Below are 57671 nucleotides of genomic sequence, written 5' to 3'. Positions count from 1 at the left end.
GGCGCCGGCCATTTCCAGCGAGGTGCAGTAGTTGCCGACCCAGGTCGCGTGGATCGAAACGCCGATGTCGTCGAGCCGCTGCTTGACCCGGCGGTTCATGATGTAGAGTTCCATCAGCGGCGTCGAGCCGAGCGAGTTGACCAGCACCGCGACCTTGTCGCCGCGCTTCGGCGCCATCTCGGCGAAAATCCTGTCCAGCATCTCGTCGGTGATTTCGTCGGCGCTCCCAAGCTTGCCGCGAGCGATGCCGGGTTCGCCATGGATGCCCATGCCGATCTCCATTTCGTCGGCGCCGATCTCGAAATTCGGCCGCCTTGTCTGCGGCAGCGAGCAGGGTGACAGTGCCACGCCCATGGTGAAGGTGTGGTCGTTGGCCTTGCGCGCGATGCGCTCGACCTCGTCCAGGGAGAGCATGAGGTCGCAGGCGGCGCCGGCCGCCTTGAAGATAAAGAAATTGCCGGCGACGCCGCGGCGCTTCTGCCGCTGGTCGCGCGGCGCCGAGGCGACGTCATCGGTGGTCAGCACCGTGCGCACCTCGATGTCGTCCATCGCGGCCATCTCGGCCGCCATGTCGAAATTCATCACATCGCCGGCATAGTTGCCGTACATGAATAGCACGCCGGCGCCACCGCTCACCGCCTTGGCGCATTCCAGGATCGGATCGGGTGGCGGCGAGGCAAAGACGTTTCCGATGGCCGCCGCGTCCGCCAGTCCCTTGCCGACAAAGCCTAGAAAGGTCGGTTCGTGGCCGGAGCCGCCGCCGATGACCAGCCCGACCTTGCCGGGCCGCGGCCCGTCGCGGGCGATGATCGAGCGCGGGCTGCCGTCCGCGCTCATGAGGTGGCGAGGATGCGCGGCGAGGATCCCTTCGAGCATCTCGTCGACGGCGCGGTTGCCGTCATTGATGATCTTCTTGGTCTGCACCGGCATCCTCCCCGAACTCGGTATTTTCGCAAATACTACCGGGTGTTATCGCGATTTCCACCCGGCCGGGAAGATTTCATGCCGCGATCTTTTCCCGGGCGGCGAGAATCTGCACGCAGGCGTTGGCCGCTTCCTTGCCCTTGATCGTGAAGTGCTCGAAGAAGAAGCGGTGATGCTCGGCGCTGTCGTGAAAATTGTGCGGCGTCAGCACCGCAGAAAGCACCGGCACACCGGTCGACAGTTGCACGTTCATCATGCCGTCGATGACGGCGCCGGCGACGAACTCATGCCGGTAGATGCCACCATTGACGACGAAGGCCGTGCCGAGGATCGCGGCATAGCGGCCGGTCTCAGCCAAGGTCTTGGCGTGCAGCGGGATTTCGTAGGCGCCGGGCACATCGAAGACATCGACGGCGAAGCGGTCGCCTCCTAGTTCGGCGAGTTCCGTTTCGAAAGCCCTTACGCACTGGTCGACGATATCGGCATGCCAGCGCGCTCGAATGACGGCGATGCGGGTTGTTTCATAGTCTTTGTGGGAATGCTGATTCATGGGTCCATCCTTCCGTTTCGAACCAGAATCAGGACGCACGACACGGAATCCGGCCCGCCGATGCGGTCCGTCTTCCGTTTCGTCCTCTTTCATCCGGACTCTAACCGTCGGCTCCGGATTCACACCGGATCTGCTGACCTTTCCAAACTGGAAAGCGCTCGCGGGCTTGGGTTTGAGACCCTTACCGCCGGTGGGGACTTTCACCCCGCCCTGAGAACATTAACGGGCTTTTGTATGGAGGGGCGGGGGTGTCACTGTCAACCGGGCGAAAGGCCGGTGGCCAATCACGTTCCGTCGACTGGAGCAATCACGTAAAAGAAGCGATCTGTCGCGTGCGCCACGCTGCCGCCGCTGCGGCAACCAGCATCAGCAGTGCCGCAACCATCGCGCAGACCGCAAAGCCGAAGCTGGAATAGAGCGGCCCGAAACCGGTGGTGCCGACAAAGACCGCCAGATAGGTTACCGAGCTGTTCAGGCCCATGATCGTGCCACGCCGTGAGGGATCGAGCGCCGAAAGGCTCATCACCAGGACATTCAGTCCGAAATGATTGGCAAGCCCCCAAACCGCCACCATGGCGAGCGTCAGGCCGAAACTGTGGCTGCTCGCGGCGATCGCGACATAGACGATGGCGACTAGAAGATAGGCGAATGGCATGACGCGGCGTGCGCCCAGGCGATCGATCACCCCGTCGAGGAGAGCAGCCGTGCCGAAGCCGATGCCATAGGCAAGGGCTGCCCATCCATTGGCGCTCACCGGTTTGCCAAGTCCGCTGTGCAGGTGGTCGCCGAGATAGCCATAGACACCGTAGAAGGCGGTCATGAAGGCGGCGCAGGCGATGAGAAGCGGCACGATGCCGGGAATGCCGAGCGCCGCCAGCGGCGTCGGGGCCGGGCCGCTCTTCCTGATGTCGCTCAGCGAGGTCATGGTGAGACTGGTCAGCGCCAGCATTGCCAGTACCGCGACGGCCGCGAAGACGGCGCGCCAGTGCACGAGATCGGCAAGCACGGCCGAGAGCGAAACACCGGCCACCATGCTGAGCGTCCATCCGGTCAGCACGACGCCGATGGTCCCGCTTTCGCGGCCGGGCGGCGCGATCGCCGCCGAACTCGCATAGATCGCCGGCATGGCGACGCCGGCGGCAATACCTGCGACCAGCTGGGCCGCGACCAGCACGGCCAGTATCGGTGCGGCCGCGCTGGCAACCAGGGCCATGGCCAGCAACAGCAATGCCCCCTGCAGCATCCGGCGGGCGCCGAGCCGGTCGATATAGCGGGCCAGGAACAGGGCACTTGCCGAGGTCCCGAGCCCAAAGGCGGCCGCCGCGATCATCACGGTCGGGACGCTGCTCGCGAAGGACGACGCCACGGCCGGGGCTATCGGGCCCAGGACCAGCGAATTCGAGCCGATCACGGCGATGCATCCGGTCAACAGATAGGCGAGGGCCGGGATCGGCGGCCTGGCATCCGTTGGCAGGGCTGTTACTTGATTGCTGTTCGACATATGGCCATAATGGCCGTATTAAATTCTGTGGCAATCAGGATTGTCGATATGGATGAAGAAACAGATACCATTCCGCGGAACACGCCGGCGCCCCGCGATGTCGACGCAATTGACAGAAAGATATTAGGCGTTCTCGTCGACGATGCCACCGTCAGCTATGCGGAACTCGGCGATCGGGTCGGGCTTTCGCCGCCAGCCGCGCATGAGCGGGTGAAGCGTCTTCGGCGCAGCGGCGCCATTCGCGGCACAGCCGCGATCATCGACCCCAAGGCGGTGAAGAAGCCGCTGCTGGCCTTCGTGCATATCGACACCAGGGGCTGGGGCAAGACCCCGGAGTTGATGGCGGTTTCGCAATATCCGGAAGTCGAGGAGATCCACACCGTCGCCGGCGACACCTGCATGTTGCTGAAGGTCCGCACCGAAGACACGCGGGCGCTGGAAGGCCTGCTCGCTCGCCTCTACGAAACGCCCGGCGTCACCTCGACCCGCAGCTATGTGGTGCTGTCGACCTATCTCGAGCGCCCGGTGCAGCCCGGCGTCACCACGCAATGGCCAACGCCCAACCACATGAGCAAGCCGCTGTACTAGCCGGCATGGGCTATGCCCGTTCGGGGAACATCGCCTTCAGGCCCTCGCGCGATGCCTTGGCTATGCCGCGTTCGGTGATCAAGCCAGTCACCAGCCGCGCCGGGGTCACGTCGAAGGCCGGATTGGCCGCGGGCGTCGCTTCGGGCGAGATGCGCACCTGGGCGATCTCGCCGCTGGCGGTCTTGCCCCATACCAGCGAGACCTCGTCGGCCGAGCGCTGCTCGATCGGGATTTCCTTGAGCCCATCATGCACCGTCCAGTCGATGGTGGGCGAGGGCAGCGCGACATAGAACGGCACGTCATTGTCGGCGGCGGCGAGCGCCTTCAGATAGGTGCCGATCTTGTTGCAGACATCGCCGTCGGCGGTGGTCCGGTCGGTGCCGACGATGACCATGTCGATCGCCCCGCGCTGCATCAGATGGCCGCCGGCATTGTCGACGATCAGAGTGTGCGGCACGCCGTGGCCTGCCATCTCCCACGCGGTCAGCTGGGCGCCCTGGTTGCGCGGTCGGGTCTCGTCAACATAGACGTGGACCGGAATGCCGGCTTCGGTTGCCAGATAGATCGGCGCGGTGGCGGTGCCGTAATCGACGGTGGCCAGCCAGCCGGCATTGCAATGTGTCAGGATGTTGACCGTCTCACCCGGCTGCTTGCGCGCCGCGATCGCCTTGATGACGGCAAGACCGTTCTCGCCGATGGCGCGGTTCAGACCGACATCCTCGTCGGCGATCTCACCAACGCGCCGATAGGCGGCTTCGGCGCGTTGTTCTTTTGGCAGCGGCTTGAGGAAGCGCCGCATCTCATCGAGCGCCCAACGCAAATTGATCGCCGTCGGGCGCGTCTCGTGCAGCGTTTCCCAAACGGCATCGAGCGCTTCGTCGGATGGGTCGTCGGCCATCTGCAGGGCGACACCGTAGGCGGCGGTGACGCCGATCAGCGGCGCGCCGCGCACCCACATGTCGCGGATGGCGGTGGCGATGCCGGAAACCGTGCCGATCGTCTCGACGCGGAAATCATGCGGCAGCCAACGCTGGTCGATAATGTCAACCGAACGTCCGTCGTCGCTCAGCCAGATGGTGCGATAGTGGCGCTCGCCGACGTTCAAATGCTGCTCTCCTGTTCGATCAGCGCGGCCAGATTGTTGACCTCGTCGATGCTGTGTATCCGCCGCCGGTTGACGGCGATGTGACGGCCGAATTTGAGCGCCTTCGCCTCGCAGGAGGCGCGCAGATCCTCGTCGGCAATGGTCTCGAAATCGGCATTGTGGGCAAGGCCGAGGATGCGCCTGTGCACCTCGATGCCGGCAAAGCCGAGAAGATCGGTCCAGATCTGGTGCAGAACGTGATCGAGCGCCTGCTCCGCGGCGAGTATGTCGCCCTGATCCTCGAACAGGCTTCCCTGATAGAGCATTCCGGTGCGCTCGGTGCGCCACAGATGCGAGAACTCGGCGCGGAACACCGCCCATGTCTGTGCGGTGACCCCGAGCAGATAGGTGCGCATGGCGTCGCGCTTGCCTTTCTGCTCATGTCCGCGCTGCGAGAAGAAGGACATCCAGAAATTGGCGAGCAGCATGCCGACATCGAAGGCCATCGGCCCGTAGAAGGCGAACTCCGGATCGATCATCCGGGTCTCTGTGTCGGTGACCATGATCGAGCCGGAATGCAGGTCGCCATGCAGCAGCGTCTCGGCATTGGCGGCGAAGATGTGCTTCAGCCGTTGCGCCTCCACCTTGAGGTCGCGGTCGGCACGCAGGTCCGCGACCAGACCGTCGAGTTGCGGCGAGGTATGCCGGTTCAACTTCGCGTCGAAATAGGGATCGGAGAACACCAGGTTCTCGGTGATGTCGCAGAGGTCGACATTGTCGGCGAACAGCGCCAGATCGGCCTTGCGATCCCTGGTCACCATCGACAGGTCGGACCCGCGGAACAGCGTACGGGCCATGAACAGGCCGATATCCCTGGCAATGTTGGGCAACTGGCGCCCGTCGATCAGCGCGCGCCTGAGAATGGTATGTGGTGGCGCCAGATACTCCATGATGATCAGCGCCTGGCCTTCATCGAAATGATAGATCGCCGGCACCGAGCCCGGCGCGCGCGCCTCCTGACGGGTCAGCGCGTGATACTCGAAGAAGGATCGCTTCAGCGGTAGCGGCCAGCTGTCGCCGACCAGCCGGACATAGGGCAGGGCCTGCTTGACGATGGCGCCGCCGCCGGCACCCTCGACGATGAACACCAGGTTCAGATTGCCGTCGCCGACTTCGCGGACCTTCCATCGTGTCGTGTCCTTGCCGATCTTCGCGCACAGCGCCTCGTTCGTGCCGAGGCGCGTTGCAAGCGTCTCCACCGACAATGCTTCGAACGGCAATTTCCCAGTCATTCGTCTCCCTCCCGCCTGTGCGCTCCGATCATAAGGGAGCCTTAGCGGCGGGGCCAAGCTAGGAACCTGTCTGGCAATTGTCAATCGTGTTGACAATTGCCGATATTGACCATAGCGTCGAGGTCAGGGAGGAACGCATGGTCGGCAATGCCGTGTTCCGCGTAGAGGGACTGAGGAAATCCTTTGGCCGCAACGAGGTGCTTGGCGGCATCTCGCTCGAGCTGCATGCCGGCGAAGTGACCGTGCTGATGGGCGCCAACGGCGCTGGTAAATCCACCCTCGTCAAGATCATCAGCGGCGTCTACGAGCGTGGCGGCGGCACCATGACGCTTGCCGGGCAGGAGTTCGCGCCGAACACGCCGGCCGAAGCGATCCGCTCCGGCGTCGTCACCGTGCATCAGAACATCAATGACGGTGTCGTGGCCGACCTCGATGTCGCCACCAACCTGACGCTCGACAGGCTGAGCGGCAAGGGCGCGCCGACCCTGTTCAATCCGGCCCGGGTGCGCCGCGAGGCCAAGGCCGTCGCCGACCGCATGGGGTTGGCCATCGATCTCAAGGCCCGCGTCAACGACCTTTCGCTGGCCGATCGCCAGATGGTGGCGATCGCACGCGCCTTGGCGCACCAGCCGAAGGTGCTGATCCTCGACGAGCCGACTTCCTCGCTCTCCAGCGCCGAAGCCGACCGGTTGTTCGCCCTGGTCGACAGGCTGCGCGAGCAGGGCGTGGCGATCCTCTATATCTCGCACCGCATGTCCGACATCAGGCGGCTTGCCGATCGCATCGTCTCCATGCGTGACGGCATCGTTTCAGGTGCCTTTGACACCAAGCCGCTCGATTATGAAGGCGCGGTCAATGCCATGCTCGGCCGCAAGATCCATCTCGACCAGATCGTTGCCAGAAGTTCCGCCAAGCCGGTCCTGACCGTTGAAGGCCTGCGCATCGCGCAGGGCGCCAGGCCGATCTCGCTGACGCTTGGCGATGGCGAGGTCGTCGCCATCACCGGCCTCGTCGGTGTCGGCAAGACCGCTTTTGCCGAAACGCTGTTCGGTGTGCGCAAGCCGCTGTCGGGTACGATGGCGATGAATGGCAGGCCCTACGCGCCGCGATCCGCCGGCGATGCGATCGCGGCCGGCGTGTTCCTCGTCGCAAAGGACCGCGCCACCAGCGGCATTGTCGGCGGCTTCAACATCGAGCGTAATGTCAGCCTGCCGTTCCTGAAGCGGATGTCGAACATGGGCGTGCTCAAGCGTCGGCTCGAACGCGCGACCGCGCGCCGGCAGATCGAGGAACTCAGCATCGTCTGCCGCTCCGAGAAGGACGAAATGTCGGCATTGTCGGGCGGCAACCAGCAGAAGGTGATGGTCGCCCGCTGGATGGCGCAGGACGCCGCGCTGTTCATGCTCGACGAGCCTTTTCAGGGCGTCGATATCTCGGCCAGGCGCGACATCGCCGCCAAGCTCAGGGCAAGCGCCCATGGCCGCGCGACGCTTTTGTTCGTCACCGAACTCGACGAGGCGCTGGAGACGGCCGACCGCATCCTGGTGATGTCGGAACACACGATCGTCGGCGAACACCGCAACGCCGAAGTCGATCTCGATCGCCTGCTGGCCGAGGTCGCCGGCGGGCCGTTGCACAGCGCTGCCTGAGCGTGGCGGTCGATGGAATTGGAATGGAGAGACCATGGGTTCGAGTTGGCTAAAGTGGGCAGCGGCGCCGGGGTGCGCTGAATGATGCTGCGCGACCACGCAATCCGCTACGGGTTCATCGTCCTGCTGGTCGGACTCGTCGCTTATTTCGCGATCGCGGCCGACGGTTTCGTCTCGCCGCAAAGTGCCGTCTTCATCTTCCAGTCCGTCGCCATCACCGGCGTGCTGGCGCTCGGCGTCACCGCCACGCTGGTTGTCGGCGGCTTCGACCTGTCGATCGGCTCGGTCGCCACATCGGCCATGATGGCGGCTGCCTATGTCATGGTGGTGCTGGAGCAGAATGCCGTCGTCGCCGTGGTCGTCTGCCTGCTCATCGGTGCCATTGTCGGCCTGATCAATGGCTGGCTGATCGTCTATATGCGCGTGCCGGACCTGCTCGCCACGCTCGGCATGATGTTCCTGCTTGTCGGCTTGCAGCGCATCCCGACCGAGGGCCGCTCCATCGCCACCGGCATGACCATGCCCGACGGTTCGGTCGCCAACGGCAAATTCTCCGACGCCTTCCTTGCGCTCGGCCGCCACCGCTTCGATTTCTTCATCCCGAACCTCATTCCGGTGTCGGTGGTCGTATTGCTGGTGCTTGCCGTGCTGATCTGGTTCTTCCTTGAATACACGCGCTTCGGGCGGATGATGTATGCGGTCGGCAGCAATGAGCGCGCCGCTGAACTCGCCGGCGCGCCTGTCAAGGCATACAAGATCTGGGCCTACGTTATTTCAGGAGTTTTTGCCTCGATCGGCGGCATTTTGCTCGCTGCCCGGCTTGGACGCGGCGATATCGCCTCGGGTAATAATTTGCTGCTCGATGCTGTCGCCGCGGCGCTGATCGGCTACGCGGTGCTTGGCGCCGCCAAGCCGAACGCCTTCGGCACCGCCGTCGGCGCGCTGTTCGTCGGCATCCTGCTGCAAGGCCTGACGATGATGAACGCGCCTTACTACACGCAGGATTTCGTCAAGGGCGTGGTTCTGGTCGTCGCCCTTGTCTTCACCTTTGCCTTGTCGGGCAGGGGCCGGAGATAATTTCGGCCGGATAGGTTTTTGGGCTCAACAAGAGTGGAGGAAAACAAGGTGAACATCACAAGAAGACTTCTGGGGAAGGTGGCGCTCGGGCTGGCCGGGGCAACCATGCTGATGCAGTTTCCCGCGCTGGCCGCGGACAAGCCGGCGCCGTTCGACAAGCCCGGCGTCAAGATCGCGCTGGTGCGCTATCTCTCGACTGGTGACTTCTTCCAGGCCTATCTCTCGGGCGTCGAGGCGCAGTCGAAGGCGCTCGGCATCGATCTGCGCGTGCTCGACAGCCGCCAGGACGCCGCCCTCCAGTCCGACATGGTCGACCAGGCGATCGCGCTCGGCGTACAGGGCATCATCATCCAGCACGGCCTGACGGAATCGATGAAGGACGCCGCCCAGCGCGCTGTCGACGCCGGCATCAAGGTGGTGGCTTTCGACGTCAATGTCGAAAACCCCAAGATCCCGCAGATCGAACAGTCGGACAAAGACCTTGCCCGCCTCGCGCTCGAGCAGGCGGTCAAGGACAATGGCGAAAGCTGGAATGCCGGCTATGTCTATGTCGCCGGCATCGCGCCGCTCGACCGCCGCAACGAGACCTGGGTCGACGTGAAGAAGAAGTATGCGGGCATCAAGGAAGTGGCCATGTTCGGCACGCTCGACAACCCGATCGCCAACTCCGTCGCCAACCAGGCGCGTTCGGTGCTGTCGGCTCATCCCGACATCAAGGTGATGTTCGCCCCCTATGACGAATTCGCCAAGGGCGTGAAGATCGCCGTCGACGAAGCCGGCTTGAACAAGGGCATCAAGATCTATTCGGCCGATATCTCGACTTCGGATATCGCGGCGATGCGCGAGCCCGACAGCGCCTGGGCAGCGACCGCGGCGACCAACCCGGCCGTTGTCGGCCAGGTCTCGGTGCGCGCTCTGGCACAGCTGCTCGCTGGTGAGGACCCCGGCCACAACGTCATTGTGCCGCCGACGCTGATCACCCAGAAGGAACTGATCGACAAGGACATCAAGAACATGGAAGACCTGTCGGCCAAGCTGCCGCAGTTCGCCCATGCCGATGTCGCCATGCCGGCCTGGATGCCGAATCCGAACGCGAAGTAAGGATCGTCACGACAGATATGAAAAGGGCGGCCGTGAGCCGCCCTTTTTTGTTGTCAGCCGAAAATGCCTACCGCAGCGCCGCCGCGATGTTGCCGCCGTCGACAGTCGTCACGTCAGCGGTGGTGCGTTCGGCCAGCGCGTGATGCAGGAAGGCCTGAGCCACGTCCTGTGCGGTCACTTCCTGGCCGAGCAGATTGCCGGACATGTACTCCTTCTCCGAGACGCCGCGCGCGCCGGAGCGGCTGGCGATCATGGCGTCGGTCAGAAGGCCGGACCGGATGCGATCGGCGTTGACGGCGTTGGAGCGGATGCCATGGGCGCCGTAGTCGAGCGCATATTGCCTGGACAGGAACAAAGTCGCCGCCTTCGGTACGCCATAGGCGCCGAATTTCGGACCGGGGTTCACCGCCTGCTTGGAGGTGTTGAACAAAAGCACCCCGCCTGTGCCCTGTTCGAGCATGATACGCACGGCGTTCTGCGCCGCCGACTGGTGGGCGAAGAAATTGAGCTCGAAGCTCTTGCGCAGAAGCGCATCATCGAGTTCGCCGATCCGGCCTTCCCAGGCAGCCCCCGCATTGGAGACCAGGATGTCGACGCCGCCGAAGACGGCAACCGCTTTGTCGAAGGCGGCACGCACCTGGGCCGGATCGGTGATGTCGGCGGCGACGCCGATCGAATTGTTACCGGCCTTCTTTGCGGCATCAACAGCCTTGTCGGCATCGAGATCGACAACGACGGCATGGGCGCCATTGTCGGCGAACAGTTTTGCCGTTGCCGCCCCGATCGCGCCGGCGCCGCCGGTGATCAGGACCACTTGGCCAGTCAGCGGCTTCGGCTTGTTGGAGGCAAGCTTGGCCTGTTCGAGCGACCAGTATTCCAGCGGGAAGAGGTCAGCCTTGGACAGCGGATGGAACCGTCCGACCGCTTCCGCGCCGCGCACCGCCTCGATCCACATTTCGCCGACGTCGGAGGCGATTTTGGCATCCTTCAGCGTACGGCCATGGCCGAACATGCCGAGGCCCGGCACCAGCGTCAGCCGCGGCATCGGGTCGAGCATGATGCGCTTGACGTCGTCGAGCGCGTCATTGGTCTCGAAATAGGCGCGATAATCGTTGGCGAAGGCGTCGACATGGCTCTTGATGATGGCCTTATAGTCGCCCGCCTTGTCGGCATCGGGCGCCGGCACCGCCATCGGGCCTGTCTTGATACGGATCGACAGATCCGGTGTCGACACGCCGCGTCCGGCATAGTCGGCGATCGCGGCCGAGTTGATGAAATCGACGATCGCGTCGGAGGTGCGAAAGTCGGAGATCATGCGGTCGAAGCGGCCTTCGCCGCGCGACACCGCGACGGCGCCGCGCAGCATCGGAGCGATGGAGGCCGGCGTCGCGAGCCTTGCCGGCAGCGCGGCCTTTGCCGCCTTCGGCTTGGCGTGCCTGGCCACATAGTCCTCGGCGACGTTCACATAGTGGATCATCCGGTCATAGGCCTGTTTGGCATCGTCGCCGAAGGTGAAGATGCCGTGCTTGTCGAGGATCAGCCCTTCAACGGTCGGGTCGGCATCGAAAACGTCGGCCGCCGCCTTGGCAAGGTCGAAGCCTGGCATGATGTAGGGCACGTAGCCCATCTTGCTGCCAAAGACCGTCTTCACCAGCGGCTTCGAATCTTCCTGGTCGACGATGGCCAGGATCGCGGTCGAATGGGTGTGGTCGACGAATTTGTGCGGCAGGAAGGCATGCAGCAACGTTTCGACCGAGGGATTGGGCGAAGAGGGATCGATCAGGTTCGCCCGCTGCAGCGCCACCATGTCCTCGTCGGAGAGCTTGTCCAGCGCGCGCGCCTTGAGCAGGGCGCCCATCTTGACCGCCGGCAGGCCTTGCGGCTCGATGACGGCCATGTCCCAGCCGCTGCCCTTGACGCAGAGCACGTCCCATTCATCGCCGACGAGGTCGGTTGCCTTGATCTTGCAGGAGGTGTTGCCGCCGCCATGCAGGACGAGCTGCGGCACGCCGCCCAGCAGCCGCGTGGTGTAGACGCGCAAGGCCAGGTCGCGGCCGACGCCCTTCTTGGCATAGTCGGCGACAAGTTTCTCCGCCGCTTCGTCGTTCCATAGGTTCTTCATGTTCGCTTCGTCCAGTTGCTGTCTTGGGTGGTGAAACAGGATGCCGCGACGCCTTGATGACAATGCGCCGGCGAAAGGTTGCTGGTTCAGGATGCCTTTTGGGTTGCCGCTCCGGCATGATCGAGCAGCCGCTGCGCCATATGCGCGCCGACCACCAGATGCGTGCAGAGCCCGCCGGCGATCGCCGCGAGCAGCGGTTCGAACTTGCTGTCCTCCTGCACCACCATCAGGCGTTTTTCGATGGCGCGCAGCGAGGCAAGCTCGGCGGAGATCACCCGGCGGTTGTAGCTGCAGTCGAGCACCTTGCCCTCGGCGTCGATGATCTGCCCGGCAATGACGCCCGCGGCACCTCGGCTGCGCAGCTCCGCCATCTCGCCCGATGTCAGCGCGCCGCACTTGACCAGATGGCTCTCTGCGTCGACCGCGCCGACCGAGTAGAGTGCGAGATCGCAGTCCTTGATTCCCGACAACTGCTCGCGGATCACCGGTTCGTCCCGCAGCGCGCGCGCCAGCTCTTCCGTCGACAGCACCAGCGGCGCATAGAAGTTCAACCCCTTGGCGTTGAGCCGGCGTGCGATTTCCATGGTGCACTGGTCGGGCCGATAGGAGTAGGGTGCGCCGAGGTTGCCGCAAAGCTGCACCACCGTGACCTCCTGCAGGTCGGCATAGGACATGATGTCGGCGATCATGTAGACGGTGCGGCCCCAGGCGACGCCGATGCGGTCACCCTTCTTGACCAGTTCCAGAAAGACGCTCGCCGCCAGCACGGCGATATCAGTCGAAGGGTCGGGGATGTGGCCGTTCTCCGGCGCGATCCAGACCGCGTCGAGGCCCAGCGCGTCCTCGAGCTTGCGCGCCATCACATCGTCGGTGAACAGCTGCGTCGAGGTCGAGATGTTGACGATGCCGGTCTCGCGCGCCTTGCGCAGATACATGGCCACCGAAGCACGGGAAATGTTAAGCTGGCTCGCAACCTGGTCCTGCCGCAGGCCATGCGCATAGTAGAGCCAGGCGGCCTTGTGAATGAGCTGTTCTGCCGGTCGGATCGCCATGCCGTCTCCTCGGCTGACATTAGTCACGGCTCTCGACAAAAGTCAAATTCGGATGCGGGGACACGATCGTCTCTCGGCAAGGTGCATCCGGGATCGCCGTTCTACAAAGCCTGCATAGCATAGCATTTTCGGCCCTCCGGGGGGATGGCCTGACAAGAGTCCTGGGGTTAGAAAGCTCGAAAAGAACTTTGGGGAGACCGGGATGGGCAATCGCTACGAACAGGATCTTGACAGGAACGCGGCCAACCACCAGCCGCTGACGCCGCTTACCTATCTGGAGCGGGCCGCAAAGACCTATCCTGATCATGCCGCCATCATCCATGGCTGCCAGCGCACCTCCTATCGTGATTTCTGGCGTCGCTCGCTGAAGCTTGCCTCGGCGCTTCAGAAGCGCGGCATCGGCAAGGGCGACACGGTCACCGTCATGCTGTCCAACACGCCGCCAATGCTGGAGGCGCATTTCGGCGTGCCGATGACCAGGGCGGTGCTGCATTCGCTCAACACTCGCCTCGACGCCGCGGTCATCGCCTTCCAGCTCGACCATGCCGAGACCAAGGTGCTGATCGTTGACCGTGAATTCTCAGGTGTCGTCCGGCAGGCGCTTGACCTGGCCAAGGTCAAGCCGCTGGTCATCGACTATGATGATCCCGAATACGCCGCCGACGCGCCCTATCCGAAAGGCGAGCGGATCGGCGCATCAGACTATGAGGATTTTGTCGCTGGCGGCGACGAGGGCTTCGCCTGGTCGATGCCGGACGATGAATGGGACGCCATCTCGCTCAACTACACCTCCGGCACGACGGGCAATCCGAAGGGTGTCGTCTACCACCATCGTGGTGCGGCGCTGATGGCCTACACCAACACGATCCATGCCGGCATGGCCAAGCACGCCGTCTATCTGTGGACGCTGCCGATGTTCCATTGCAACGGCTGGTGCTTTCCTTGGACGCTCGCCGTCCAGGCCGGCACCCATGTCTGCCTGCGCTGGGTGCGGCCGAAGCCGATCTACGATGCCATTGCCGATCATGGCGTCACCCATCTGTGTGGCGCGCCGGTCGTGATGTCGGTGCTGATCAATGCCCGGGATGACGACAAGCGCGAATTCCCGCAGACCGTCACCTTCAACACCGCGGCCGCGCCGCCGCCGGAAGCCGTGCTGTCGGGCATGGCCGATGCCGGCTTTGCCGTCACCCACCTCTACGGCCTGACCGAGACCTATGGTCCGGCAGTGGTCAACGAATGGCACGGTGAATGGGACAGTCTGGCAAAAGGCGAGCGCAGCGCCAAGAAGGCAAGGCAGGGCGTCCGCTACGCAGCCCTCGAAGGCCTGACCGTCATGGATCCCGAGACGATGCAGACGACGCCGGCCGACGGCGAGACGATCGGCGAGGTCATGTTCCGCGGCAACATCGTCATGAAGGGTTATCTGAAGAACCGCAAGGCAAGCGACGAAGCCTTCGCCGGCGGCTGGTTCCACTCGGGTGACCTCGGCGTCATGCATCCCGACGGCTACATCCAGCTCAAGGACCGTTCGAAGGACATCATCATCTCGGGTGGCGAAAACATCTCCTCGATCGAGGTCGAGGACGCACTCTACAAACACCCGGCTGTGGCGTCGTGCGGTGTGGTTGCCCGCGCGGACGACAAATGGGGCGAGGTGCCCGTGGCCTATGTCGAACTGAAGCCCGGCAAGACCGCGACCGAAGCCGAGATCATCGAGCATTGCCGAGCACTGCTTGCCCGCTTCAAGGTGCCGAAAGCGGTGATTTTTGCGGAGATACCGAAGACGTCGACCGGCAAGATCCAGAAGTTCCGGCTGCGGGAGATGGCCAAGGTGGCGTGAGCGCACCGTCATTTTTGCTAGACCTCGACAATTTGCCGCGGACCGGCGACTTCGTCATTCTAGGGTGGAGCAGGAGCGAAGCTCCGTCGCGGAAACCCTAGGATCCATGCCGTGACCTCGCGGCCGTGCTCCAGCGGTTGGGAATGGCTCGCTGCGGGCCTTTTGATGTAACATATTGATCCGCAGCATTTTTTGACCGACGTCATGGAATGGATCCTAGGGTCTGCGCCGCGTCGCTGCGCTCCTTGCTCCGCCTAGGATGACGAACTCATCAGCGACTGCCTCCTATCGCGAGCGCCGGTTGTCGCGTCAGCCTTCTGTCACCATCTGTCACCAATTATACGCGTACGTCGATTTCGCGTTGACATCGCCCTCTCTTCAATTTACGAGTGACGAAAATTAAAATTCGTCACTCGTAAAACGACAGGGACCCATGTCCGAAGCAGCCAACATCATGGCCGATGCCGCCAGGCAGGAGAATGTGACACGCATTCTCGACTGCGCCGAGCGCCTATTCCGGCACTATGGCTACGGCAAGACGAATGTCGCGGACATAGCCCGCGAACTTGGGATGTCGCCGGCCAACATATACCGTTTCTTCGCCTCCAAGGTTGAAATCCACCAAGCCGTTTGCGGCCGGATGCTCGGCGCCAGCTACAAGATGGCCTACGAGATCATGCACCTGCCGATCAGTGCGGAGGAGCGGCTGCGTCGCTACATTCATGCCCAGTACAAGATGACGCTCGAGACCATGCTCGACGAGCAGAAGGTCCATGAAATGGTCATAGTCGCGCTCGAGCGCGACTGGAGCGTCATCGACAAGCACGTCAACAGCATTCACGACCTGTTCGCCGAGGTGATCCGCGAGGGCGTCGAGACCGGCGAGTTCAGGGAGCAGGATCCCGAAGCCGCCTCGCGCTGCTTTGGCGCCGCCACCGTCATTCTCTGCCACCCGCAGATGGTGGCGCAGTGCCTTGCCAAGACCAACCGGGCAATGCCCGACGAACTTATCGATTACGCCATCAGAGCCTTGAAATAGCCGCCGGTCGCCGGTGTCGACAGTTCGCCTCAGTCGGGAGTACCAGATGTCTTTGTCCAATTCCATCATCCGCCGGCTGCCGGTCGCGGGCTTGGTCGTTGCAGGGCTCACGCTTGCCGGCTGCAGCCAGGAAAAGGCCGAGGTCAAGGAGATCATCCGCCCGGTCAAGGTCGTCGAGATTGCCCAGGCGCATGACACTCGCACGCTTTCCTATTCCGGTTCGGTGCGGGCCCGCACCGAAAGCGCGCTGGCTTTCCGCGTCAACGGCAAGATTACCGAGCGCCTTGTCGACATCGGCCAGCACGTGGCGCCGGGCGATGTGCTCGCCCGCATCGATCCCACCGACTACGACCTTTCGGTCAAGAGCGCGCAGGCAGCTCTTGATGCCGCCGAACGGCAGGTCGAGACGACAGAGCTTGCGCGCAAGCGCGCCGAGCAGCTTTTCGCCAAGAATTTCTCGCCGAAATCGCAGCTCGAACAGGCGACGCTGACCTATGACCAGGCGGTCGCCACGCGCGACTCCGCCCGTTCGTCACTTGCACAGGCCAAGAACCAGGTCGGCTATACCGACCTCAAGGCCGACAAGGACGGCATCGTCACGGCGGTGAATGCCGATGTCGGCCAGGTGGTCGGCTCCGGCGCGCCGGTGGTCACCGTCGCGGTCGACGGCGAGAAGGAAGTGCTGATCGCGGTCCCCGAAATGGAGATCGCCGAGTTCAAGCCGGGCAAGCCGGTCAAGGCCGGCTTCTGGTCCGACAACACACTGACGCTCGACGGCAAGGTCCGCGAGGTTGCCGGCAGCGCCGATCCGCAGTCGCGCACCTTCGCCGTCCGCGTCAGCCTGCCCAACGACCAGCGTGTGCTTCTCGGCATGACCGCCAATATCGAGGCTTCGGCGGCCAACGAAAAGCAACTCGTATCGATCCCGCTGAGCGCGTTGGCTGAGAAAGATAACCAGTCGATCGTCTGGACCGTCGATCGTGGCGCCGACACCGTCCACGCCCGTCCGGTGAAGGTTGCCAAGTTCGCCGCCGATGGCGTGCGCGTCGCCGAAGGATTGAATCCCGGCGATATCGTGGTCGCCGCCGGCACACAGTTCATGACCGAGAATCTGAAGGTGAAGCTCGCCGGCGGCATCGAGCAGCAATCCGCCTCGGCCGATGGTGACGACGCCAGCCGACTGCGCTGAGGACAGACAGGTCGGCCGCGCGTTCCCGCGGCCGCAGGTTTCCGGGCGGCGTGCGCCCGAAGGTCGAGACGTCAAGGCCGATGTACCCCCGCATCGACCCTAGCGTCCCACCGCGATGAGTGTCTCTCCGCTCGGAAAGCCTCGCCGCCCGGAAGCCAGTATCGAACGCAACTGATTTCGTTTTCGCGCGCCGCGCTTCTTCGAGGCACCAGGCGCCGGCAAACAGCAAAGTGGACAGCACCGATGACGACCTCCACTGAAGAAAAGCGGCCCTTCAACCTTTCGCGCTGGGCCATCGGCCACCCCTCAATAGCGCGGTTCCTGTTCGGGCTGATCATCATCGCCGGTGCGCTCGGCCTGATGCGCATGGGCCAGAAGGAAGACCCTGACTTCACCTTCCGCGTCATGGTCGTGCAGGCGATCTGGCCGGGCTCGTCGATCCAGGAGATGGAGGACCAGGTCGTCAACAAGATCGAGCGCAAGCTGCAGGAAACGCCGCATCTCGACTTCGTGCGCTCCTTCACCCGCGCCGGCAGCGCCATCATCACGGTGCAGATCAAGGGCGATACCAACGCCGCCGAGGTGACGGATGCCTTCTATCAGGTGCGCAAGAAGGTCGGCGACATATCCGGCGACCTGCCGCAGGGCCTGCTCGGCCCCTATTTCAACGACGAGTTCGGCGACACCTTCATCACGCTGCATTCGATCAGCGGCGATGGCTTCTCCTATCCCGAGCTGAAGAAATTCGCCATCCAGGCGCGCGACATGCTGTTGACCACGCCGGGCGTCGAAAAGGCCGTCATCATCGGCGACCAGCCGGAAAAGCTCTATATCGACGTGTCGTCCAAGGCGCTGGCCGAACGCGGCCTGACGCTGACCGACCTGCAGAATGCGATCAAGGGCCAGAACAATGTCGATCCGGCCGGTGCCGTCGACACCGGCGTCAATTCGGTGCGCATTTCGGTCGAAGGCGACGTCACCAAGGCCGCCGATATCAGGGAACTGCGCCTGCGTGCCGGCGGCCAGGTCACCAGGCTCGGCGACATCGCCACCGTGACCTCGGGGCTCGAAGATCCCTTCCAGCGCAAGTACCGCTTCAACGGCCACGAAAGCGTGCAGCTTGGCGTCGTCATGGCCAAGGGCTTCAAGGTCACCGATGTCGGCAAGGATGTCGAGGCAACCTACAAGCGCTTCGAGGAGGCGCTGCCTTATGGTGTGTCGGTCGACCAGATTTCCGACCAGCCGGGCGTCGTCACGGACGCGGTGGCCGAATTCATGCACGCGCTCGGCGAAGCGTTGCTGATCGTGCTTGTCGTCTCCTTCCTGTCGATCGGCTGGCGTTCGGGCCTTGTCATCGCCATCGCCATTCCGCTGGTGCTCGCAGCCACTTTCGCCATCATGTACGAGCTCGGCATCGACCTGCAGCGCATTTCGCTGGGCGCCCTGATCATCGCGCTCGGCCTGCTTGTCGACGACGCCATGATCGTCGTCGAGATGATGGAGCGAAAGCTGGAGGAGGGCCTGGTCAAGATCGAGGCGGCGAGCTTCGCCTATACATCGACCGCCTTCCCGATGCTGACCGGCACGCTGATCACCACCGCCGGCTTCATTCCGGTCGGCTTCGCCGCCTCCACGGCCGGCGAATATGTGCGCACGTTGTTTTATGTCGTCGGCATCGCGCTGATCGTGTCGTGGTTCGTCGCGGTCTATTTCACGCCGTGGCTCGGCAACATGATCCTCAAGCAGCGCAAGCACGCCGGTACCCATCACGATGCATTCGACACCCGCTTCTACCGCCGGCTTCGCTCTACCGTCGGCTGGGCGGTGCGCCATCGCATCATCGTGCTTGTCATGACGCTGGTAACCTTCGCCACCAGCCTGTGGGCGTTCCAGTTCATTCCACAGAACTTTTTCCCGCAATCGTCGCGGCCGGAAATCCTCGTCGACCTCTGGCTGCCGGAAGGCACCAGCATCAAGGAGGTCGAAGCGCAGGCCAAGGCGCTTGAGGCCAAGATGATGGACGACAAGGACAAGCGCTTCATCGCCACCTATATCGGCGAAGGCGCGCCGCGCTTCTTCCTGCCGCTCGACCAACAGCTCAGCAATCCGAATTTCGCCCAGATGCTGGTGATGGCCAATGACGAGCCGGCCCGCGAGCGGCTGATCGTCAAGCTGCGCACGGTTCTGGCCGAGGACTTCCCCTCGATCCGTGCCAAGGTCGACCGTCTGTTCCTCGGGCCGCCAACCGGCTGGCCGGTGCAGATGCGTGTCATGGGCCCGGATCGCCAGGAGGTGCGCCGCATCGCCGACCAGGTGAAGGCGAAGTTCCGCGAGAATCCGTTGCTCGGCGCTGTCCACGACGACTGGCTCGAACCGGTGCCGGCGATGAAGCTGGTGATCGACCAGGACCGTGCCCGTGCGCTCGGCGTCACCTCGCAGCGCATCCGCCAGATGCTGCAGGCAACCATGTCCGGCGCGCCGCTCGACAATTTCCGCGACGGCGAGGAGACGGTGTCCATCGTCGCCCGCGAGCCGGACGCCAGCCGCAGCCTGCTGTCGTCGGTCGACTCGGTCTATATCCCGACCGATTTCGGCGGTTTCGTACCGCTGTCGCAGGTGGCCAAGGTGGTTCCGGTGCTAGAGCAAGGCATCGAGTGGCGCCGCGACCGCCTGCCGACGATCAGCGTACGTGCCACGCTGCCCGACGGCGTGCAGTCCAACGACGTCGTCACCAAGATGTACAAGGACATCCAGGGCCTGCGCGACGGCCTGGCGCCCGGCTACAAGATCGAAATCCAGGGCGGTGCCGAGGATTCAGCCGAAAGCCAGGCTTCGATCGCCGCCAAGGCGCCGATCATGCTGGCCATCATCGTCGTGCTCTTGATGATCCAGCTGCAGAACTTCGGCAAGGCGATGCTGGTGCTGGCCACCGGTCCGCTCGGCATCATCGGTGCGGCCGCGGCCCTTTTGATCAGCGGCGCGCCGTTCGGCTTCGTCGCCATTCTCGGCGTCATCGCGCTGGTCGGTATCATCATGCGCAACTCGATTATCCTGGTCGACCAGATCGACCAGGACATCGCCAGAGGCATGGAGCGCTCGGAGGCCATCATCGGCTCGGCTGTGCGCCGTTTCCGGCCGATTGTGCTGACGGCGATGACGGCGGTGCTGGCGCTGATCCCGATCTCGCGCGCCGTGTTCTGGGGGCCACTCGCCTATGCGATGATGGGCGGCATCGTGGTCGCCACCGTGCTGACCATCCTGGTGCTGCCCGCCGGCTACGCCCTGTTCTTTGGCCGCGAGCCGAAGAAGCGTGGTGTCGACGCCGTCGCAGAAGCATCCGCGACGGAACTGCCGGAAAGGCCGCAACTGGCGCTGGCGGCCGAATAGCGCGGCGCGGATCATCCGTCGTCGCTGATGTCGATGGCGGATGATCCGGCGCGACGGCCGATCCCATCACGCCGATTAAAATGCTCCCTGGCGCCGATTCTGCAAAACAGAATTCCTTCCCAGTGCGGCCAAGCGGTTCCATGCTGAGCGGCACCGGAGCGGTACCGCTCGTCCTTATCAGGGTGTCTTCCCATGGCAGAAAAAAAGCAATTGCGGCTCGGCGCCTTCATGCGTCCCGTCAGTTTGCACACCGGCGCCTGGCGCTATCCGGGCGCCTATCCCGACGCCAACTTTAACTTCGCGCATTTGAAGCGTTTCGCACAGACGCTGGAGGCGGCGAAATTCGACGCTTTCTTCATGGCCGATCATCTGGCCGTGCTGAACATGCCGATCGAGGCGCTTCGGCGCAGCCACACGGTGACCTCGTTCGAGCCGTTCACCTTGCTGTCGGCGCTTGCCGCCGTCACCGATCACATCGGGCTGGTTGCCACCGCATCGACAACCTTTGACGCGCCCTATCACATCGCCCGTCGATTCGCGTCGCTCGACCATATCAGCGGCGGGCGCGCCGGCTGGAACATCGTGACGACGTCCAATCCCGATGCGGCGTTGAATTTCGGGCTGGACGAACATGTCGAGCATGACGAGCGCTATCACCGGGCGCGGGAATTCTACGATGTCGTCACCGGCCTCTGGGACAGCTTTGCCGACGACGCCTTCCTCCGCGATGCCGAAAGCGGCCTCTATTTCGACCCCGCCAAATTGCATGTGCTTGACCATAAGGGCGAACATCTCTCCGTGCGCGGACCGCTCAACATCGCGCGACCGGTACAGGGTTGGCCGGTCATCGTGCAAGCCGGCGCGTCGGAGGCCGGGCGGCAGCTGGCCGCGGAAACGGCGGAAGTCATTTTCGCCGCCCATGGCGATCTCGCGTCGGGCCAACGCTTCTTCGCCGATGTCAAAGCCAGGGCGCAGAAACTTGGCCGTTCCCGCGACGACATCAAGATCCTGCCTGGCGCCTTCGTCATTGTCGGCGACAGTGTCGAGGAAGCGCGGGCCAGGCGGGCGAAGCTCGACAGCCTGGTCCATTACGAGAGCGGCATTGCCTCGTTGTCGATCGCTCTTGGGCATGACGCGTCGGCCTTCGATCCCGACGCCGCTCTGCCGGAAATACCGGAGACCAATGCCTCGAAGAGCAGCCGCGAGCGCGTCATCGAACTGGCTAGGGATGAAAACCTGACGGTGCGCCAGCTGGCCCAGAGACTGGGTGGCTATTCCGGCCTTGCTTTCGTCGGCACGCCGAAAACGATTGCCGACGAGATGGAGGAATGGCTGGTCGCCGAGGGATCGGACGGCTTCAACATCATGTTTCCCTATCTGCCCGCCGGGCTCGACGACTTCGTCGAGAAGGTGGTGCCCGAACTGCAGCGGCGCGGCATCTTCAGGCTGAAGTATGAGGGCTCGACGCTGCGCGAGAATCTCGGCCTGAAGCGGCCGCCCAACCGGTTCTTCGAAGATACGGAAGCGTCGATCCGCAAGGCTGGGTGAGGTGAAGGCTGGTGGCCGAAAAGCATCGGGCGCGCCGAAGCGCGCCCGATATTTGTCAAGTTGCCCTGTCAGATGACGAATACCCAGTTGGCGATCAGCATCACCACCACGCCGGCGACCAGCGTCAGGTAGGGCAGCATGCCTGCTTTCTTCACCGAGAGGTCGGTTCCCGTCATGCCGAGATCGGCCAGCATGTGGTCGGGGAACTTGCCCTTGTCCTGGATGTAGTGGCGGAAGCAGAACACCGGAATGATCAGCGCCGCGGTGATGAGCCCGGCCCACAACGCCATCGGGTTCCACACTTTGGCACCGGCGCCCATGAAGATCGCGTTGACATAGGCGAAGATCGCTCCGATTGCGAGCAGCCAGGTCGGCGCCTTCCATGGCCGTGCGATATGGCCGTTGTCGATGCGGTGGATCCAGCCGGCATTGAGGTTGAGGAAGTTGAAGATGATGTAGCCGCAGTTCGACACGGCGAGGATGAAGAAGAAGCTCGTCGCATCGGCCGAGGCGATGGCCAGCACGATCAGGTTGAAGCAGAGGTCGGTCCACATGGCACGGGTCGGCGCGCCATGTTCGTTGACGTGGCTGAGATAGCGCGGCAGCCAGCCGTCCACCGAGCCCTGGTAGAGCGTGCGCGAGGAGCCGGCCATCGCCGTCATGATGCACAGCACCAGCGCCAGGATCATCAGCATCACCAGGAGGCTGTGGATGAGCTTGCCGCCGCCGACCATGCCGGCAAGCGCGTCAGCGACGCCGGAGCCGTCGACGATCGGCGTTGCAAGCATGCCGTTGAGGCCCAGCACGCCCTGGAAGGTGAAGGGCACCAGGATGAACAACAGCATGCAGAGCAGGCCGGAATAGAAGATGGCTTTGAACGTGTCGGTGCCGGGATTCTTGAACTCGGAGGTGTAGCAGACGGCGGTCTCGAAGCCGTAGGTTGACCAGGCTGCAATGAACATGCCGCCGAGCACCAGCGTCCAGCCGGCGATATTCCAGGCGCCGGGATCCGGCGCATAGGCGGCCGCCAGCGGCACCAGTGGCGAGAAGTTGGCCCAGTTGATCTGCCCGGTGAAGATCGGCACGACGCCGACGATCAGCATCGGGATGATGACCAGCAGGCCGATATATTTCTGCACATTGGCGGTGCCGAGGATGCCGCGATGCTGGATCGAAAAGATGATCAGCATCAGTACCGCGCCGATGAAGAAGGTCGCATTGAAGGTGAAGGAGACCGGACCCAGCGTGTGGCTGTACAGCGTCCAGTTGCGGATTGCCGGCGTCGCGGCGGTCGTCACCGCTGCAATCGCGTCGGCGGGCGCCGTTCCGGCATGCGCCGCGATATAGGCGACGACTTCCGCCGAGGTCTCGGTGAACAACGGCACCGGCGCCAGCGCATTGAGGACGTAGGCGGCCGCGATCGAGCAGCCGAGCGACAACACCGGCGACCAGGCGAACCAGTTGCACCACACAGACAGCGGCGCGATGAACTTGGAATAGCGCAGCCAAGCCGTTGCGCCGTAGATCGAGGCGCCGCCGGACTTGTTCGGGAACAGGCCGGCGATCTCGGCATAGGTGAAGGATTGCAGGAAACCCATGATCATGGACACCGTCCAGATCAGGAAGGCCAACGTTCCGGTCGTGCCGGCAATGCCGCCGATCGAAAACAGAACCAGTGCCGGAACGCCGCTTGCCACCCAGAAGGCGCCGCGCCAGTCGATATGCCTGAGCAGCTTGCTATCGGCAGGCTGCTCCAGGGCCGTACTTATGGTGCTCATGTCAGTGACTTCCCCTTTTTCGATGTTCCCCGCCGGCGATGCCTCGACTTTGCGAAGCTTGCTCCCCGGCCCATGACAACACGACTCTAATGTTTCCACTCAGTCGTATTTTTTTCTTAAGAGTGAAGATTGATCCGGCGCGCTTTCAGGTCAAGCGTTTTGTGAAACCGTACACATCACGCTTGCGCGCGCACGCGACAATAAGGCTCGCGGCACTGCTGGTGCGCGGTTTTGCCTGTCCTGGAGGCAATGCTCAGGAACGCGGTCTGGTCTTGTGCGGGTCGTAGTGGGCGAAGGCGACGACACGCGCCGGCAGCCTTTTGGCATGGCCGTCGAGCTTGCCGATCTCGACCTCGGTGCCGATGGCCGCATGGGTGACGTCGAGCCGCGCCAGCGCGATGTTCTTGTTCAGGACCGGCGAACGCATGCCCGAGGTGACGACACCGATCTGGGCACGGCCGACATGGACGCAATCGCCATGGCCGACAGCGACATTGGCGTCGATGTCTAGACCGACCAGTCTGTTCCGCGGGTTTTCCTTGCGCCGGATCAGCGCCTCGCGGCCAATGAAATCATCGGTCTTGCTCTTTAGCGGCACGGTAAAGCCGATGCCGGCCTCGAACGGGTCGGTCTGGTCCGAGAATTCGTAACCGGCGAAGATCAGTCCAGCCTCGATGCGCACCATGTCGAGCGCTTGCAGGCCCATTGGTTTCAGCCCATGCGGCTGGCCGGCTTTCCATATGGCGTCGAACACCTTTTCGGCGTCGCGCGGATGGCACCATATTTCGTAGCCGAGCTCGCCGGTATAGCCGGTGCGCGAGACGACGACCGGTACGCCGTTGCCGCCGCCGATGCGGGCGACGGCGAAGCGGAACCATTCGAGCTCATCGATTGATGGCTGTAACGGTGATGTCCAGATCACGTCCCTGAGGATGTCACGGCTTTTCGGGCCCTGCACGGCGACATTGTGCATCTGGTCGGTCGATGAGCGCACCAGCACGTTGAGATCGAGCTTTTTTGCCGTCTCGCGCAGCCATTCGCCGGAAAGATCGTCGCCCCCGACCCAACGGAAATTGTCCTTGCCGAGCCTTAGCAACGTGCCGTCGTCGATCATGCCGCCATGCTCGTAGCACATGGCGGAGTAGACGACCTGGCCGACGCCGAGTTTCTTCACATCGCGGGTCAGCGTGTATTGCAGCAGCGCTTCGGAATCCGGGCCGGTGACTTCGAACTTGCGCAGCGGCGACAGGTCCATGATCACCGCGTCCTGCCGGCAGGCCCAGTACTCAGCTATCGGCCCATCCTTGGCGAAGGCGTTGGCCAGCCAATAGCCCCTGTACTCGGCGAAGTTGCGGGTGTGCTTGGCAAAGCTCGAATGAAAGGCTGTCTCGCGGGTCATTTTCGGTTCCGAATCGGGCGTCATGCGTCTGGCGATCGCTCGCGAGAATTTGTGCTGGCCGGAATAGGTCCGCACGTGGATGTCGGTCAGGTCCCAGCCATTGGCCGGCGTCGTGTCGTCGGGGCAGGCGGAGGAGACGCAGACGATGTCGGTCAGCGCGCGCAGCAGCACATAGTCCCCGGGGCGCGACCAGGGCTCGTCCGAGACCATGATGCCATGCGCGTCGATCGCGGTGTTGAAGAAGAAGTTGATCGCCATCCAGCCGGCGCGAGGACTGACACCCTTGCCGGCCAGGGCGCCGTTGAAATTCTCCGAACAGTTGGTGTGGCCGGGATAGCCGATGTCGTCATAGTACTTCGCCGCGCAGGCGAGTGCGAAGGCATCATGCCGGCCGCACGTGTCCTGCACCACCTCGACCAGCGGCTCCATGTCCTGGTCGTAGTATTTCGAGTGCAGGCCCGGCATCGGATAGCTCGATCCCATCAACGTGCGCGTCGTCGTCACGTCGAGTGGATGGTCGAGGCCCTTGTCGAGCTTGCGCGCCGAAAAGCACTGGAAATCGGTGCACTGGCGCCCGTCGACATCGATGATCTGCAGATAGTCGCCCGCCTTGACGAAATAGGATTCGGCGGTTGCCGAATGGACGCGTAGGTCGAGCACCGGATCGGCGAGGGGATCGGCAAGCTGCGATTTTGTTTTCAGGCGGATCGTGACGCGCCGCACGACAACCGTAAGCGGCGTTGCCGTGTCGTGGCCGTCGACCAGCATCGGGCCGCCGGGGGCGGCGATGATCATCGAGCCGTCGCGAGCGACGGTAAAACCCTGTTCGGTGCCTGCAGGCGTGGCACTGCCGAAGACGCGGACTGCCTTGGTCTGGTCAAGCTGAACTTGCCGGCGCGCGATGCCCCGCCGCAAGGCACCGAGACTGTCATCGCCAGCGGTCAGCAAATCCTTGATGCCGGCGGCATTGCTGTTGGATCTTTCGCCGAGGATGGCGGCATCGGTGACGCCCGTGGCGTCCCAGGCCAGCAGTTCGCAGGCCTGGCCGCCCTCGACATTGCGGACCGTGATCGTATCACCCGCCTCGACCTCGATCAGCACCGCGCCATTGCCCTGGATCGTGTAGCGTTCCATGCCCGGCGGCAGCGCGATCTGGCCAGGCCTCAGGATGAGGCTCGGGCGCGGCGGTCCTGTTGTGATCGTGGGGTAGGGCGACTGGCTCATCTCAGCCTTGCGGTTCGAGAAACAAGTTTGCCTGTGTGTAAAATTATTTTAGCAGCAAGAATAGCAGTGCGGTTGCGTTTGGCAAGGTGAAGCGCCCATCTTCCCTTCTCCCCTTGTGGGAGAAGGTGGATCGGCGCGGAGCGCCGAGACGGTTGAGGGGTGCGTGACGGATCACCGTCATTGCCAAGCTGTAGCACCCCCCATCCGACCTCGCTTCGCGAGGCCACCTTCTCCCACAGGGGGAGAAGGGAAGGCCACGGTAAGGTGCTAGACTAGGTCAATTCCTCGGAATGCCCGATGTTGACGCCATACTCCGCAGCCGAGTCGAGCATCGTATGCCACAGGCTTTCGGCAAAAGTCGCAAACACAAGAACGTTGAACACCGCCTGGCCATCCGCCCGGTCATTGCCGCGCCAGATCGTGACGCTGGTGTGATCCATCGAGGTTGCGGCCGCCGTCCCAACCGCGAACGTATCGGGGTGCAGATCGATCGAAGACAGCTTGGCCAGCATTGCGCGTGCCTTGGCGCCGGAGGCGCTGATCAGCACGCGCGCGTGCGATTGGTCGGACAGCGACGTCGATGCGGCAAAGGCAGGCGCAAGCGCCCCCGTCCCATGCTTGCCGCCTTGCGACAGGACGAAAAACTGATCCGGCCCCGACCAGATCAGTGTTGCGTCCGCCGTGGTGACCGCCTTCGGCGTTTCCGGAGCGGCGACGCCGAACCTGCCCTTCGCGGCCTTGGCCATGTCGGCTGCCTTGCCGCGTCGCGCCATCACCTGGACGAGGTCGAAATTGCGGATCTCGGTCAGCAAGACGCCGGCATCGCCACGTGCGCCATACGCACCCGACACGAGCGCGCGGTCAAGCGGACTGCGGATGTCCCAGGAAAACTCAGCCACGCTGGCGCCCTCCATCTGGATCGTAGAAGACGGGATGACACAGTTCGACATCATAGTCTTCGCCGCGAATCGGGTCGTGCGCATGGACGATCTCGCCGATGCGTTCGCGGCCGCGCTCGACGAGCGCGAGCCCGATCCACTGGTCTGATGTCGGCGAGAAGCAGACCGAGGTGACATAGCCTTGGTCGTTGCCTGGCCCGGGCGTCTGCCCCTTCGGGATAATATGCGCACCGGAGCGCAGCCGGCGCGCTCTGTCGGTGGGCCTGACTCCGACGACGACCTGACGGTCTGGCGCGACCAGCGCCTCGCGCCCGGCCATGACACGGCCGATGAAATCTTTCTTGGTGGACATCATCTTGCCGAGGCCTAGGTCGGCGGCCGTCGTCGTGCCGCTCAGTTCCGGTCCGGCGATATGGCCCTTTTCGATACGCATCACGCCAAGCGCCTCGGTGCCGTAAGGCGTGACGCCGAAAGGCAGGCCGGCCAGCATCAGATTGCGCGCCATCGCTTCACCGTAGCGTGCGGGAACGGAAATCTCGAACGCCATCTCGCCGGAGAAAGAGATGCGGAACAGCCGTGCCTTGATACCGCCGCGCAAGGCGACTTCCCGCGCGCCCATGAACGGGAAACCTTGGTTGGAAAGATCCTCCGCCGGGTCGACGACCTCCTTCAGCAGATCGCGGGTCTTCGGTCCGGCGATGGAGAACTGTGCCCATTGGTCGGAGACCGAAGTCAACTGGACGTCGAGTTCCGGGAACAGCACTTGCCGACAGTATTCGAGATGCTGCATCACCAGCCCGGCCTTGGCGGTGGTGGTGGTGAGGAAGTAGTGGTCTTCGGCCAGCCGCGACGTCGTGCCGTCGTCGTAGACGATACCGTCCTCGCGCAGCATCAGCCCGTAGCGTGCCTTGCCGACGGCGAGGTTGGAGAAAGTGTTGATGTAGACGCGGTCGAGGAAGGCGCCGGCATCCGGGCCGTGCACGTCGATCTTGCCGAGCGTCGAGACATCGCAGAAGCCGACGCCGCTTCGTACTGCCTTGACCTCGCGGGTCACAGAGTCCAGCCAGTCCTTCTCGCCCGCGCGCGGATACCACTGCGCGCGCTTCCACAGGCCGGTGTCGACGAAAACGGCACCCTGTTCGGCTGCCCAGTGATGCGACGGCGTCAGCCTTGTGGCGTGGAAAGTCTCGTCGCGATGATGGCCGGCGAAGGCACCGATGGCGACGGGCACATAAGGCGGCCGGTAGATCGTCGTGCCGGTCTCGGGAATGGAGCGGCCGCTCACCGCAGCCATGATGGCGAGGCCGGCGACGTTCGAGGTCTTGCCCTGATCGGTCGCCATGCCGAGCGTCGTGTAACGCTTCAGATGTTCGACCGATTCAAAACCCTCGCGCTGCGCCAGCTCGATGTCGGAGGCGGTGACATCGTGCTGGTAGTCGACAAAGGCCTTGCCCTTGCCGGCAACGTGCCAGAGCGGCGTCAGCGAGAACGCCTCGTCGCCGGCGAGTGGGGCTGAGCCGGTCTTGCCGGCACGCCCGGCATCGCGCGCTGCTGCAGCACCTGCGGCGAACCCTTCAGCCAGGCAGGCGCCGAGGCCGAAGGCACCATTGGCGGCACCCGCCGCGACCATGCCGGGCGGCGCGCCGTCGGGAACGAAGGCGGCGATGTCGTCGCGCCATTTTGGCCGGCCGCGATGATAGGAGGTCAGCCCGACCGCCGGATTCCAGCCACCGGAAACCGCAAGCCCGTCAGCCTCGACCTCGGCGCGCGCGCCCCCGGTCAGCGACACGGCGATTTTCCTGACGCCATCCTTGCCGCCGTCAACGCCGCTGACAGCGCCGTGCAGCACCGGGAAGCCGCCCTTGGAGGCAAGCGAGCGATGGGCAGGGGAGACGTCAGCCCGCGCGTCGATAACCGCGGCGATCCGCAGTCCAGCTGCGAGTGCGGTCTCGACCGTGCGCCAGCCATCCTGGTTGTTGGTGAACAGCGCGACGCGTTTTGCGGGAGTGGCGGCGTAGCGCTTGACATAGGTGCGCATCGCCGAGGCCATCATCACACCGGGAGTGTCGTTGCCGGCAAAGACGATCGGCCGTTCGATGGCGCCGGCCGCGACAACACAGCGCTTCGCAACGACCCGCCACATCCGCTGACGCACCTGGTGTTCGGGCGGCGAGGGCAGGTGGTCGTTGACCCGCTCCAGCGCGCCATAGGTGCCGCCATCATAGACGCCGAACAGTGTCGTGCGGGTCATGATGCGGACATCGGGCATTGCCGTGAGCTCAGCCAGGGCCCGCGACAACCATTCGGCGGCCGGCAGGCCATCGATCGTGCCGCCATCCGACAGCAGCCGCCCGCCGGGCGCAAAATCCTCTTCGCACAGGATGACGCGGGCGCCGCCGCGGCCGGCGGCAAGTGCCGCTGCCAGGCCAGCCGGACCGGAGCCGGCGATCAGCACATCGCAATGCGCCCAGGCCTTGTCGTAGTGGTCGGGATCGGCAACACCGGCGGCGCGGCCAAGGCCAGCGGCGCGGCGGATCGCCGGCTCGTAGATCGCTTCCCAGAATTTCGCCGGCCACATGAAGGTCTTGTAGTAGAAGCCGGCGACGAAGATCGGCGCGAACAGCTGGTTGACCGACATGACGTCGAAGCGCAGCGACGGCCAGCGGTTCTGGCTGGCGGCCTCGAGCCCTTCGTAGAGCTCGGCCGTCGTTGCCTTGGTGTTGGGCTCGCGCCTGGCGCCTGTGCGCAGTTCGACCAGCGCGTTGGGCTCTTCCGAGCCTGATGTCAGGATGCCGCGCGGGCGATGGTATTTGAACGAGCGGCCGACCAGCTTGACGCCATTGGCAACGAGTGCCGACGCCAGAGTGTCGCCCTGGAAGCCGGAAAAGCTCTTGCCGTCGAAACGGAAGTTCAGCGGCGCCGTGCGGTCGATGAGACCGCCATTGTCCAGCCGGTTTTTCTGCGCGCCGGCCATCACGCGTCAACCTTCGCCGCGCCGGCACCCGGCGCCGGTTCGACCGCGGAAATCTCATGCGTCAGCGTGTTGCGCGTGACCTTCAGCCAGGCCCGGCATCCGCCGCCATGGTACCAGCTCTCGTTCATCACGCCGGCGATGTTGTCGCGCAGATAGACATAGTCGAAGACGGCATCCTCGCCGGCATCCGCCGCCGGCCGCACCGGTTTGGCGTCGCCGAGATAGGTGAACTCGCCGAGTTCGCGTTCGCCGCAGAAGGGACAGACAATACGCATGATTTTCTGGCCGTCCTCAGTGCAGGTTCGGTTGGGCGCCCTGGCCCTTTTCGTCGATCATGGCGCCAGTCCGGAACCGGTCGAGGCGGAACCGTGCGGCCTCCTCATGCGGCGTGTCGCGGGCCAGCAGATGGGCAAAGACAAAGCCCGATCCTGGCGTTGCCTTGAAGCCGCCATAGCACCAGCCGGCGTTCAAGTAGAGGCCGTCGACCGGCGTCTTGTCGATGATGGGCGAGCCGTCCATGGACATGTCCATGATGCCGCCCCACTGGCGCAGCAGGCGCACGCGGCCGATCATCGGCATCAGCGCCATGCCGCCCTCGCAGACGTCTTCCATCACGGGCATGTTGCCGCGCTGGGCATAGGAGTTGTAGCCGTCAATGTCGCCGCCGAAGACCAGCCCACCCTTGTCCGACTGGCTGACATAGAAATGGCCGGCGCCGAATGTCATGACGTTTGGGATCAGCGGCTTGATCGCCTCGGAAACGAAGGCTTGCAGCACATGGCTTTCGATCGGCAGGCGCAGGCCCGCCATATCAGCGACGCGCGACGAGGAGCCGGCGACCGCCATGCCGACCTTGCCGGCGCCGATCCTGCCGCGCGAGGTCTCGACGCCGGTCACCTTGCCGTTGGCGTCCCTGACAAAGCCCGTCACCTCGCAATTCTGGATAATGTCGACGCCGAGACCGCTCGCCGCATGGGCGTAGCCCCAGACCACGGCGTCGTGCCGCGCCGTGCCGCCGCGCCGCTGCAACAGCCCGCCTTGCACGGGAAAGCGCGCATTGTCGAAGTTCAGGAACGGCATCATCTTCTTGACCGCCGCGAGGTCGAGCAGTTCGGCGTCGATGCCGTTGATGCGCATGGTGTTGCCGCGTCGCGCATAGGCGTCGCGCTGCGCGTCCGAATGGTAGAGGTTGATGACGCCGCGCTGGCTGACCATTGAATTGTAGTTGAGGTCCTGCTCCATCCGCTCCCACAGCTTCATCGACAATTCGTAGAAGCCGGTGTTGCCCGGCAGGCCGTAATTGGAGCGGATGATCGTGGTGTTGCGGCCGGCATTGCCGGAGCCGATCCAGCCCTTTTCCAGCACGGCGACATTCCTGATGCCGTATTCGCTGGCGAGAAACCAGGCCGTGGCAAGGCCATGGCCGCCGCCGCCGATGATCACCACGTCATAGCGATCTTTCGGCGTGGCGTCGCGCCAGGTGCGTTGCCAGTTCTTGTGGCCGGAAAGGGCGGCCCGTGCGAGCGAGAAGATCGAGTATTTCATCAGTTCATTCCGAGGTCGCTCGCACCGCTGGTACGGCTAGATGTCCAGCGTGTGGTCGCGCTCCCATTGCGTGAAGTGCGAAGCATAGGAATTCCATTCCTGGTGCTTCAGCTTTAGGTAAGCCGACGAGAATTCCTCACCCAGCGCCGTCTTCAACGATTTGTCCTTGTCGAACTCGCGCAGCGCGTCGAGCAGGTTGAGCGGCAGTTTCGGCGCGCCCTTCACCGTGTGCCCGTGCTGGTACATGTCGATGTCGTAGCGCTTGCCCGGATCGGCCTTCGAGCGGATGCCGTCGAGGCCGGCGGCGATGATGACGGCCTGCAACAGATAAGGGTTGGCCGCGCCGTCCGGCAGGCGCAGTTCGAAGCGGCCGGGGCCTGGCACGCGCACCATGTGGGTGCGGTTGTTGCCGGTCCAGGTGACCGTGTTCGGCGCCCAGGTCGCGCCGGAGATTGTGCGCGGCGCGTTGATGCGCTTGTAGGAATTGACCGTCGGGTTGGTGATCGCGGCAAGCGCCGAGGCATGCTTCATGATGCCGCCGAGGAAATTCTTGCCCTTGGCCGACAGGCCGAGTTCCATCGAATTGTCGGCAAAGACATTGGTCTTGCCCGTCTTGTCCCACACCGAGATATGAGCATGGCAGCCATTGCCGGTCAGGCCCTGGAAGGGTTTTGGCATGAAGGTGGCGCGCAGGCCGTGCTTCTCGGCCACTGACTTGACCATGAATTTGAAGAACGAGTGCTTGTCGGCGGTCGCGAGCGCATCGTCGAAGGCCCAGTTCATCTCGAACTGGCCGTTGGCGTCCTCGTGATCGTTCTGGTAGGGGCCCCAGCCCAGCGCCAGCATGTGATCGCATATCTCGGCGATGACGTCGTAGCGGCGCATCACGGCCTGCTGGTCGTAGCACGGTTTCGAGGCCGTGTCGTATTTGTCGGAGATGACGCTGCCGTCCGGCGAGATCAAAAAGAATTCGGCCTCGACGCCGGTCTTCACATGCATGCCGTCGCCGGCAGCCTCCGTGATCAGCCGCTTCAGCGTGTTGCGCGGCGCCTGGTCGACCTCCTTGTCGTCCATGATGCAGTTCGCGGCGACCCAGGCGACGTCGGGCTTCCATGGCAACTGGATGACCGAATCCGGATCCGGCACCGCCAGCATGTCCGGATGCGCCGGCGTCAGATCGAGCCAGGTGGCAAACCCTGCGAAGCCGGCGCCGTCCTTCTGCATGTCGGCGATGGCTTGCGCCGGCACCAGCTTGGCGCGCTGGCCACCGAACAGATCGGTGTAGGAGATCATGAAATATTTGACGCCGTTCTCCTTGGCGAATGCGGCGAGATCGTTCCCCATTATAGTTCCTCGCTTATGGTATTTTCGGTGTGCTGTTTCTTCGTTCGAGCGTGATCTCTTCCGGAAACCGGAATTCACTTTTCAGGATCATGCTCTAGAAGCCGTTCTTCCCCGGTATCCAGTTGGTGCCGGCCAGCGGTACGCCAGCCATGGCGGCGGCTTCGATGGTGAGCGCGACGAGATCCTCGGGCTCGAGATTGTGCAGGCTGTTCTTGCCGCAGGCACGCGCGATTGTCTGCGCCTCGAGCGTCATCACCTTGAGGTAGTTGGCCAGCCGGCGGCCGGCGGCCACTGGGTCGACCCGCTTCATCAGTTCGGGATCCTGCGTGGTGATGCCAGCGGGGTCGCGGCCTTCATGCCAGTCGTCATAGGCGCCGGCCGTGGTGCCGAGTTTGTTGTATTCCGCCTCCCAGCGGGGGTCGTTGTCGCCGAGCGCGACCAGGGCTGCCGTTCCGATCGAGACGGCATCGACGCCGAGCGCCAGCGCCTTGGCGACATCGGCGCCGTTGCGGATGCCGCCGGAGACGATCAACTGCACCTTGCGGTGCATGCCCAAGTCCTGCAGTGCCTGCACTGCCGGCCTGATGCAGGCGAGTGTCGGCTGGCCGACATTCTCGATGAACACTTCCTGCGTTGCCGCCGTGCCGCCCTGCATGCCGTCCACCACGACGACATCGGCGCCGGCCTTCACGGCGAGCGCGGTGTCGTAATAGGGGCGGGCACCGCCGACCTTGACGTAGATCGGCTTTTCCCAGTCGGTGATCTCGCGCAGTTCGAGGATCTTGATCTCGAGATCGTCCGGCCCGGTCCAGTCGGGGTGGCGCGAGGCCGAGCGCTGGTCGATGCCTTTCGGCAGCGTGCGCATCTCGGCGACGCGGTCGGAGATTTTCTGGCCGAGCAGCATGCCGCCGCCACCCGGCTTGGCGCCCTGGCCGACAACGACCTCGATGGCATCGGCGCGGCGCAGGTCGCGCAGGTTCATGCCGTAGCGCGACGGCAAATATTGGTAGACCAGTTGCTTGGAATGGCCTCGCTCCTCCTCGGTCATGCCGCCATCGCCCGTCGTGGTCGAGGTGCCTGACAGCGTCGCGCCGCGCCCAAGCGCTTCCTTGGCCGGGCCCGACAGCGAACCGAAGCTCATGCCGGCGATGGTGATCGGGATCTTCAGCTCGATCGGCTTCTTGGCGTGACGCGAGCCGAGCACGACCGATGTGTCGCAGCGCTCGCGATAGCCTTCGAGCGGATAGCGCGAGATCGAGGCGCCGAGGAACAGCAGGTCGTCGAAATGCGGCAGCTTGCGCTTGGCGCCGGCGCCCCGGATGTCATAGATGCCGGTCGCCGCGGCGCGGCGGATCTCGGAAAGCGTGTAGTCGTCGAAGGTCGCGGATTTGCGCGGCGTTGTCGGCGGGTTGCGATAGGTCATGCTGCCTCAATACGCGTCGGCGTTGTCGATATTGAAATTGTAGAGCGTGCGCGCCGAGCCGTAGCGCTTGAACTCCGACGGCTTGACGCCGGTGATGCCGGCGCGGTCGAGCAGGCCTTGCAGCAACTCGAGATGCTCGGGCCGCATCTCCTTGGCGATACAGTCGGCACCCAGGCTGTCGACCTTGCCGCGCACGAACAGCCGCGCCTCGTAGATGGAATCGCCCAGCGCATCGCCGGCATCACCCAGCACCACCAGATTGCCGGACTGCGCCATGAAGGCCGACATGTGGCCGATATTGCCGTGCACGACGATGTCGATGCCCTTCATCGAAATGCCGCAGCGCGACGACGCGTTGCCCTCGATGACCAGCAGGCCACCCTTGCCGGTTGCGCCGGCATACTGGCTGGCATCGCCTTTCACGATGATCGACCCCGACATCATGTTCTCGCCGACGCCGGGTCCCGCCGAACCATGGACGGTGATGGTGCTGCCCGAATTCATGCCTCCGCAGTAGTAGCCGACGCTGCCGCGCACATCGATGCTGACAGGCTGGTCGACCCCGACGGCGACCGAATGGCTGCCCTTCGGGTGCAGCACTTCCCATGCCGTTTCATTCGAGCCCGGAGCCAGGTTGTGCAGCGCCTGGTTGAGCTCGCGCAGCGACGACACATCGAGATCGAAGATCCGGGAGGCGTGGTCTTGCGTCGCTGCCTTCGAAAGTTTGGTTGCCGGCATGAACTCAATGCTCCCAGAAATAGACAGTTGCGGGTTCCGGTTCCCAGACCCTCGCATTGTCTATGCCGGGCAGCTTGGTCAGCGCGCGATATTCCGAGCCGAAGGCGACATATTGGTCGGTCTCGGCCATGACGGCGGGCTTGCAGGCAATCGGGTCGCGCACGACGCCGAAACCGTTCTTGGTGCCGACGACGAAGGTGAAGAAGCCGTCGAGGTCGGAAAGCGTGCCTTCCAGCGCTTCGCCGAGGTTCTTGCCATGCGCCATCTGCGAGGAGAGGTAGGCGGCGGCGACCTCTGTATCGTTCTCGGTCTCGAATTTCATGCCTTCGCGAACCAGTTCGCGGCGGACATTGTTGTGGTTGGAGAGCGAGCCATTGTGCACCAGGCACTGGTCGGCGCCGGTCGAGAACGGATGCGCGCCCATGGTCGTCACCGCCGATTCCGTTGCCATGCGGGTGTGGCCGATGCCATGCGTGCCTGCCATCTTGCGGACATCGAAGCGATCGACGACCGCTTCCGGCAGACCGACTTCCTTGTAGATCTCGACCACGTCGCCGGCGCCCATGATGCGGATATCGGGGCGCAGCGCCTGGATCGCCTCGCGCGCTTCGTCGATCTTGGCAGGCGCTGTCCTGACGACGGCATGAGTCGATTTCACCGCTATGCTCACCGGCACACCGATCGCCTTGGCAAGCTCGCTATCGAGGTCGCGAAAATCGCGCGCCGGCTTCGCCGACTGGATGGTTATCTTGGCTTCATTCCTGGAGGGCGCGCCATAGATGGCGATGCCGGCACTGTCCGGGCCGCGATCGCTGAGCGAGACCAGCATCTCCGACAGCATCGCGCCGAGCTTCGGCTCCAGCGACTTGTCCTTCAAAAACAGTCCGACAATTCCACACATGTCAGCCTCCCGGCGTTTGCAGCTAAGAGATGATGTATCGAATGCGTTGTGCGAATTCAATCATATGAAAAAAATTTTCCTCTAGTTACGTATGTGGCGCAATGCCGCCATGCGAATTCTCGCTGTCCTGCACGGCATTGTGAACCCATCGGGCGTGGCGGATGCGGGCGAGCTTGTAGGCGTCGAGGATCGACAGGGCATAGATCAGGAAGCCACCGGCATGACGGCCGATGAAGCCGGCGTCCGGCGGCGCGATCCTGACGGTCACCCAGGCCAGGATCATCATGAAGAACAGAAACTGCAGCCCGCGCACCGGCACGCCCAGAATGACATGGCCGCTTGCCGGCAGCACGATTGCCGAACCCAGGACGAGATAAGGGCTCACCGGGGCCGGCTTAGGGATTGGACTGGTCATGCGGCTTGCCGTTCGCTGCGATTGATGGCGTCTCGCAGCTCCGAGAGGGAGACAAGCAGCCGCTGAACAAGCGTCGGATCGATCCGAGCGTCAACGAAGGCGGCCTGCCGGAAAACGCCGTAGCGTGCCCGCTCGGCCTCGGCCAGCAGCCAGACGATGCGCGCACCTCCGGGGGTGATCAACAGTTCCTTGGCGCGTCCTTCCGAAAAGGGTTCCAGGTGGTCGGCGATGATGCCTTGCGGGAAACGCGTGCCTCGACGGTCGGTGCGCAGCACCGCCTCGGCTGGAAATCCCGGAGCCTTGGGCAGCGTATGCTGGAGATGGTCGAAATTGGAGAAGGTCGTCGGCGAGCCCGGCCGCATCATCATGTCGAACGTGGCCTGCACCGCGACCTTTTCGATGATCGAAACGCTGAGCCAGCGGGCCGGGAGTTTTCTTGTCGCCAGCGTATCGACAATGGTGCGCAGTTGAACGCGTTGGCCGCTCCACGATCCTTCCCAGGTGATGACACCGGCGGTGCCGTCAGAAACATCGGCGGCATCGGCGATGACGGTTCGGACGGCGGCCTCGTCGGCGGCAAGCGCCGCCAGAACCCTGTTGCGGCCGCGACGCGCCAGCCACGCAAGATGGAGGGCGAGAGCCAGGACAATGGCCCCGGCGAATAGTGCTGATGTCACTTCGGACATTTTGTCATGCCAGGCTCACCCCGAATCCGGGCAAGCCTACTCCCATCAATAGCCCTGAGGTTTCGGCCAGGGCATGGTGAACTGGTCGCCACGCCGCACGAATTTGTAGCGGTAGAAGTGGAACCACAACGAGATCAGGAAGTAGAACGCGACCATGGCGCTCAGCTGCGAACCGAAGCCGAGGAAGATGGCGAAGAAAGTCACCACGCACAGGCAGAACAGCACGATCGCCGGCAGCGGATGGAAGGGATGCGTATAGCCGCGGCGGATCGTGCCGAGCGGCCACTTCTTGCGGAACATCATGATATTGATGCTCATGAAAGTGTATTGCAGCACGCCTGACAGGATCGAGAAGGTGATCGCCTGGTTGAGGTCGGCGATGAAGGCGAAGGCGAGCGCGATTGGCAGCAGGAACAGGATCGACCGGTAAGGCGTGCGGTATTTGGGATGCACGGCCGAGAACCAGCTCGGCAGATAGCGATCGCGACCGAGCGAGAACCAGGCGCGTGCCGCGTCGTTGATGCAGCCATTGGCCGATGCCAGGGCCGCGAGCAGCGTGGCGACAAACAGCAGGTTCTCCAGCAGCGGGCTGCCGGTCAGCCTGCCGGCGTCCCACAGCGGGTAATAGGTGATCCCGAGATATTCCCAGGGCATCAGCGAGGCGCAGACATACCAGGTCATGGCGGCGGCGATCAGAAGCGTGATCATGCCGGCCATGGTGCCGTAGGGCAGGGAGCGCGCCGGCGAGCGAACTTCCTCGGCGGCCTGCGTGGTGCCTTCGATGCCCAGATAGAACCAGATGCCGAACTGGAAGGCGGCGATGACGCCGATCCAGCCATAGGGCAGGGCATTGGCGGGTGTGACCAGCTCGTTCAGCTTCAGCACGGCACCTTGCGTCCACGGGCTGACCGAGAAGAACAGGATGACGATCGAGACATAGGCGATGGCGGTGATGACGAAGTTGACGTTGAGCGTCATCAGCACGCCGCGGTAATTGAGCCAGGCCAGGACGACGATGGTCGCGGCGATGAAGGCATTGTGGTTCAGCCCCTCGACCCCCGCCTTGGCGACGATCGTGTCGCCGAGCAGGATAGCATCCGAGACCTCCAGCATGGTGTAGGCGAAGACCAGGAACAGCGCGACGTTGAATGCCATCAGCGGTCCGACGATGTGCTTTGCCTGCGCGTACTGGCCTCCGGCGGCGGCAACAGTCGACGTCACCTCGGAATCAATCATGGCGACCGAGGTGTAGAGCAGTCCGACGATCCAGCAGACGATCAGCGCCGCCAGCGTGCCGCCCTTGTCCGCGGCAAAATTCCAGCCGGTGAATTCGCCCACCAGAACGATACCCACGCCGAGGGCCCAGACATGGGAAGGGCCAAGTACCCTGAGCAGCGAAACCCGGCCGCCATGCACTACCGTTTCTGCCGTTTCAAGCGCGACCGTCATCGTTCAATCCCCACTCAGATCCGGTGTTTTTCGGAAACGGCTTCAAGCTCGCCTTCGCGCGACGAGGTCAGAACGTCCTCGGAATAGGTCGTATCGACCTTGAACCAGTCGTAGAGCATCCAGATCGCGAGCAAGATCGAGATGCCCCAGCATGCGTAAGAAAGTGCCATCCACATGATCGTGTCCCCGATGACTCGTCGCCAGAACTTTTACTTGTCGTCGAACTTCTCGTTGATGACGTCGCGATATTCGCGATCGGATGCACGGAACAGGAAGACGAAATAACCGATCAGCACCGCCGCCATGATGATCAGCGTCGGCCAGTCGATGACGTAGTGAAAACGGTTCTGGATGATGTCGTGCGCGGTCTCGGGCGTGTAGCCGAGCTTTTCCCAAATCGAGGCCATCGTCGGGTTCTGGCCAAGCGCTTCCCAGGTCTTGGCGTCAAGCGCGTCGATGGATTTGGCGGCTCCGGCAAGGCCCAGTTTCAGCGGCAGCCACAGCGCCACGAAAATGGCGACCACCACGACCACGATGTCGAAAACCTGGCCGGTCTTGCTCTGCTCCGGCGGCGTGTAGCGGGACATGCGTTGTACCCCTCAGGACTTGCGGTTGCGGGAGGCGTCGGCGTTCTTGATATCGAGACCGTAGATGAAGTCCTTGTCTTCCTTGTAGTGCTTGACCATCGCCAGGATCGCGGCCGTGTTGAAGATCAGCACGGCCGCGGCGGCAATCGCGACGACGGCCTTGATGCCGTCGTGCGGAATGTACGGCCATGTCATGAAGAGCACGAAGAGGATCGTCGCCCACAGGCAGATGATCAGCAACGCGGCTCCGCGCAAGTCGGAACGGTACAGCGCTTCGATGCGCTGCTGCAGGTCTGACATCGGTTTTCCCCTTTTCCGGGCGCCCGGTTCCGAATCCTCCGCGCGCCGCTCTCTTTCAAGAGAGTGAAATTTTTTTCATAAATTCAGGCCGTTTCCCGCAATTGTCAAGATGAATTTACGTGGGTTAACCATTTGCTTGGGGCGGTCAATTTTGCCTGACAATGAAATTATTTGCTTTCAGGGGATTGCGGCTCTCCTGCGTTTGCGGTCAATATTCAAGCCAAAGCTCCGGCCTCCGCGCCAAGGAGCAGGGAACAGTGGATTTTTGAACGGAGGACGAGCGGATGACGGCATCCTGGAGATTTTCGACCCTGGCGGACCGCCACCGCGCGCTGGGTTCGAAGCTCGAAGACTGGAGCGGCATGGGGACCGCCTGGACCTACGACAAGGACGCCGACGAAGAATACATCGCCATCCGCACCAAGGCCGGTCTGATGGATGTGTCGGGGCTCAAGAAGGTTCACATCACTGGGCCTCATGCCTCGCACCTCATCGACCTCGCCACCACGCGCGACGTGGAAAAGATCTATCCGGGCAAGTCGGCCTATGCCTGCATGCTGAACGAGGCGGGAAAATTCACTGACGACTGCATCCTCTACCGTACCGGCCCGAACAGCTGGATGGTGGTGCATGGTTCGGGCACCGGCCATGAGGAGTTGCAGCGCGCCGCGATGGGCCGCGATGTCTCGCTGCGCTTCGATGACAATCTGCACGATCTGTCGCTGCAGGGACCGACCGCGGTCGATTATCTGGCCAAGCATGTGCCCGGTATCCGCGATCTCAACTATTTCCATCATATGCAGACGCAGCTGTTCGGTTTCCCGGTAATGATCTCGCGCACCGGTTACACCGGCGAGCGCGGCTACGAGATCTTCTGCCGCGGCCAGGACGCCGGCACGATCTGGGACAGGATTCTCGACGAGGGCAAGAGCGCCGGCATCATTCCGTGCCGTTTCACCACGCTCGACATGCTGCGTGTCGAAAGTTATTTGCTTTTCTACCCCTACGACAATTCCCAAAAATATCCGTTCGAGAACGAAGGCCCCGGTGACACGCTGTGGGAACTCGGCCTCGACTTCACCGTCAGCCCCGGGAAGACCGGCTTCCGTGGGGCCGAGGAGCACTACCGGCTGAAGGGCAAGGAGCGCTTCAAGATCTATGGTGTGCTGCTCGACGGCAAGGAGCCCGCCGACGAAGGCGCACCGGTCTACCGCGACGGCAAAAAGGTCGGCGTGGTGACATGTGCCATGTATTCGCCGCTGGTCAAGAAATCGATGGGCATCGCCCGCCTCGACGTCGACTGCGCGGTCAAGGACACCAAGCTCGAGATCCGCAACAAGAACGGGTCGATCAAGGCGACGGCGCAGCCCTTGCCTTTCGACGATCCCAAAAAGACCAAGCGCACGGCCAAGGGTTGAGGCATCATCAACGGCGAGGGGTTCGAGGCACGAAGACTTAAATGGCAGCCAAAAGCATCATCAGCCGGCCGGTCTACGGAACGCTCTCTCCGCAGCCCGGCAAACACCATCTTTTCATCGCCGATGCCGAAGGTGCGCTCGCTATTTCAGACATGGCCGCAGGAGCGCCGGCCGGGTTTTTCGACGGCGCCGAAATCGTCTTCATCCCGGGCCCCGACGGCAAGCATGTCGACGCCCTCGAAGCGCTGAAACCGGGGCAGTTTCATCAGGCGCCGTCCTTCGCAAGCGTGCTGCCGCGACTGAAGCAGACACTGAGCAATGCCCATATGGGGTTGCGCCTCTACCTCGCCGGCACCGAAGGCCTGATCGGCCAGGCCATGCAAGTAGCGCTCGAAGCCGGCATCGACCATACCTCCATGCAGACCGAGCATCGCGGTTCCCTGGCACGGCGCATGCAATGCGTGCACTGCAAAGGCATCACCGAAAACGTGACGACGCAGCCCGCCACCTGTTCGCACTGCGGGCTGCTGCTTCTGGTGCGCGATCATTACTCCAGGCGCCTCGCTGCTTTCCAGGGCGTGTGCATCAACGCCGAGGATCGCTCCGAGATTCCTCCGATGGAGGAGGCCTTCCCATGAGCACCGGCACCACCAAGCTCGATGTCGTGGTAAGCGACGTCGTTCCTGTCAACGAACTGGTCACCCGCTTCCATTTCCGCCGGCGCGACGGGCAGATGTTGCCGACCTTTTCCGGCGGCGCCCATGTCGTGGTCGAGATGCGCGACGGCGATCGCACCCGGCTCAATCCCTATTCGCTGATGGGCTCGCCGCTCGACACGCGCGAATACACGATCTCCGTGCGCCGCGACGATGTCGGCCGCGGCGGCTCGCTGTTCATGCATCGCAGCGTCAAGCCGGGGCTGGAGATGGTGATCAGCTACCCGGTCAATCTGTTCTCGCTCGACCTGCGTGCAAGAAAGCACCTGATGCTTGCCGGCGGCATCGGCGTCACGCCCTTCATGGCGCAGACCGCGCAACTGGCCGGCGAAGGCGGAAACTTCGAATTGCACTACACCTGCCGCACCGCCTCGCTCGGCACCTATGCCGATGTGCTGCGGGAGCGTTACGACCGCCGGATCAGGCTCTACCATGACGACCGCGACGAGCGCATCGACCTCGACCGGCTGCTGTCGACGCAGCCGCTCGGCACGCATCTCTATGTCTGTGGCCCGGCCGGCATGATCAACTGGGTGCGCGACCGCGCGGCTAGTCTGGGTTGGCCGTCGGAAGCCGTGCATTTCGAGCATTTCGCGGCACCCCAGCCCGGACTGCCCTTCGACGTGACGCTGGCCGTCAGCGGCAAGACGATCCAGGTCGGCGAACAGCAGAGCCTGCTCGAGGCCATCGAGGCGGCCGGTGTCGACCCGCCCTATCTCTGCCGCGGCGGCGTCTGCGGCCAGTGCGAGACCAACGTCATCTCCTACGATGGCAAGTTCATCCACAATGACCACTGGCTGAGCGAGGAGGACCATCGTTCCGGCTGCAAGATCATGCCGTGCGTGTCGCGCTTCGAGGGCCGGTCGCTGGTCTTGGAGCGGTAAAACATTTTGCAGCCAAGTGGATACACTTGGCGTCGCAGAAATGCGGCTAAACAAAGAGATAGAGTGGGCATCCCGCTCTAGGAGGAAATCATGGGCATCACCTTTCGCAAGGAAACGTTCCGCGACGATTTCACCTTCAGGAACAGCCCTGAGCATATCAGGCGGTTCCCGTTCCCGTTCCACGAAGACGCCTACATGTATGCGGTCAACATCGAACCGCATGTCGTCGGCCCCAAGGGCAGCGTGCTCGAGAACCTGATCGACGTCGACGAGCACTATGTCGCCGAGATGCAGGACCGCGCTTTGGTGCTGGCCGAGGATCCGCTGCGCTGCCAATCGTTGCCGCACATGACGCTGGCCGGCTGGGACCTGCTTGAGCTTTTGATGGAGCAGCAGGCGCTTGGCTATCCCGAGCATTTCACGCTGACGCGCGACGGTGACCGCTGGCGCTGGATCAACCGGCCGCTCGGCATCGACGATACCTTCACCTTCGGCGACACCTCGACGCTGCCTTACGGCCCGATGGAATATATCACGAGGCAGAGCCAGGGCGATTTCTGCATCCTCGACCAGCGCGACGGCAATCTGTGGATGGATGCCGGCATGGTCACAACCCAGGCCGACTGGTCGCTCGATTTCGACATAGGCATGAATTTTTTCGAGTGGCACGCGCCAGTGCCGCTGGCGCATGAGAAGGGGATTTTCGTCAGGGCGTTGAAGTTCCTCACAAACATCCAGCAAGGCAAGCCGGCGCGTCGTCTCAACTGGACGATGACCATCAATCCGCGCCTCGACACCAGCCCGGAGAATTATCACAAATGGGGTCCGGACCGGACAACCGTGTCACCGGAGAATGTCGGCGACAAGGTCCATCTGCGCGTCGAATTGCAGAGCTTCTGGCGGCTGCCGCGCTCCAACGGCATCGTCTTTCCGATCCGCTGCTACCTGATCAAGATGGACGAGTTGGTGACGCAGCCGAAATGGGCGCGGCGCCTGCACCGCGTCATCCGCGACCTGCCCGAAGAACTCGCGACCTACAAGGGCCTGACGCGCTACCGCCCGACATTGGTGGAGTGGCTGTCGAGGCTGGATGATGGCAGCCCGACGAGCCCAGGGTTTGGGCCGGATTAGAGCTGCCGTCGAAGCTGCCAAGATGGGCACGAAGGAACGCGAACCATCGAATTCGTCATCTTGGGCGAAGCAAGGAGCGAAGCGACGCGGCGCAGACCCTAGAGCATTTCACCGTTTCACGGAAACGGCAAACTGCTCTAACTCATTGTTTTAACGCAACTCCGGACGGAAAACCGTTTCACACTTTTCCTGGAATTGCTCTAGGATCCATTCCGTGACGTTAAAGCGTTGTAACGGTCGAGAATTCTGCTCCGTTGCACCGTCGGCGAAGGTCGCGGCATGGATCCTCGGGTCAAGCCCGAGGATGACGAAGCGCGCGGTTTGAGCCGGTGCAAGCAAAGACATGCCGAGGGCGCGCCCCTCTGTGCTACCGTACATCACTCCCACGAGAGGGCGATTAGCCAATCACCCGGAACTGCCCTGCGGATAGCAGATAATCGACAGATACCGCATCGGCAGCTTCGTCAGCTGCTCCGGGCCATGCGGCGCGTCGGCGTCGAAGAACAGGCTGTCGCCGGGCTTCATCGGGTAGAGGTTGCTGCCGTGCCGGTAAACGACCTCGCCTTCCAGCATATAGAGGAACTCCATGCCTTCATGCTGGAAGGTCGGGAACACGTCGGAGTCCTCGGTCAGGGTGATCAGATAGGGCTCGACGACGACGCCGCTGGTGTTGGAGCCGATATGGCCGAGCAGATTGTACTGGTGACCGGCACGCGTGCCGCGGCGCTCGACATCAAGGCCTTCGCCGGCTTTGACGAAGACAGCACTTCGCTCTTCCTCGAAGCGGCGGAAGAAGGCGGTGACGGGAACGCCGAGCGCCCGTGACAGCGCCTGCAAGGTGGTCAGCGACGGCGAGGTGATGCCGTTCTCGATCTTCGACAGCATGCCCAGCGAAATGTCGGTGGCGACCGCCAGGTCGGCGACTGTGATCCCGAGCTTCTTGCGGAACGCCCGCACCTCGCGGCCGATCGCGACCTCCAGCACTTTCTCGCGTGTGTCGCGGATGGCGTGCGGGTTCTGCGTCAGCGGCGCGCGGATGGTCTTTCCGTCCGCGGAGACCTTTGCCAACGGCTTGGCTTTTGCAGGACCATGACCGGCCTTCGAATCCGAAATTGTCTTTGCCATCTCGCCCCCGCAACTTCAGGATTTATTTCACTCACGGTGAACATCTTAGGTGCCGATACAGGAGCGCAACCGCGACGGCAAGCCATCTTGTGTCGCATGTGCCGGCTCGGCGACTGCAATCGCCGCAGGTTTTTCGCCAGGAATCCGCTGCGCGCAAATGCCGTTCCAGCAGATGTCTGTTGACAGCACGGAAGGGCCAATTACTGTCACTCTCAGTGAAATTTGTTTCGCTGGGGAAATCAAAAAAGAGGAGGCCCTGAAATGAAAACTCGCGTTGCCGTCATCGGAGCCGGACCGTCCGGCCTGGCACAGCTCAGGGCCTTCAAGTCGGCTGCCGACAAGGGCGCCGAGATTCCCGAAATCGTCTGCTTCGAAAAGCAGTCCGACTGGGGCGGCCTGTGGAACTACACCTGGCGCACCGGCCTCGACGAACATGGCGACCCCGTGCACGGTTCGATGTACCGTTACCTCTGGTCGAACGGACCCAAGGAATGCCTGGAATTCGCCGACTATACCTTCGAGGAGCATTTCGGCCGGCCGATCGGCTCCTACCCGCCGCGCGCCGTGCTGTGGGACTACATCAAGGGCCGCGTCGAGAAGTCGGGACTGCGCAAATGGGTACGCTTCAACAGCCCGGTGCGCATGGTCACCTTCTCCGACGAGATAAAGAAATTCACCGTCACCGCGCATGACCGCACCAACGACGTCACCTATTCCGAAGAATTCGACAATGTCGTCGTCGCCTCCGGGCATTTCTCGGTGCCCAATGTGCCGTACTTCGAGGGTTTCTCGACCTTCAACGGCCGCATCCTGCACAGCCATGATTTCCGCGACGCGATGGAATTCAAGGGCAAGGATATCCTGATCATCGGCCGCTCCTATTCGGCCGAGGATATCGGCTCGCAATGCTACAAATACGGCGCCAAGTCGATCACCTCCAGCTACCGCTCCAAGCCGATGGGCTTCAAATGGCCTGAGAATTGGAAAGAGGTACCGCTCTTGCAGAAGGTCGTCGGCAAGACCGCGCACTTCAAGGACGGCACCACCAAGGATGTCGACGCCATCATCCTGTGCACCGGTTATCTGCATTCCTTCCCCTTCCTCACCGACGACCTGAAGCTCAAGACCGCCAACCGCATGTGGCCGCTCGACCTCTATGAAGGCGTGGTGTGGGAGAAGAATCCGAAGCTGTCCTATATCGGCATGCAGGACCAGTTCTACACCTTCAACATGTTCGACGCGCAGGCCTGGTTCGCGCGCGATGTCATCATGGGCCGCATCAAGCTTCCCTCGGCCAAGGCGATGGCCGAACACAGTGCCAAGTGGCGGGCGCGGGAGGAGACGCTGGAGGACGCCGAGCAGATGATCTGGTTCCAGGGCGACTACACCAAGGAACTGATGGACCAGACCGACTATCCCGGCTTCGATGTCGAGGCGGTCAACCAGACCTTCATGGAATGGGAACACCACAAGGCGGAAGACATCATGAGCTTCCGCGATCACGCCTATCGCTCGCTGATGACCGGCACCATGGCGCCGCTGCATCATACGCCGTGGCTGCAGGCGCTGGACGATTCGATGGAGAGCTATCTCGAGGTGAAGGGCGTCGCGGCGGAATAGGCCGCGGCGCGTCGTCCTGCCCTATCCCAGCCTTGCCCGCGCTTTCGCCGTCCAGGCGTTGAACAGCCGGTCGGCGACGATACCGATGAAGGCTATTGCCAGGCCGGCGACGATGCCACGGCCGGAATCGGCCTTGGACAGCGCGATGAACACCTCTTGGCCGAGGTCGCGTGTGCCGACCATGGCGCAGATGATGATCATCGCCAGCGCCATCAGGATGGTCTGGTTGACGCCGAGCATGATCTCGGGAAGCGCCAGCGGCAATTGCACGCGAAAGAAGGTCTGGCGCGGCGTGCAGCCTGACACCTTGGCCGCCTCGATCAATGCCGGTGGCACCTGCCTGATGCCGTGATTGGTGTAGCGGATGGCCGGCACCACGGCGAAGGCTATTGTTGCGATCATGGCGGTGACGTCGCCGACCCTGAACAGCATCACCACCGGAATGATGAAGCAGAAAGACGGCAGCACCTGCAGCGTGTCGATGACAGGGGTTACGATCTTCTCGAAACGGTCGCTGCGCGCCGCCATCAGCCCGATCGGGATGCCGATCAGGCAGGCGATGAAGGCCGAGATGCCGCAGAGATAGACGGTCGCCATGGTTTTTTCCCACAGCCCGGTGACGGCGCAGAAGGCAGTCAGTGTCGCGACCAGGGCGGCCAGGCGCGGACCTGAGAGCTGATAGCCGGCGAGGCCGAGCAGGAACACGGCCCCCAGCCATGGAAAGCCCTCGCAGAAGGCACGCAGCGGGTTCAGCACGTTGAGGATCAGCGCCACGCGAAAGGCTTCGATCGCATCGAAGAAGTTGATCGTCACCCAGTTCACCGCCGCCTTCCACAGCGGCGCGGTGGTGAAGGTGATGGCCTTCGGCACCGCGGCGAAAGCCGGCACGAACAGGCCGAGCAGCGTGGTGACGGCAAGGATGGCGATGGCCACCGTCAGATTGGGGTAGCGCCGCCAGAAGCTCGGGTTCACCGCCTGATGAACATAGCCCTTTGCCTGCTTGCGCGCGATGGCCTGGCTCAGCCGGTCGAGCGCGATGGCCAGCGCCACAATGGCGAGCCCGGCTTCCATGGCTTCGCCGACCTTCAGCGCGCGCAGCGCCAGAAGCACGTCATAACCGAGGCCGCCGGCGCCGATCATCGATGCGATGATCACCATGTTGAGCGCCAGCATGATCACCTGGTTGACACCGACCATCAACGTCGGCCGCGCCGACGGCAACAGCACCCGCCACAGTTTCTGCCGCGCCGTGCAGCCGGCCATGTCGCTGAATTCGCCGATCTCCAGCGGCACCCGCGTCAGTCCGAGCATCGTCGCCCGCACCATCGGCGGCGTCGCGAAGATGGCGGTGGCGATCATCGCCGATACCGGGCTGTTGCCGAACAGCAGCAGCATCGGGATGAGATAGGCGAAGGTCGGGATGGTCTGCATCAGGTCGAGGGCAGGGGAGACGATCAGCCTTTCCGCCCATGGCTTGCGCCAGGCCCAGATGCCGGCGAACAGGCCGGTGACGATGCAGAACGGCACGGCTATGGAAATCAGCGCCAGCGTCAGCATGGCGCTGGTCCATTGGCCGAACAGAGCGATGTAGAGGAAACAGCCGCCGACCAGCAGGCTGAGTTTGCGACCGCCCACGGCATGCCCGGCGAGGAAAGCCGTGGCGCACACCCCGACCCAGGACAGGCGCGGCAGGACATAGGCGTCCGCGCCGTGGCCGACCTTGAAGTTCTTGGCGAGCAGATTGAGCGCGAAGTCGAGTGGCACGCCGAGCACCGCGGTGATCGAGCGGGTCAGCCACGACAGGTTCGACTTGATCCAGCCCATCAGCGCGCTGACCCAGTCCGCTACGGGAACGACCGCGTTGGCCGGATAGTTGACAGCCCAGGGGACGCTGTCCTGCAGCAGGAACACCGCCAGCACGGCGGCAAGTGCCGCCGCCCAGACCAGCAGCCACCGCTGAAGCGGTGGCCTCGGCTCGCTGGCGCTTGCCGTCACCGTCATGTGCCGGTTCTCGTATGTTCGATGCCGGCCAAAAGGTCGATGACCGCTTGCGGTGTGACTTCACCGATTGGCTTGCCGGTGCCGTTGACCACCGCGAACGGCTTGCCGGCGGAAACGATGCTGGCGGAAAAACTGGCGATCTTGGCCTCCGGCGCCACCGTCCCGCCATGCTCTGTGCCGTCGCAGGCGCGCATCAGGCTGCGCGCCGAGATCACCTTGGCGCGGTCGACGTCGCGGGTGAACTCGGCGACATAGTCGGTCGCCGGATTGACCACCAGTTCTTCCGGCGTGCCGGTCTGGATGACCTCGCCGTCCTTCATGATGGCGATACGGTCGGCGAGCCTGATCGCCTCGTCGAAATCATGGGTGATGAATACGATGGTCTTGTGCAGCATGGTCTGCAGCCGCATCAACTCGTCCTGCATCTCGCGGCGGATCAGCGGATCGAGCGCGGAGAACGGCTCGTCGAGGAACCAGATCTCCGGTTTTGTCGCCAGGCTGCGGGCGATGCCGACACGTTGCTGCTGGCCGCCGGAAAGCTCGCGCGGATAGAAATGTTCGCGGCCACGCAGACCGACGAGTTCGATGACCTCGCGGGCGCGCGCCTCGCGTCTCGGCCTGTCCTGCCCCTGTATGCTGAGCGGAAAGGCGATGTTGTCCAGGACATTGAGATGCGGCAGCAGCGCGAAGTTCTGGAACACCATGCCCATGCGATGGCGCCTGAGTTCGATCAGCGCCGCGTCGGAAATCTTCAGCAGGTCCTTGCCTTCGAACTCGACCTTGCCGTGGCTCGGCTCGACCAGCCTCGACATGCAGCGCACCAGCGTCGATTTGCCGGAACCCGACAGACCCATGATGATGAAGATTTCGCCTTGGCGGATTTCGAGATCGACCGCCCGCACCGCGCCGACCAGTCCGGCAGCCGTGACATCGGCCATGCTGGCCTTGCCGTCGTGCTCGCGAATGAAATTGGCCGCGTTCGCCCCGAACAGCTTCCACACATTGCGGCAGGCAAGTTTCACCGGACGGTCATCCGTGCCCGGTTGAGCCGACCTCTGTTCAGTCCTGTCCGTCATCCAATCGTCCTTCTGGAACCATAAAGATTTGAGACCCGGCCGATCAAACGGCCAGGCCCCATTTTCCAGTAGGAACGATCACTGCGCCCAGGCTTTCCAGTCGGCTTCGTGCGCGGCGATCCAGGCGGCGGCGACATCTTCCGTCGTCTTGCCGTCAAGGTCGATCTCGCCGCTCATCTTGTTGAGCTCGTCGGTGTCGATCGTATAGGCCTTGGCCACCTTGTAGGCGACCGGCCATTTGTCCTTCATGCCGTTCCAGGCATATTTCCAGATCTCGCCGTGCGGCTTGCCGCAGTCATATTTGGCATCGGGGTTCACGCCCCATTTCGGGTCGTTGTAGCATTCGGGCGTGTATTCGGGGAATTGCACCCATTCGCCCTTGTATTTGGCCGGCGCCCAATGCGGCGAATAGATCCACAGCATGATCGGCGCCTTGCGCTGATAGGCTGAATCGAGTTCGGCGAACATCGCCGCGTCGGTGCCGGCATGAATGACCGTGAAGGGCAGTTTCAGTGCGGCGACGCGCTCGTCGTCAAAGCCTTCCCAGGTCACCGGGCCGCCGAGATAGCGGCCCTTCGGCGCCGTCTCCGCCGTCGAGAACGATGCGGCGCATGTGGCATCCAGAAGGGCATGCCAATCCGGCAAGGTCGGGCATTTTTCCTTCATGTATTCGGGAAACCACCATTCTTCCTTGGCTTTCGGTCCGAGCTTGCCGAGACGTTCGGTCTGGCCGGTCGCATCGGACGCTTTCATGGCTTCGCCGGCGGTGGTGTCCCAGAATTCCAGGCCGACATCGAGGTCGCCATTGGTGAGGCCGGTGGTCAGGCTGGAGAGGTAGTCGGCGGTCGGGTATTCAACCGTATAGCCAAGCTTTTCCAGGATGCCGCCGAGGATCTTGGCGTTCAGGTTGACGCTGGTCCAGTCGAACAGCGCGATCTTGATCGGGTCGTTGGATTCCGGTGCGGCGGCGTGGGCGGAAGGTGACAACAGGCTTAGTGTCGCGAGCGCGACGGCACTCATCGATAACTTCGAGATATAGCTGCGAAATGACATGCTTGTTCTCCTTCAAGCTGTGGCGGTTATTGTTCCCTTCTTGCGTCTTTTTATGATTGTGGTGGAAAGACTGGTCGTTGCGCAAGGCCCTTGCCGCCACGTCGCGGCTAAAGCCGGCGCAGGCGAAATGATGCTGAATTTCGGTGATGGTGGAGTGTGCCGGGAGGGTCAGCGTCATGACTGCCGATGCATCGCTGCGGGAGCGATCATCCGCGGATCAATTGCCAGTCTTGCGGCGCCCTGCAAGGTGCGAGCCATCAAGGTCCCATGATCTCGGCTACCGGCCTGGCAAGCCCCGTCTCGCCAACGCCGTTTCATGGGGTGAAATTATATATACCAACGTTCATCTCACGCAACGACTAACGCCTCGCGGCTGCACAAATTCAGACTGCAGGCGAAGATGTGATCTTACCAGCAGACGTAGCCGCCATCGACGATCAGATCGAGGCCGGTGACGAAGCTCGACGCGCGGCTGGCCAGGAACACCGTCGGCCCGACCATTTCCTCCGGCGCGGCCATGCGCCCCATCGGCGTGTCGCGCTTGAAGATCTTGATCTCCTCAGCCACCTCCGGCCGCTTGTTCATCGGCGTCAGCGTGTAGCCGGGACTGACGACGTTGACGCGCAATCCGCGATCGGCCCACTCCATGGCGAGGCTCCTCGACAGGTGAATGACGGCGGCTTTCGAAGAGTTGTAGTGCGCCTGCGTCAGCCCGCGATTGACGATGGTGCCCGACATCGAGGCGATGTTGATGATCGAGCCCTTGCGTCGCGCCAGCATCTTGCGCGCCTCGGCCTGGCAGGACAGGAACACGCCGGCGACGTTGACCTCGTGCACCTTCTGCCATGTCTCCAGCGACAAGGTCTCGGCCGGTTCCGAGCCGGCGATGCCGGCATTGTTGACGGCGACGGTCAGTGCGCCGAGTTCGGCCTCCACGCGATCGATTGCCGCCGCGAGATTGCTTTCGGATGTCACTGTGCCGGTCAGCACCAGTGCCTTGCGGCCAAGTGCCGTGATCCGGTGCGCGGTCTCCTCCAGCCCGCCCTTCGATGCATGACCGAAACAGGCGACATCAGCCCCTGCCTCAGCCAGTCCGATCGCGATAGCCTGGCCAATGCCGCTGCCGGCGCCGGTGACCAGCGCGACATCGCCGTCCAGCTTGAAAAGATCCATCGATAGTCCTCCCTGCCATAGGGAAGGTATGCGCGGAGCCGCCTTTCTATCAAGCCTTCGGCGCGCAAGCCGACTAGGGAGGGCGGGCGATGCCTAGAAATAGCCGCTGGATGCAGCCGTGAATTCCTTCGGTATCTCGACGCCGTCGACCAGGATCTTGTCGACCAGTTCGTGATGGAAGCAGACCAGCCCCTTGATGCGCTCGGCCTCGTGCACCGGCTCCGGATAATACCAGACGAGGTTCTCGTGCCGCTTCTTGGGCGTCGTCACGTGATAATAGTTGGAGATGCCCTTGTAGGGGCAGCGTGAAATGTAGCGGCTGGGCGTAAACATATCGAGCCGCGTGTCCGAGATCGGCAAGTAGTGGCGCACCGGGTGGCCGGTCTCGAACAGGAACACGCCGCGGCGTGAATCGGCGACCTGCTCGCCGTCGAGGATGACCTGTACCCGCCGCGACGACGGCAGGCAGTCGACCCGGCGGAACGGATCGCGGGCGTGGACGAAGATCTCCTCGTCCTCCTCGTACCAGTGCGTCATCTTGGGCCAATAGAAGGACATGTAGTCCGACAGGTCCGGCGATCCCTTGACCGGATCGAGATAGCGCCAGGCGGCATCCTCGACCAGCGTGATGCCGGTGTTCAGCGAATAATGCGTGGCGACGCCCTTGAACGGGCTCTCGGTCGTCGTGGTGCTGGGCAGCAGGAACTCCTCGCGCACATCGCCGATCGGGAAGTAATAGACCGGCAAATGGTCGGATTCGTAGAGCACCAGCGCCTTGGTCGTGTCAGCGACGATCATCGATCCCACCTGCACGCGCAGCCGCTTCTGCATCGGCATGGTGAAGGCGACATAGCCGGGTTCCGATTCATACTGCACGATAGTGTCGAGCAGGGGGAAATGCGGTCCGCGACCGCGCAAATGAGGCTTGCGAATGGTAGTCTCCCGTTTCTTTTCTTTTGTCATCGAGCGTTGGCGCAAAGCGAGATGAACCTGGATTGAGCCATGGTGTCGGAGGGTTTCCGGGCGGCGGGTTTCTCTTGCATCGAGCGGCTCGAGCGATGGCCCCCATCGCTCTTTGCAGCCTGCCAGGGGATAGCCGCACCGCCCGAAAGACAGAATTGTCCAATCCGGCCTCTATCCCAGCGATACGCGATCGAGCAGCAGTCCGGCCGCGATCGGCGGCAGGCCGCTGACATTCTTGCGCACCGGCACCAGCAGATCCGGGAAATAGCTGAAGATCACCGGCGTCTCGTCGAGCAGCAGTTTCTGGATGTCGGATGCGGCCGCGCGCTGCGCGCCGATGTCGAGCGCCTTGAGATGGCTGGTAACCATGCCGTCATAGGCCGTGCTCTTGAAATGCGCCGCGTTCCACGGGCCGTCGCTGACCAGCGGGCTCTTGAGGAAGACGTTGGGCACGCTGCGATGCGCGTAGTCGGTGATCCCCAACGGGCTGTCCAGCCAGTCCGACTGGCCGAATACCGCCTTGCCGTAATATTTGTCCTGGTCCTCGATGTTGAGCGCGATGCGGGCACCGATCTCCTTGACGAAATTCTGGAACAGCTGCGCATAGCCCGGGATGTCGGAATAGCGCAGCGTCGTCAGGGTCATGTCGAAGCCGTTGGCGAGGCCGGCCGCTTCGAGCAGTTGTTTGGCCTTGGCGATATCCTGGACACGCTGCGGCACGGACTTGTCGGTGGCGGGGAAGGCGGGCGCGAACGGGCTGTCATTGCCTGTTGCCGCCATGCCGCGGCAGAGACCATCGACCAGCTTGGAGCGGTCGATGCTGAGCGCCAGCGCCTGGCGCACGCGCTTGTCGGTGAACGGGCCGGTGTCGCAACGCATGTGCAACTGGCGATGCGCGGTCGAGGCGACGCGCAGCACGGTGATGTCTGGGCTGTTGAGCACCACCTGGCTGACATCGAGCGGTACTGCGTCGAGGACATCGACCTCGCCGGCCTGCAGCGCCAGGATGCGCGGCTGCACGTCGCCGTAGAACTTGAATTCGAGCCGGTCGGGCAGGGCCTTCTCGCCCCAATAGTCCTGGTTGCGCACGAAGGTCGCGCCGACCTTCGGCGTGTAGCTCTCCAGCCGGAACGGGCCGGTGCCCTCGAAGGTCTTTTCGTAGTCGCCCTTGTAGCTCGCCGGCAGGATGACGGCGTTGTAATTGTCGATCGACACCGAATAGGGAAAGCTGCCGTTCGGTTGATCGAGATGGAAGGCGACGGTGTGGTCGTCAATCTTCCGCGTGCCGCCCTTCGACAGCAGGCCCTTGAACACCGAAAGCGCGTTAGAGGCGCCGTTGGGATCCGCGAGGCGATCGAAGGTCGCGACCACGTCGTCGGCCTTGAAGTCCTCGCCATTGTGGAATTTCACGCCCTTGCGCAGCTTGAAGGTCCATACACTGCCATCGGCGTTCGGCGACCAGCTCTCCGCCAGCACCGGCTTCAGGGTGAGATCCGGTTGCGTGACGCACAGAAACTCGGCGGTCTGGAAAACCAGCTGGTAGCTGCCGCTGTCATAGTAGGTGATGGGATCGATGGCGCCGCCCGGCGTGGCGACGCCGGCGCGCACCGTGCCGCCCGGCTTGCCCTCGGCGCGGGCCTTTTGCGTGCCGAGGCCGGCAGCGGCGACAAGGCTGCCCAGGAACGGCAGGGAAAGGCCAAGAACGCTGCCATGACGCAGGAAATCGCGGCGGTCGAGCCTGCCGGCAAGCAGTTCGTCGACAGCGGAATTTTCGATTGCGGTCAGATTTTTGCGGGCGGCGTCGATCGTCACGAAAGGCGTTGGCATGGCTGCATTCCTCGCTTGCCCTCGGGGGATCGGCCATTTAGGTCATTGTTGACCGCGACCGGAAAGCGATATTTTTTGATAGGGGTCATCGAAATTTTCGATGCGAGGTGTGACCATGGATACCGAGAACCTGCGCAGTTTCCTGGAAGTCGCCGAGCATGGCAGCTTCACCGTCGCGGCCAGCCGCCTCAACCTTGCGCAATCCACGGTCAGCGCGCGGATCAGGGGGCTGGAGGAGCAGTTGGGGCGCCGGCTTTTCGTGCGCGATCGTGACGGCGTCACGCTCACGCCTGCCGGCCGGCAGTTCCTGCCGCACGCCTCTTCCATCACCCGCACCTGGGAGCAATCGAGGCAGGATATCGCAGTTCCCGATGGCTATGACAGCCTGCTGCGGCTGACCGCACCCGCCTATCTGTGGGAGCGCATAACCTCGCCATGGGTCGAGTGGATGCGCGCTAGGCGGCCGAACGTGGCGCTACGGCTCGAGGGCAGTTTCCCGGATCTGGCCATCGACCAACTGGCGGAAGGACTGCTCGACATCTGCATCCTCTATCTGCCGCGCCCGCATCCCGGCATCGTCTATGAAACGCTGGCCGTCGATCAGGTGGTGCTTGTCCAGCATGCCGCGCAGACCAAGCCATGGTCCGAAAACTACATCCTTATGGACTGGGGGCTCGAATTCCGCATCGAGCACGACCGTGCCTTTGCCGGCATGGTCAAGCCGGCCATTTCGGCCGGGCTGGTCTTCATCGGCCTGCAGCATGTGCTGTCGCAACAGGCGGCCGCCTATTTGCCGCTCAGCGCCGTAAGCGGTCATATTGAACGCGGCGAGATGCGCCGCATCGACAACACGCCGGTGTTCCAGCGACCGATCTACCTTGCCTATCCGAGCAACCCAGTCTCATCGGATGTCCTGGACGTCGCGCTGACCGGACTGCACACGCTGGCCAGGGGCTGGATGGCGGGTAAGGGCTTTTCGGAAGGCGATCGTTCTGCATGGGCCAAATCGAAGCCATTCAGCTAACCCGTTATTTTTCCTGAATATGCCCGCCTGTAGGATTCTACGATCCGGGGATTCACGCCAAAGAAACGGCTGAAAAAACAGGCGCCACGATGATCGAGGTGCCCCTCGGGTCCTATTTCGGCGATGATGCTCATCCTCCAGTTCAGTAAGGCGGAGGGATCGGCGATGTCCACCGCCGATCGGGTCTAAGTTCAAATTATCGATGCTGGTTTATCCACCTGCCTACCATACGCCTCGACGGTGATTTCCGACCCAGCGGTACATGCCTTCTATGTTTGGAACTCGCATGAAGGCATAACCAAACCATGACTTCTGTTCGTCGGTGAACGTGACGTTCCGCCACAGTTGATCCCAACTCTGACCTTTGCGGATCAAATCGAGAACTTGAGAGTGAAGCGAGATCATGTAGTCGCGCAGCGCTCGCTGGTCGTCTTTCGTTGCTGGCGTATAGTGTCCCACGTCAATGTAATCGACATCCTGCTTCAACACCCAATCCAGGCTTTCTATCCAGCCGTCATAGTAGAAATCCAGGAGGTCCATGTAAGGCATCGTCTTCGACTCACATATGTCAGTGCACTGGAGTGCCTTCTCTTTCGGAAAGAGCACCAGTGTCATACTGTTAGAGTGACTTGGAGCGATGTGATGGAGCTCGACGGTCTCCCCACCCAGGGTGATCGTCATCTCCTTGTCAAAGACCTTGTTGGGGACCGCAACGGGGAGTTTCTCGCCAACGATAGCGTCGACCGCATTTCGCTGAGCGACCACGGTCGCCCCATCGTCTTGAAGCAGTTGCGAACCAACTATGTGGTCGAAGTGCGCATGGGTATATACTACATAACGGACGCCTACGTTGAAGCGCGTCTTGATTTCGTCCCGAAGCGCCACGGTCGCGCACGTGGATGCGGGATCGATGACCAGCGCCCCCTCGTTCGTGATTAGCACCAATCCACTGTGCAATGCGGGCAAGGCAGTGTTTGTATGACGGTACAGATTGCCTTTCACATGCTCCAAGGTGCGTGGAAGGTCCGGGCAGGATGTCGCGGTCGGATCTGGAAGTGTCTCGCGCTTGGAATACTGCTCAAGTGGAACGGCTTCTCCGGTATCGGATGCCGCCAGAGCTGCGCTTGAAGTGGTGGCTAGAAGTATTGCCACAACGATATTTTTGAGATTCATAGATGTTTCCTCACGAAATTCAAGATTTTTGAGCACTGGCAATGCTTGCACGATCAATCGCACCAATCTCGCCGACTCCGGCAAGCAGCATCGCCGTCTTGAGTTCGGCGCTCAGGAAGTCGAGAACGCTCTTCACGCCTGGGGCACCACCTACGCCAAGCCCATAGAGAATTGGACGGCCAACGGCGACTGCATCGGCTCCCAACGCAAGAGCGCGAAACACGTCGATGCCCCGGCGGACGCCGCCGTCCAAGATGATTGGAACTCTTCCCTTAAGCGCATCCGCAATCATCGGCAGGACACTTGTACTGGCTGGTACGCCATCAATCTGGCGACCGCCGTGGTTCGAGACTTGCACGGCGGCCGCGCCGGCATCCACGACGTTTACTGCGTCCTCGGGGCGAAGGATTCCCTTCACAATTACCGGCAGACCGGAAACCTCACGGCAGAAATTGATGTCCTCCAACGTGAGGCCCTGCTTCTGATCCCTGAAACTGCCGGAGCCGCTATATCGAGGGTCGTGATTTCCGAAAGTAATCCCCTGAGGGAACGGCTTGCCCAACTTGCGAACTCGATCGCTACCTCCCGGACCGAGCGCATCGACTGTCAGAACAATCGCGGTGTAACCAGACGCCGCCGCGCGGCGCAGCAGCGATCGGGTGACGCCGATATCCGAATTGAAATACAGCTGGAACCATTTTGGGCCCTGCGTGGCCTTCGCAATTTCTTCGAGTGGGCGGTTGGACGCGCCGGAGGATTGATAAAGGGCACCCGCCGCGCTGGCGCCGGAGGCAGTTGCCACCTCGGCGCGTTATCTGAACAGTCAAGCTGTCTCAGACGACGTTCCTCCTGTGGAACTGGCGAGGTTCGCGGGCATCT

General features: G+C 62.9%; 47 protein-coding genes and 1 riboswitch (1 of these 48 running past the window's edge). Of the genes, 15 read left to right on the top strand and 32 right to left on the bottom strand.

What is annotated here, in order from left to right; genetic code table 11:
* The 3 genes from AC07SZ_RS34760 to AC07SZ_RS34750 all read right to left on the bottom strand — a co-directional run.
* Positions 1 to 930, bottom strand: partial view of a dihydroxyacetone kinase subunit DhaK gene (locus tag AC07SZ_RS34760; protein ID WP_494917787.1) — the 5' portion only. The gene continues 84 nt to the left of window position 1, outside the view; 930 of the gene's 1014 nt are visible here — the first part of the coding sequence; the start codon lies at positions 928 to 930; the stop codon falls past the left edge of the window.
* A gap of 70 nt (positions 931 to 1000) precedes the next feature.
* On the bottom strand, positions 1001 to 1474 hold the full coding sequence (locus tag AC07SZ_RS34755) for a 6,7-dimethyl-8-ribityllumazine synthase (protein ID WP_172374236.1): 474 nt from the start codon (positions 1472 to 1474) through the stop codon (positions 1001 to 1003).
* A 77-nt stretch (positions 1475 to 1551) separates the two neighbouring features.
* Positions 1552 to 1696: riboswitch (FMN riboswitch) on the bottom strand.
* 85 nt (positions 1697 to 1781) lie between these two features.
* Positions 1782 to 2975, bottom strand: coding sequence for an MFS transporter (locus AC07SZ_RS34750; protein WP_494917786.1), 1194 nt, complete (start codon positions 2973 to 2975; stop codon positions 1782 to 1784).
* Positions 2976 to 3023: 48 nt separating this feature from the next.
* Between AC07SZ_RS34750 and AC07SZ_RS34745 the strand changes: the two genes are divergently transcribed.
* A complete protein-coding gene (locus AC07SZ_RS34745; protein ID WP_056564366.1) occupies positions 3024 to 3563 on the top strand; it encodes an Lrp/AsnC family transcriptional regulator in 540 nt (179 codons plus the stop codon).
* Positions 3564 to 3573: 10 nt separating this feature from the next.
* Here AC07SZ_RS34745 and mtnA read toward each other — a convergent pair whose 3' ends face one another.
* Both mtnA and mtnK read right to left on the bottom strand, forming a co-directional pair.
* A complete protein-coding gene (gene mtnA / locus AC07SZ_RS34740; protein WP_172374233.1) occupies positions 3574 to 4668 on the bottom strand; it encodes an S-methyl-5-thioribose-1-phosphate isomerase in 1095 nt (364 codons plus the stop codon).
* A complete protein-coding gene (gene mtnK, locus AC07SZ_RS34735; protein ID WP_494917785.1) occupies positions 4665 to 5939 on the bottom strand; it encodes an S-methyl-5-thioribose kinase in 1275 nt (424 codons plus the stop codon). The genes mtnA and mtnK overlap by 4 nt, the downstream gene beginning before the upstream one ends.
* Before the next feature lie 137 nt (positions 5940 to 6076).
* Between mtnK and AC07SZ_RS34730 the strand changes: the two genes are divergently transcribed.
* The 3 genes from AC07SZ_RS34730 (at position 6077) to AC07SZ_RS34720 (ending at position 9766) form a co-directional block, all read left to right on the top strand.
* Positions 6077 to 7588: a sugar ABC transporter ATP-binding protein gene (locus tag AC07SZ_RS34730; RefSeq protein ID WP_056564357.1), complete on the top strand. Its 1512-nt coding sequence runs from the start codon at positions 6077 to 6079 to the stop codon at positions 7586 to 7588.
* 81 nt (positions 7589 to 7669) lie between these two features.
* Positions 7670 to 8665 carry an ABC transporter permease gene (locus AC07SZ_RS34725; protein ID WP_056564354.1) on the top strand — a complete coding sequence of 332 codons (996 nt, stop codon included), beginning with the start codon at positions 7670 to 7672 and terminating at the stop codon, positions 8663 to 8665.
* A gap of 48 nt (positions 8666 to 8713) precedes the next feature.
* A complete protein-coding gene (locus AC07SZ_RS34720) occupies positions 8714 to 9766 on the top strand; it encodes a substrate-binding domain-containing protein (protein ID WP_056565665.1) in 1053 nt (350 codons plus the stop codon).
* 67 nt (positions 9767 to 9833) lie between these two features.
* Here the strand turns inward: AC07SZ_RS34720 and AC07SZ_RS34715 are convergent, their stop codons facing one another.
* The gene (locus AC07SZ_RS34715; protein ID WP_494917784.1) at positions 9834 to 11888 is read right to left on the bottom strand and encodes a bifunctional aldolase/short-chain dehydrogenase; all 2055 of its coding nucleotides are present in this window, start codon (positions 11886 to 11888) and stop codon (positions 9834 to 9836) included.
* Positions 11889 to 11974: 86 nt separating this feature from the next.
* Positions 11975 to 12940 carry a sugar-binding transcriptional regulator gene (locus AC07SZ_RS34710; protein ID WP_172374231.1) on the bottom strand — a complete coding sequence of 322 codons (966 nt, stop codon included), beginning with the start codon at positions 12938 to 12940 and terminating at the stop codon, positions 11975 to 11977.
* Positions 12941 to 13142: 202 nt separating this feature from the next.
* Between AC07SZ_RS34710 and AC07SZ_RS34705 the strand changes: the two genes are divergently transcribed.
* The 5 genes from AC07SZ_RS34705 to AC07SZ_RS34685 all read left to right on the top strand — a co-directional run bounded on the left by AC07SZ_RS34705 (position 13143) and on the right by AC07SZ_RS34685 (position 21946).
* Positions 13143 to 14783 (top strand): acyl-CoA synthetase, encoded by a 1641-nt coding sequence (locus tag AC07SZ_RS34705; RefSeq protein ID WP_494917783.1) that lies wholly within the window; start codon positions 13143 to 13145, stop codon positions 14781 to 14783.
* Between the two features lie 433 nt (positions 14784 to 15216).
* Positions 15217 to 15822 (top strand): TetR/AcrR family transcriptional regulator, encoded by a 606-nt coding sequence (locus AC07SZ_RS34700; RefSeq protein ID WP_056564343.1) that lies wholly within the window; start codon positions 15217 to 15219, stop codon positions 15820 to 15822.
* 46 nt (positions 15823 to 15868) lie between these two features.
* The gene (locus AC07SZ_RS34695; RefSeq protein WP_494917782.1) at positions 15869 to 17011 is read left to right on the top strand and encodes an efflux RND transporter periplasmic adaptor subunit; all 1143 of its coding nucleotides are present in this window, start codon (positions 15869 to 15871) and stop codon (positions 17009 to 17011) included.
* A gap of 243 nt (positions 17012 to 17254) precedes the next feature.
* On the top strand, positions 17255 to 20398 hold the full coding sequence (locus AC07SZ_RS34690) for an efflux RND transporter permease subunit (RefSeq protein WP_494917781.1): 3144 nt from the start codon (positions 17255 to 17257) through the stop codon (positions 20396 to 20398).
* Positions 20399 to 20590: 192 nt separating this feature from the next.
* Positions 20591 to 21946 (top strand): LLM class flavin-dependent oxidoreductase, encoded by a 1356-nt coding sequence (locus AC07SZ_RS34685; protein WP_172374229.1) that lies wholly within the window; start codon positions 20591 to 20593, stop codon positions 21944 to 21946.
* A 68-nt stretch (positions 21947 to 22014) separates the two neighbouring features.
* Here AC07SZ_RS34685 and AC07SZ_RS34680 read toward each other — a convergent pair whose 3' ends face one another.
* The 16 genes from AC07SZ_RS34680 to AC07SZ_RS34605 form a co-directional block, all read right to left on the bottom strand.
* Positions 22015 to 23724, bottom strand: a complete 1710-nt coding sequence (locus tag AC07SZ_RS34680) for a trimethylamine N-oxide permease (protein ID WP_056564329.1) — start codon at positions 23722 to 23724, stop codon at positions 22015 to 22017.
* Positions 23725 to 23977: 253 nt separating this feature from the next.
* Positions 23978 to 26347, bottom strand: a complete 2370-nt coding sequence (locus AC07SZ_RS34675) for a trimethylamine N-oxide demethylase (protein ID WP_494917780.1) — start codon at positions 26345 to 26347, stop codon at positions 23978 to 23980.
* 272 nt (positions 26348 to 26619) lie between these two features.
* A complete protein-coding gene (locus AC07SZ_RS34670; protein WP_494917779.1) occupies positions 26620 to 27246 on the bottom strand; it encodes a sarcosine oxidase subunit gamma in 627 nt (208 codons plus the stop codon).
* Positions 27239 to 30220 carry a sarcosine oxidase subunit alpha gene (locus tag AC07SZ_RS34665; protein ID WP_494917778.1) on the bottom strand — a complete coding sequence of 994 codons (2982 nt, stop codon included), beginning with the start codon at positions 30218 to 30220 and terminating at the stop codon, positions 27239 to 27241. The genes AC07SZ_RS34670 and AC07SZ_RS34665 overlap by 8 nt, the downstream gene beginning before the upstream one ends.
* The gene (locus AC07SZ_RS34660; RefSeq protein WP_494917777.1) at positions 30220 to 30495 is read right to left on the bottom strand and encodes a sarcosine oxidase subunit delta; all 276 of its coding nucleotides are present in this window, start codon (positions 30493 to 30495) and stop codon (positions 30220 to 30222) included. Before AC07SZ_RS34660 ends, AC07SZ_RS34665 begins: the two co-directional genes overlap by 1 nt.
* A 16-nt stretch (positions 30496 to 30511) precedes the next feature.
* Positions 30512 to 31765 carry a sarcosine oxidase subunit beta family protein gene (locus AC07SZ_RS34655; RefSeq protein ID WP_494917776.1) on the bottom strand — a complete coding sequence of 418 codons (1254 nt, stop codon included), beginning with the start codon at positions 31763 to 31765 and terminating at the stop codon, positions 30512 to 30514.
* A gap of 36 nt (positions 31766 to 31801) precedes the next feature.
* Positions 31802 to 33109 (bottom strand): type III glutamate--ammonia ligase, encoded by a 1308-nt coding sequence (gene glnT, locus AC07SZ_RS34650; protein WP_056564313.1) that lies wholly within the window; start codon positions 33107 to 33109, stop codon positions 31802 to 31804.
* Positions 33110 to 33203: 94 nt separating this feature from the next.
* Positions 33204 to 34532 (bottom strand): FMN-binding glutamate synthase family protein, encoded by a 1329-nt coding sequence (locus tag AC07SZ_RS34645; RefSeq protein WP_056564310.1) that lies wholly within the window; start codon positions 34530 to 34532, stop codon positions 33204 to 33206.
* A gap of 6 nt (positions 34533 to 34538) precedes the next feature.
* Positions 34539 to 35270 carry a GltB/FmdC/FwdC-like GXGXG domain-containing protein gene (locus tag AC07SZ_RS34640; RefSeq protein ID WP_056564307.1) on the bottom strand — a complete coding sequence of 244 codons (732 nt, stop codon included), beginning with the start codon at positions 35268 to 35270 and terminating at the stop codon, positions 34539 to 34541.
* 4 nt (positions 35271 to 35274) lie between these two features.
* The gene (locus AC07SZ_RS34635) at positions 35275 to 36171 is read right to left on the bottom strand and encodes a class II glutamine amidotransferase (protein WP_056564304.1); all 897 of its coding nucleotides are present in this window, start codon (positions 36169 to 36171) and stop codon (positions 35275 to 35277) included.
* Between the two features lie 85 nt (positions 36172 to 36256).
* The gene (locus AC07SZ_RS34630; protein WP_056564300.1) at positions 36257 to 36586 is read right to left on the bottom strand and encodes a hypothetical protein; all 330 of its coding nucleotides are present in this window, start codon (positions 36584 to 36586) and stop codon (positions 36257 to 36259) included.
* Positions 36583 to 37272: a hypothetical protein gene (locus AC07SZ_RS34625; protein WP_056564297.1), complete on the bottom strand. Its 690-nt coding sequence runs from the start codon at positions 37270 to 37272 to the stop codon at positions 36583 to 36585. Before AC07SZ_RS34625 ends, AC07SZ_RS34630 begins: the two co-directional genes overlap by 4 nt.
* 45 nt (positions 37273 to 37317) lie before the next feature.
* Positions 37318 to 38721: an APC family permease gene (locus AC07SZ_RS34620; protein WP_056564294.1), complete on the bottom strand. Its 1404-nt coding sequence runs from the start codon at positions 38719 to 38721 to the stop codon at positions 37318 to 37320.
* 14 nt (positions 38722 to 38735) lie between these two features.
* Complete coding sequence (locus AC07SZ_RS34615) at positions 38736 to 38891, bottom strand: hypothetical protein (RefSeq protein WP_162258859.1); 156 nt, start codon at positions 38889 to 38891, stop codon at positions 38736 to 38738.
* Positions 38892 to 38930: 39 nt separating this feature from the next.
* The gene (locus tag AC07SZ_RS34610; protein WP_056564291.1) at positions 38931 to 39308 is read right to left on the bottom strand and encodes a hypothetical protein; all 378 of its coding nucleotides are present in this window, start codon (positions 39306 to 39308) and stop codon (positions 38931 to 38933) included.
* A gap of 12 nt (positions 39309 to 39320) precedes the next feature.
* Positions 39321 to 39608: a hypothetical protein gene (locus AC07SZ_RS34605; RefSeq protein ID WP_056564288.1), complete on the bottom strand. Its 288-nt coding sequence runs from the start codon at positions 39606 to 39608 to the stop codon at positions 39321 to 39323.
* Positions 39609 to 39892: 284 nt separating this feature from the next.
* Between AC07SZ_RS34605 and AC07SZ_RS34600 the strand changes: the two genes are divergently transcribed.
* The 4 genes from AC07SZ_RS34600 (at position 39893) to AC07SZ_RS34585 (ending at position 43757) form a co-directional block, all read left to right on the top strand.
* Positions 39893 to 41026 (top strand): aminomethyl transferase family protein, encoded by a 1134-nt coding sequence (locus AC07SZ_RS34600; RefSeq protein ID WP_172374226.1) that lies wholly within the window; start codon positions 39893 to 39895, stop codon positions 41024 to 41026.
* 41 nt (positions 41027 to 41067) lie between these two features.
* Positions 41068 to 41664, top strand: a complete 597-nt coding sequence (locus AC07SZ_RS34595) for a dimethylamine monooxygenase subunit DmmA family protein (protein ID WP_056564278.1) — start codon at positions 41068 to 41070, stop codon at positions 41662 to 41664.
* A complete protein-coding gene (locus AC07SZ_RS34590; RefSeq protein ID WP_494917775.1) occupies positions 41661 to 42626 on the top strand; it encodes a PDR/VanB family oxidoreductase in 966 nt (321 codons plus the stop codon). The genes AC07SZ_RS34595 and AC07SZ_RS34590 overlap by 4 nt, the downstream gene beginning before the upstream one ends.
* A 90-nt stretch (positions 42627 to 42716) precedes the next feature.
* Positions 42717 to 43757: a heme-dependent oxidative N-demethylase family protein gene (locus AC07SZ_RS34585; RefSeq protein WP_494917774.1), complete on the top strand. Its 1041-nt coding sequence runs from the start codon at positions 42717 to 42719 to the stop codon at positions 43755 to 43757.
* A gap of 405 nt (positions 43758 to 44162) precedes the next feature.
* On the opposite strand, the gene AC07SZ_RS34580 is transcribed toward AC07SZ_RS34585, so the two are convergent.
* Positions 44163 to 44882: a helix-turn-helix domain-containing protein gene (locus AC07SZ_RS34580; RefSeq protein WP_494917773.1), complete on the bottom strand. Its 720-nt coding sequence runs from the start codon at positions 44880 to 44882 to the stop codon at positions 44163 to 44165.
* Positions 44883 to 45143: 261 nt separating this feature from the next.
* Between AC07SZ_RS34580 and AC07SZ_RS34575 the strand changes: the two genes are divergently transcribed.
* Positions 45144 to 46502 (top strand): trimethylamine monooxygenase, encoded by a 1359-nt coding sequence (locus tag AC07SZ_RS34575; protein WP_494917772.1) that lies wholly within the window; start codon positions 45144 to 45146, stop codon positions 46500 to 46502.
* Positions 46503 to 46523: 21 nt separating this feature from the next.
* Here AC07SZ_RS34575 and AC07SZ_RS34570 read toward each other — a convergent pair whose 3' ends face one another.
* From AC07SZ_RS34570 to AC07SZ_RS34545, 6 genes are all read right to left on the bottom strand, one after another.
* A complete protein-coding gene (locus AC07SZ_RS34570) occupies positions 46524 to 48503 on the bottom strand; it encodes an ABC transporter permease (RefSeq protein ID WP_494917771.1) in 1980 nt (659 codons plus the stop codon).
* Complete coding sequence (locus tag AC07SZ_RS34565) at positions 48500 to 49579, bottom strand: quaternary amine ABC transporter ATP-binding protein (protein ID WP_172374221.1); 1080 nt, start codon at positions 49577 to 49579, stop codon at positions 48500 to 48502. The genes AC07SZ_RS34570 and AC07SZ_RS34565 overlap by 4 nt, the downstream gene beginning before the upstream one ends.
* A 78-nt stretch (positions 49580 to 49657) precedes the next feature.
* On the bottom strand, positions 49658 to 50632 hold the full coding sequence (locus AC07SZ_RS34560) for an ABC transporter substrate-binding protein (RefSeq protein WP_056564253.1): 975 nt from the start codon (positions 50630 to 50632) through the stop codon (positions 49658 to 49660).
* 408 nt (positions 50633 to 51040) lie between these two features.
* Positions 51041 to 51805: an SDR family oxidoreductase gene (locus tag AC07SZ_RS34555; RefSeq protein WP_494917770.1), complete on the bottom strand. Its 765-nt coding sequence runs from the start codon at positions 51803 to 51805 to the stop codon at positions 51041 to 51043.
* Between the two features lie 93 nt (positions 51806 to 51898).
* The gene (locus AC07SZ_RS34550) at positions 51899 to 52768 is read right to left on the bottom strand and encodes a DUF427 domain-containing protein (RefSeq protein WP_056564242.1); all 870 of its coding nucleotides are present in this window, start codon (positions 52766 to 52768) and stop codon (positions 51899 to 51901) included.
* A gap of 171 nt (positions 52769 to 52939) precedes the next feature.
* Complete coding sequence (locus AC07SZ_RS34545; protein WP_494917769.1) at positions 52940 to 54595, bottom strand: ABC transporter substrate-binding protein; 1656 nt, start codon at positions 54593 to 54595, stop codon at positions 52940 to 52942.
* Positions 54596 to 54710: 115 nt separating this feature from the next.
* Between AC07SZ_RS34545 and AC07SZ_RS34540 the strand changes: the two genes are divergently transcribed.
* Positions 54711 to 55619, top strand: a complete 909-nt coding sequence (locus AC07SZ_RS34540; RefSeq protein WP_494917768.1) for a LysR family transcriptional regulator — start codon at positions 54711 to 54713, stop codon at positions 55617 to 55619.
* Positions 55620 to 55841: 222 nt separating this feature from the next.
* Here AC07SZ_RS34540 and AC07SZ_RS34535 read toward each other — a convergent pair whose 3' ends face one another.
* Positions 55842 to 56855: an MBL fold metallo-hydrolase gene (locus AC07SZ_RS34535; protein ID WP_494917802.1), complete on the bottom strand. Its 1014-nt coding sequence runs from the start codon at positions 56853 to 56855 to the stop codon at positions 55842 to 55844.
* Entirely contained in the window at positions 56812 to 57594 is a 783-nt protein-coding gene (locus tag AC07SZ_RS34530; RefSeq protein WP_494917767.1) for an alpha-hydroxy-acid oxidizing protein, read from the bottom strand. The genes AC07SZ_RS34535 and AC07SZ_RS34530 overlap by 44 nt, the downstream gene beginning before the upstream one ends.
* Positions 57595 to 57671 lie beyond the last annotated feature (77 nt).

Source organism: Mesorhizobium sp. GW821-FHT07A06, from assembly GCF_059419085.1.
The sequence above is the reverse complement of the archived record's forward strand: the minus strand, read 5'-3'. Positions and strand labels throughout refer to the sequence as shown.

What these genes read in the sequence shown, in the direction of transcription:
- AC07SZ_RS34755 (WP_172374236.1), bottom strand. Translation starts at nt 1,474, where the DNA reads ATGAATCAGCATTCCCACAAAGACTATGAAACAACCCGCATCGCCGTC.
- AC07SZ_RS34690 (WP_494917781.1), top strand. Translation starts at nt 17,255, where the DNA reads ATGACGACCTCCACTGAAGAAAAGCGGCCCTTCAACCTTTCGCGCTGG.
- AC07SZ_RS34695 (WP_494917782.1), top strand. Translation starts at nt 15,869, where the DNA reads ATGTCTTTGTCCAATTCCATCATCCGCCGGCTGCCGGTCGCGGGCTTG.
- AC07SZ_RS34585 (WP_494917774.1), top strand. Translation starts at nt 42,717, where the DNA reads ATGGGCATCACCTTTCGCAAGGAAACGTTCCGCGACGATTTCACCTTC.
- AC07SZ_RS34645 (WP_056564310.1), bottom strand. Translation starts at nt 34,532, where the DNA reads ATGACCTATCGCAACCCGCCGACAACGCCGCGCAAATCCGCGACCTTC.
- AC07SZ_RS34685 (WP_172374229.1), top strand. Translation starts at nt 20,591, where the DNA reads ATGGCAGAAAAAAAGCAATTGCGGCTCGGCGCCTTCATGCGTCCCGTC.
- AC07SZ_RS34545 (WP_494917769.1), bottom strand. Translation starts at nt 54,595, where the DNA reads ATGCCAACGCCTTTCGTGACGATCGACGCCGCCCGCAAAAATCTGACC.
- AC07SZ_RS34680 (WP_056564329.1), bottom strand. Translation starts at nt 23,724, where the DNA reads ATGAGCACCATAAGTACGGCCCTGGAGCAGCCTGCCGATAGCAAGCTG.
- AC07SZ_RS34595 (WP_056564278.1), top strand. Translation starts at nt 41,068, where the DNA reads ATGGCAGCCAAAAGCATCATCAGCCGGCCGGTCTACGGAACGCTCTCT.
- AC07SZ_RS34610 (WP_056564291.1), bottom strand. Translation starts at nt 39,308, where the DNA reads ATGTCCCGCTACACGCCGCCGGAGCAGAGCAAGACCGGCCAGGTTTTC.
- AC07SZ_RS34575 (WP_494917772.1), top strand. Translation starts at nt 45,144, where the DNA reads ATGAAAACTCGCGTTGCCGTCATCGGAGCCGGACCGTCCGGCCTGGCA.
- AC07SZ_RS34540 (WP_494917768.1), top strand. Translation starts at nt 54,711, where the DNA reads ATGGATACCGAGAACCTGCGCAGTTTCCTGGAAGTCGCCGAGCATGGC.
- AC07SZ_RS34630 (WP_056564300.1), bottom strand. Translation starts at nt 36,586, where the DNA reads ATGACCAGTCCAATCCCTAAGCCGGCCCCGGTGAGCCCTTATCTCGTC.
- AC07SZ_RS34560 (WP_056564253.1), bottom strand. Translation starts at nt 50,632, where the DNA reads ATGTCATTTCGCAGCTATATCTCGAAGTTATCGATGAGTGCCGTCGCG.
- AC07SZ_RS34615 (WP_162258859.1), bottom strand. Translation starts at nt 38,891, where the DNA reads ATGGCACTTTCTTACGCATGCTGGGGCATCTCGATCTTGCTCGCGATC.
- AC07SZ_RS34570 (WP_494917771.1), bottom strand. Translation starts at nt 48,503, where the DNA reads ATGACGGTGACGGCAAGCGCCAGCGAGCCGAGGCCACCGCTTCAGCGG.
- AC07SZ_RS34625 (WP_056564297.1), bottom strand. Translation starts at nt 37,272, where the DNA reads ATGTCCGAAGTGACATCAGCACTATTCGCCGGGGCCATTGTCCTGGCT.
- AC07SZ_RS34640 (WP_056564307.1), bottom strand. Translation starts at nt 35,270, where the DNA reads ATGCCGGCAACCAAACTTTCGAAGGCAGCGACGCAAGACCACGCCTCC.
- AC07SZ_RS34580 (WP_494917773.1), bottom strand. Translation starts at nt 44,882, where the DNA reads ATGGCAAAGACAATTTCGGATTCGAAGGCCGGTCATGGTCCTGCAAAA.
- AC07SZ_RS34590 (WP_494917775.1), top strand. Translation starts at nt 41,661, where the DNA reads ATGAGCACCGGCACCACCAAGCTCGATGTCGTGGTAAGCGACGTCGTT.
- AC07SZ_RS34700 (WP_056564343.1), top strand. Translation starts at nt 15,217, where the DNA reads ATGTCCGAAGCAGCCAACATCATGGCCGATGCCGCCAGGCAGGAGAAT.
- AC07SZ_RS34605 (WP_056564288.1), bottom strand. Translation starts at nt 39,608, where the DNA reads ATGTCAGACCTGCAGCAGCGCATCGAAGCGCTGTACCGTTCCGACTTG.
- AC07SZ_RS34660 (WP_494917777.1), bottom strand. Translation starts at nt 30,495, where the DNA reads ATGCGTATTGTCTGTCCCTTCTGCGGCGAACGCGAACTCGGCGAGTTC.
- AC07SZ_RS34665 (WP_494917778.1), bottom strand. Translation starts at nt 30,220, where the DNA reads ATGGCCGGCGCGCAGAAAAACCGGCTGGACAATGGCGGTCTCATCGAC.
- AC07SZ_RS34655 (WP_494917776.1), bottom strand. Translation starts at nt 31,765, where the DNA reads ATGAAATACTCGATCTTCTCGCTCGCACGGGCCGCCCTTTCCGGCCAC.
- AC07SZ_RS34710 (WP_172374231.1), bottom strand. Translation starts at nt 12,940, where the DNA reads ATGGCGATCCGACCGGCAGAACAGCTCATTCACAAGGCCGCCTGGCTC.
- AC07SZ_RS34600 (WP_172374226.1), top strand. Translation starts at nt 39,893, where the DNA reads ATGACGGCATCCTGGAGATTTTCGACCCTGGCGGACCGCCACCGCGCG.
- AC07SZ_RS34750 (WP_494917786.1), bottom strand. Translation starts at nt 2,975, where the DNA reads ATGTCGAACAGCAATCAAGTAACAGCCCTGCCAACGGATGCCAGGCCG.
- AC07SZ_RS34705 (WP_494917783.1), top strand. Translation starts at nt 13,143, where the DNA reads ATGGGCAATCGCTACGAACAGGATCTTGACAGGAACGCGGCCAACCAC.
- AC07SZ_RS34725 (WP_056564354.1), top strand. Translation starts at nt 7,670, where the DNA reads ATGATGCTGCGCGACCACGCAATCCGCTACGGGTTCATCGTCCTGCTG.
- AC07SZ_RS34565 (WP_172374221.1), bottom strand. Translation starts at nt 49,579, where the DNA reads ATGACGGACAGGACTGAACAGAGGTCGGCTCAACCGGGCACGGATGAC.
- AC07SZ_RS34730 (WP_056564357.1), top strand. Translation starts at nt 6,077, where the DNA reads ATGGTCGGCAATGCCGTGTTCCGCGTAGAGGGACTGAGGAAATCCTTT.
- AC07SZ_RS34675 (WP_494917780.1), bottom strand. Translation starts at nt 26,347, where the DNA reads ATGAGCCAGTCGCCCTACCCCACGATCACAACAGGACCGCCGCGCCCG.
- AC07SZ_RS34715 (WP_494917784.1), bottom strand. Translation starts at nt 11,888, where the DNA reads ATGAAGAACCTATGGAACGACGAAGCGGCGGAGAAACTTGTCGCCGAC.
- AC07SZ_RS34550 (WP_056564242.1), bottom strand. Translation starts at nt 52,768, where the DNA reads ATGACAAAAGAAAAGAAACGGGAGACTACCATTCGCAAGCCTCATTTG.
- AC07SZ_RS34555 (WP_494917770.1), bottom strand. Translation starts at nt 51,805, where the DNA reads ATGGATCTTTTCAAGCTGGACGGCGATGTCGCGCTGGTCACCGGCGCC.
- glnT (WP_056564313.1), bottom strand. Translation starts at nt 33,109, where the DNA reads ATGGGGAACGATCTCGCCGCATTCGCCAAGGAGAACGGCGTCAAATAT.
- AC07SZ_RS34635 (WP_056564304.1), bottom strand. Translation starts at nt 36,171, where the DNA reads ATGTGTGGAATTGTCGGACTGTTTTTGAAGGACAAGTCGCTGGAGCCG.
- mtnK (WP_494917785.1), bottom strand. Translation starts at nt 5,939, where the DNA reads ATGACTGGGAAATTGCCGTTCGAAGCATTGTCGGTGGAGACGCTTGCA.
- AC07SZ_RS34620 (WP_056564294.1), bottom strand. Translation starts at nt 38,721, where the DNA reads ATGACGGTCGCGCTTGAAACGGCAGAAACGGTAGTGCATGGCGGCCGG.
- AC07SZ_RS34745 (WP_056564366.1), top strand. Translation starts at nt 3,024, where the DNA reads ATGGATGAAGAAACAGATACCATTCCGCGGAACACGCCGGCGCCCCGC.